Source organism: Paenibacillus sp. JT22N1 (genome assembly GCF_059692155.1).
On record NZ_JCAUAW010000007.1, the window covers coordinates 288,358 to 346,028 of the forward strand.

At 42.8% G+C, this 57,671-nt stretch carries 51 protein-coding genes (1 of these 51 running past the window's edge); 16 read left to right on the forward strand and 35 right to left on the reverse strand.

The window, feature by feature from the left end:
- Window positions 1-383: 383 nt before the first annotated feature.
- From AC58UU_RS16255 to AC58UU_RS16280, 6 genes are all read right to left on the reverse strand, one after another.
- Entirely contained in the window at window positions 384-713 is a 330-nt protein-coding gene (locus AC58UU_RS16255; RefSeq protein ID WP_497317228.1) for a S41 family peptidase, read from the reverse strand.
- Entirely contained in the window at window positions 629-895 is a 267-nt protein-coding gene (locus tag AC58UU_RS16260) for a hypothetical protein (protein WP_497317370.1), read from the reverse strand. The genes AC58UU_RS16255 and AC58UU_RS16260 overlap by 85 nt, the downstream gene beginning before the upstream one ends.
- 227 nt (window positions 896-1,122) lie before the next feature.
- Window positions 1,123-1,830 (reverse strand): 5-oxoprolinase subunit PxpA, encoded by a 708-nt coding sequence (locus tag AC58UU_RS16265; RefSeq protein WP_497317362.1) that lies wholly within the window; start codon window positions 1,828-1,830, stop codon window positions 1,123-1,125.
- Window positions 1,831-1,838: 8 nt separating this feature from the next.
- Window positions 1,839-3,320, reverse strand: coding sequence for an amidase (locus AC58UU_RS16270; RefSeq protein WP_497317230.1), 1,482 nt, complete (start codon window positions 3,318-3,320; stop codon window positions 1,839-1,841).
- A gap of 111 nt (window positions 3,321-3,431) precedes the next feature.
- The gene (locus AC58UU_RS16275; protein ID WP_497317232.1) at window positions 3,432-4,715 is read right to left on the reverse strand and encodes a cytosine permease; all 1,284 of its coding nucleotides are present in this window, start codon (window positions 4,713-4,715) and stop codon (window positions 3,432-3,434) included.
- Between the two features lie 96 nt (window positions 4,716-4,811).
- The gene (locus tag AC58UU_RS16280) at window positions 4,812-5,459 is read right to left on the reverse strand and encodes a GntR family transcriptional regulator (protein WP_497317234.1); all 648 of its coding nucleotides are present in this window, start codon (window positions 5,457-5,459) and stop codon (window positions 4,812-4,814) included.
- Window positions 5,460-5,616: 157 nt separating this feature from the next.
- On the opposite strand from AC58UU_RS16280, the gene AC58UU_RS16285 reads away from it, so the two are divergent.
- On the forward strand, window positions 5,617-6,606 hold the full coding sequence (locus AC58UU_RS16285) for a ketoacyl-ACP synthase III (protein WP_497317236.1): 990 nt from the start codon (window positions 5,617-5,619) through the stop codon (window positions 6,604-6,606).
- Window positions 6,607-6,649: 43 nt separating this feature from the next.
- Here the strand turns inward: AC58UU_RS16285 and galU are convergent, their stop codons facing one another.
- The 4 genes from galU to AC58UU_RS16305 form a co-directional block, all read right to left on the reverse strand.
- Window positions 6,650-7,522 carry a UTP--glucose-1-phosphate uridylyltransferase GalU gene (gene galU / locus AC58UU_RS16290; protein ID WP_497317238.1) on the reverse strand — a complete coding sequence of 291 codons (873 nt, stop codon included), beginning with the start codon at window positions 7,520-7,522 and terminating at the stop codon, window positions 6,650-6,652.
- Between the two features lie 264 nt (window positions 7,523-7,786).
- A complete protein-coding gene (locus AC58UU_RS16295) occupies window positions 7,787-8,080 on the reverse strand; it encodes a hypothetical protein (protein WP_497317240.1) in 294 nt (97 codons plus the stop codon).
- On the reverse strand, window positions 8,073-8,423 hold the full coding sequence (locus AC58UU_RS16300; protein ID WP_497317242.1) for an alpha-helical endospore appendage domain-containing protein: 351 nt from the start codon (window positions 8,421-8,423) through the stop codon (window positions 8,073-8,075). Before AC58UU_RS16300 ends, AC58UU_RS16295 begins: the two co-directional genes overlap by 8 nt.
- 27 nt (window positions 8,424-8,450) lie before the next feature.
- Window positions 8,451-8,741 carry a nucleoside-diphosphate sugar epimerase gene (locus tag AC58UU_RS16305; protein WP_497317244.1) on the reverse strand — a complete coding sequence of 97 codons (291 nt, stop codon included), beginning with the start codon at window positions 8,739-8,741 and terminating at the stop codon, window positions 8,451-8,453.
- Window positions 8,742-8,993: 252 nt separating this feature from the next.
- Here AC58UU_RS16305 and AC58UU_RS16310 point away from each other — a divergent pair, with 252 nt between their 5' ends.
- Both AC58UU_RS16310 and AC58UU_RS16315 read left to right on the forward strand, forming a co-directional pair.
- A complete protein-coding gene (locus AC58UU_RS16310) occupies window positions 8,994-9,947 on the forward strand; it encodes an SDR family NAD(P)-dependent oxidoreductase (RefSeq protein ID WP_497317245.1) in 954 nt (317 codons plus the stop codon).
- Between the two features lie 100 nt (window positions 9,948-10,047).
- Entirely contained in the window at window positions 10,048-10,488 is a 441-nt protein-coding gene (locus AC58UU_RS16315; RefSeq protein ID WP_497317247.1) for a peptidase inhibitor family I36 protein, read from the forward strand.
- A gap of 154 nt (window positions 10,489-10,642) precedes the next feature.
- Here the strand turns inward: AC58UU_RS16315 and AC58UU_RS16320 are convergent, their stop codons facing one another.
- From AC58UU_RS16320 to AC58UU_RS16350, 7 genes are all read right to left on the reverse strand, one after another.
- A complete protein-coding gene (locus tag AC58UU_RS16320; protein ID WP_497317249.1) occupies window positions 10,643-11,491 on the reverse strand; it encodes a glycosyltransferase family 2 protein in 849 nt (282 codons plus the stop codon).
- Window positions 11,488-12,570 carry a glycosyltransferase gene (locus AC58UU_RS16325; protein WP_497317251.1) on the reverse strand — a complete coding sequence of 361 codons (1,083 nt, stop codon included), beginning with the start codon at window positions 12,568-12,570 and terminating at the stop codon, window positions 11,488-11,490. The genes AC58UU_RS16320 and AC58UU_RS16325 overlap by 4 nt, the downstream gene beginning before the upstream one ends.
- A 175-nt stretch (window positions 12,571-12,745) precedes the next feature.
- Complete coding sequence (locus tag AC58UU_RS16330) at window positions 12,746-13,837, reverse strand: YheC/YheD family endospore coat-associated protein (RefSeq protein WP_497317252.1); 1,092 nt, start codon at window positions 13,835-13,837, stop codon at window positions 12,746-12,748.
- 32 nt (window positions 13,838-13,869) lie between these two features.
- On the reverse strand, window positions 13,870-15,987 hold the full coding sequence (locus AC58UU_RS16335; RefSeq protein WP_497317254.1) for a nucleotide sugar dehydrogenase: 2,118 nt from the start codon (window positions 15,985-15,987) through the stop codon (window positions 13,870-13,872).
- Between the two features lie 140 nt (window positions 15,988-16,127).
- On the reverse strand, window positions 16,128-16,955 hold the full coding sequence (locus AC58UU_RS16340; protein WP_497317256.1) for a glycosyltransferase family 2 protein: 828 nt from the start codon (window positions 16,953-16,955) through the stop codon (window positions 16,128-16,130).
- The gene (locus tag AC58UU_RS16345; RefSeq protein ID WP_497317258.1) at window positions 16,952-18,031 is read right to left on the reverse strand and encodes a glycosyltransferase; all 1,080 of its coding nucleotides are present in this window, start codon (window positions 18,029-18,031) and stop codon (window positions 16,952-16,954) included. The genes AC58UU_RS16340 and AC58UU_RS16345 overlap by 4 nt, the downstream gene beginning before the upstream one ends.
- A 1-nt stretch (window position 18,032) precedes the next feature.
- The gene (locus AC58UU_RS16350; RefSeq protein WP_497317260.1) at window positions 18,033-19,040 is read right to left on the reverse strand and encodes a phosphotransferase; all 1,008 of its coding nucleotides are present in this window, start codon (window positions 19,038-19,040) and stop codon (window positions 18,033-18,035) included.
- Between the two features lie 260 nt (window positions 19,041-19,300).
- On the opposite strand from AC58UU_RS16350, the gene AC58UU_RS16355 reads away from it, so the two are divergent.
- The 3 genes from AC58UU_RS16355 (at window position 19,301) to AC58UU_RS16365 (ending at window position 23,289) form a co-directional block, all read left to right on the forward strand.
- Entirely contained in the window at window positions 19,301-21,109 is a 1,809-nt protein-coding gene (locus tag AC58UU_RS16355) for a glycosyltransferase (protein ID WP_497317262.1), read from the forward strand.
- Entirely contained in the window at window positions 21,106-22,200 is a 1,095-nt protein-coding gene (locus AC58UU_RS16360) for a glycosyltransferase (RefSeq protein ID WP_497317264.1), read from the forward strand. The genes AC58UU_RS16355 and AC58UU_RS16360 overlap by 4 nt, the downstream gene beginning before the upstream one ends.
- Window positions 22,201-22,473: 273 nt before the next feature.
- Window positions 22,474-23,289 (forward strand): HipA family kinase, encoded by an 816-nt coding sequence (locus AC58UU_RS16365; RefSeq protein WP_497317266.1) that lies wholly within the window; start codon window positions 22,474-22,476, stop codon window positions 23,287-23,289.
- Between the two features lie 188 nt (window positions 23,290-23,477).
- On the opposite strand, the gene AC58UU_RS16370 is transcribed toward AC58UU_RS16365, so the two are convergent.
- Genes AC58UU_RS16370 through AC58UU_RS16380 form a run of 3 tightly spaced genes read right to left on the reverse strand, consistent with a single transcriptional unit; the run spans window position 23,478 to window position 25,419 of the window.
- Window positions 23,478-24,092 carry a 4-hydroxybenzoate synthetase gene (locus AC58UU_RS16370; RefSeq protein ID WP_497317268.1) on the reverse strand — a complete coding sequence of 205 codons (615 nt, stop codon included), beginning with the start codon at window positions 24,090-24,092 and terminating at the stop codon, window positions 23,478-23,480.
- 34 nt (window positions 24,093-24,126) lie between these two features.
- The gene (locus tag AC58UU_RS16375) at window positions 24,127-24,276 is read right to left on the reverse strand and encodes a hypothetical protein (RefSeq protein ID WP_497317270.1); all 150 of its coding nucleotides are present in this window, start codon (window positions 24,274-24,276) and stop codon (window positions 24,127-24,129) included.
- Between the two features lie 60 nt (window positions 24,277-24,336).
- Window positions 24,337-25,419, reverse strand: coding sequence for a bifunctional 3-deoxy-7-phosphoheptulonate synthase/chorismate mutase (locus tag AC58UU_RS16380; protein WP_497317364.1), 1,083 nt, complete (start codon window positions 25,417-25,419; stop codon window positions 24,337-24,339).
- 223 nt (window positions 25,420-25,642) lie between these two features.
- On the opposite strand from AC58UU_RS16380, the gene AC58UU_RS16385 reads away from it, so the two are divergent.
- Window positions 25,643-25,837: a hypothetical protein gene (locus tag AC58UU_RS16385; protein ID WP_497317272.1), complete on the forward strand. Its 195-nt coding sequence runs from the start codon at window positions 25,643-25,645 to the stop codon at window positions 25,835-25,837.
- A gap of 342 nt (window positions 25,838-26,179) precedes the next feature.
- Here the strand turns inward: AC58UU_RS16385 and AC58UU_RS16390 are convergent, their stop codons facing one another.
- On the reverse strand, window positions 26,180-26,770 hold the full coding sequence (locus AC58UU_RS16390) for a CPBP family intramembrane glutamic endopeptidase (RefSeq protein WP_497317273.1): 591 nt from the start codon (window positions 26,768-26,770) through the stop codon (window positions 26,180-26,182).
- 633 nt (window positions 26,771-27,403) lie between these two features.
- Here AC58UU_RS16390 and AC58UU_RS16395 point away from each other — a divergent pair.
- Window positions 27,404-27,772, forward strand: coding sequence for a hypothetical protein (locus tag AC58UU_RS16395; protein ID WP_497317275.1), 369 nt, complete (start codon window positions 27,404-27,406; stop codon window positions 27,770-27,772).
- Window positions 27,773-27,823: 51 nt separating this feature from the next.
- Window positions 27,824-28,105 (forward strand): hypothetical protein, encoded by a 282-nt coding sequence (locus AC58UU_RS16400; protein ID WP_497317277.1) that lies wholly within the window; start codon window positions 27,824-27,826, stop codon window positions 28,103-28,105.
- A gap of 111 nt (window positions 28,106-28,216) precedes the next feature.
- Here AC58UU_RS16400 and AC58UU_RS16405 read toward each other — a convergent pair whose 3' ends face one another.
- The gene (locus AC58UU_RS16405) at window positions 28,217-28,543 is read right to left on the reverse strand and encodes a hypothetical protein (protein WP_497317279.1); all 327 of its coding nucleotides are present in this window, start codon (window positions 28,541-28,543) and stop codon (window positions 28,217-28,219) included.
- A 300-nt stretch (window positions 28,544-28,843) separates the two neighbouring features.
- Here AC58UU_RS16405 and AC58UU_RS16410 point away from each other — a divergent pair, with 300 nt between their 5' ends.
- Window positions 28,844-29,365, forward strand: a complete 522-nt coding sequence (locus tag AC58UU_RS16410) for a tetratricopeptide repeat protein (protein WP_497317281.1) — start codon at window positions 28,844-28,846, stop codon at window positions 29,363-29,365.
- 251 nt (window positions 29,366-29,616) lie between these two features.
- Here AC58UU_RS16410 and AC58UU_RS16415 read toward each other — a convergent pair whose 3' ends face one another.
- Window positions 29,617-35,103 (reverse strand): WIAG-tail domain, encoded by a 5,487-nt coding sequence (locus tag AC58UU_RS16415; RefSeq protein ID WP_497317283.1) that lies wholly within the window; start codon window positions 35,101-35,103, stop codon window positions 29,617-29,619.
- Between the two features lie 560 nt (window positions 35,104-35,663).
- Here AC58UU_RS16415 and AC58UU_RS16420 point away from each other — a divergent pair.
- Window positions 35,664-36,764, forward strand: coding sequence for a YheC/YheD family endospore coat-associated protein (locus AC58UU_RS16420; protein ID WP_497317285.1), 1,101 nt, complete (start codon window positions 35,664-35,666; stop codon window positions 36,762-36,764).
- Window positions 36,765-36,911: 147 nt separating this feature from the next.
- On the opposite strand, the gene nagZ is transcribed toward AC58UU_RS16420, so the two are convergent.
- Together nagZ and AC58UU_RS16430 are read right to left on the reverse strand one after the other, a co-directional pair.
- Window positions 36,912-38,174 (reverse strand): beta-N-acetylhexosaminidase, encoded by a 1,263-nt coding sequence (nagZ, locus tag AC58UU_RS16425; RefSeq protein ID WP_497317287.1) that lies wholly within the window; start codon window positions 38,172-38,174, stop codon window positions 36,912-36,914.
- A 69-nt stretch (window positions 38,175-38,243) separates the two neighbouring features.
- Window positions 38,244-38,540 carry a transposase gene (locus AC58UU_RS16430; RefSeq protein WP_497317289.1) on the reverse strand — a complete coding sequence of 99 codons (297 nt, stop codon included), beginning with the start codon at window positions 38,538-38,540 and terminating at the stop codon, window positions 38,244-38,246.
- Window positions 38,541-38,707: 167 nt separating this feature from the next.
- Between AC58UU_RS16430 and AC58UU_RS16435 the strand changes: the two genes are divergently transcribed.
- The 3 genes from AC58UU_RS16435 (at window position 38,708) to AC58UU_RS16445 (ending at window position 41,241) form a co-directional block, all read left to right on the forward strand.
- Complete coding sequence (locus tag AC58UU_RS16435) at window positions 38,708-38,908, forward strand: hypothetical protein (RefSeq protein ID WP_497317291.1); 201 nt, start codon at window positions 38,708-38,710, stop codon at window positions 38,906-38,908.
- 254 nt (window positions 38,909-39,162) lie between these two features.
- Window positions 39,163-39,951 (forward strand): archaetidylserine decarboxylase, encoded by a 789-nt coding sequence (gene asd, locus AC58UU_RS16440; RefSeq protein ID WP_497317293.1) that lies wholly within the window; start codon window positions 39,163-39,165, stop codon window positions 39,949-39,951.
- Window positions 39,952-39,981: 30 nt separating this feature from the next.
- Window positions 39,982-41,241, forward strand: coding sequence for an MFS transporter (locus tag AC58UU_RS16445; RefSeq protein WP_497317295.1), 1,260 nt, complete (start codon window positions 39,982-39,984; stop codon window positions 41,239-41,241).
- A gap of 74 nt (window positions 41,242-41,315) precedes the next feature.
- On the opposite strand, the gene AC58UU_RS16450 is transcribed toward AC58UU_RS16445, so the two are convergent.
- Window positions 41,316-42,755, reverse strand: coding sequence for an NAD-dependent malic enzyme (locus AC58UU_RS16450; RefSeq protein WP_497317296.1), 1,440 nt, complete (start codon window positions 42,753-42,755; stop codon window positions 41,316-41,318).
- Between the two features lie 318 nt (window positions 42,756-43,073).
- Here AC58UU_RS16450 and wecB point away from each other — a divergent pair, with 318 nt between their 5' ends.
- A complete protein-coding gene (gene wecB / locus AC58UU_RS16455) occupies window positions 43,074-44,171 on the forward strand; it encodes a non-hydrolyzing UDP-N-acetylglucosamine 2-epimerase (RefSeq protein ID WP_497317366.1) in 1,098 nt (365 codons plus the stop codon).
- Window positions 44,172-44,508: 337 nt separating this feature from the next.
- On the opposite strand, the gene AC58UU_RS16460 is transcribed toward wecB, so the two are convergent.
- Together AC58UU_RS16460 and AC58UU_RS16465 are read right to left on the reverse strand one after the other, a co-directional pair.
- The gene (locus AC58UU_RS16460) at window positions 44,509-45,012 is read right to left on the reverse strand and encodes a PIG-L family deacetylase (protein WP_497317368.1); all 504 of its coding nucleotides are present in this window, start codon (window positions 45,010-45,012) and stop codon (window positions 44,509-44,511) included.
- Between the two features lie 39 nt (window positions 45,013-45,051).
- Window positions 45,052-47,133 carry a heparinase II/III domain-containing protein gene (locus AC58UU_RS16465; RefSeq protein WP_497317298.1) on the reverse strand — a complete coding sequence of 694 codons (2,082 nt, stop codon included), beginning with the start codon at window positions 47,131-47,133 and terminating at the stop codon, window positions 45,052-45,054.
- Window positions 47,134-47,370: 237 nt separating this feature from the next.
- Here AC58UU_RS16465 and AC58UU_RS16470 point away from each other — a divergent pair, with 237 nt between their 5' ends.
- Window positions 47,371-48,066, forward strand: coding sequence for a glycosyltransferase (locus AC58UU_RS16470; RefSeq protein ID WP_497317300.1), 696 nt, complete (start codon window positions 47,371-47,373; stop codon window positions 48,064-48,066).
- Between the two features lie 124 nt (window positions 48,067-48,190).
- On the opposite strand, the gene AC58UU_RS16475 is transcribed toward AC58UU_RS16470, so the two are convergent.
- From AC58UU_RS16475 to AC58UU_RS16505, 7 genes are all read right to left on the reverse strand, one after another.
- Complete coding sequence (locus AC58UU_RS16475; RefSeq protein ID WP_497317302.1) at window positions 48,191-49,198, reverse strand: glycosyltransferase; 1,008 nt, start codon at window positions 49,196-49,198, stop codon at window positions 48,191-48,193.
- Window position 49,199: 1 nt separating this feature from the next.
- Window positions 49,200-50,384 (reverse strand): glycosyltransferase family protein, encoded by a 1,185-nt coding sequence (locus AC58UU_RS16480; RefSeq protein WP_497317304.1) that lies wholly within the window; start codon window positions 50,382-50,384, stop codon window positions 49,200-49,202.
- Between the two features lie 22 nt (window positions 50,385-50,406).
- Window positions 50,407-52,008 (reverse strand): CgeB family protein, encoded by a 1,602-nt coding sequence (locus AC58UU_RS16485; RefSeq protein ID WP_497317305.1) that lies wholly within the window; start codon window positions 52,006-52,008, stop codon window positions 50,407-50,409.
- Between the two features lie 41 nt (window positions 52,009-52,049).
- Complete coding sequence (locus tag AC58UU_RS16490; protein ID WP_497317307.1) at window positions 52,050-52,994, reverse strand: polysaccharide deacetylase family protein; 945 nt, start codon at window positions 52,992-52,994, stop codon at window positions 52,050-52,052.
- A gap of 40 nt (window positions 52,995-53,034) precedes the next feature.
- A complete protein-coding gene (locus tag AC58UU_RS16495; RefSeq protein WP_497317309.1) occupies window positions 53,035-54,492 on the reverse strand; it encodes a glycosyltransferase family protein in 1,458 nt (485 codons plus the stop codon).
- A 301-nt stretch (window positions 54,493-54,793) separates the two neighbouring features.
- A complete protein-coding gene (locus tag AC58UU_RS16500) occupies window positions 54,794-56,083 on the reverse strand; it encodes a nucleotide sugar dehydrogenase (protein WP_497317311.1) in 1,290 nt (429 codons plus the stop codon).
- 679 nt (window positions 56,084-56,762) lie between these two features.
- Window positions 56,763-57,671 carry the 3' portion of an NAD-dependent malic enzyme gene (locus AC58UU_RS16505; protein ID WP_497317313.1) on the reverse strand. The gene runs 531 nt beyond the window's last position, so 909 of the gene's 1,440 nt are visible here — the last part of the coding sequence; its start codon lies beyond the right edge, outside the window — the gene reads right to left on this strand; the stop codon is at window positions 56,763-56,765.

A 57,671-nucleotide genomic window follows, 5' to 3' on the forward strand; every position in this document is an offset into this window, starting at 1 on the left:
AGTGAGAGCGGCTCCTTGATGGTATTGGGTTACAAAGCCGTCGACAAACCCATCATACCGAGGCGCTCCTTTTTGACAAAGGCTATTTCTTAGCCCTAACAGCGTAATGCCTCACCTACCGCTGCCGGCAGCCTGTTTGTCATGTTGATATTGTTTCCCGTTATCCCTTTGACTCGGATACTAAAAAAACCTTCAAAGGGACTTCTGTCGGCGTTCTAATCTTGTCTTCATTTCCTTAATAAGTTTTTCTTGCCCTGGAACGGGACTATCCATCATTTGCTCTAATCCTTGTTTAAGAAGCGTCTCATAGGCAACGTCGGATGCTTCTTCCTGTGTAACTTCGATATCCGGAATAACACCTTTTCCTTCCCAAGTGTCCTTTGTTATTGGATTAATGGCATGTGCGTTCGGATAAACACTTCGAAATGGTTATTTATTCGATGTATCCAACCTGGGTTACCACCACCACCTGTATTTTCACCTACAACCAAAACTCTTTTAAGTGCTTGAAGGCTATAAGCAAACTCTTCAGCCCCTGAAAACGTCTTTTTGCTAGTTAAGATACATACCGGTTTCTTTCCACCAAATCGCTTTCCAGAAACATACGGCAGATTCCAGAAAGATTGTGTTATTCCGTAATATCTCCAGTAGTATTCACTAATTGCAATTGCATGGGTGCTCTCCAATAAATAACTTGCAAGGAGAGCGACCATAAGGATGACCCACCATACTTTTTCCGAAGGTCGATAATCAAGCTGGTTGTATTTGCTATAAAATTCATCGCGCTGACAGCTGTTTCACCAGCAAATTCCGGCGGAACGAACGTATGCAACTCAAGATACCCAATATTTCCAGGAAGTCGCTGCACTTTAGCAAAACCATAGTTATTAAGCATAAACTGCGTTTTTAAACTCTCTGATGGTACCCTTTCCGAAAAGAATATTTATATCATATACCATATTTTACCTTAACACCTTCGATTTAAACTATTATCCCCTTTCGTTCAGCGCCCACGGAAACTGATGCGGTTTTTACTCGCATTTTCTATGCTTCAGTAAAAATTCATCTATTTAATACAATAAAAACTCCCAAGTCTCCAACGAAGAGAACTTGGGAGTTTGTTTACTTAGCGTCCAAAAGAGGCCACAGCCGGTCGCGGATCGCTTTCATGATAGATGGCGCGCCGGCGGTGTCACTGTGTACGCAGATCGTCCCGATATCTGCGTAGTCCGGGTCCTCTAGCAGCGCGGCCACGCGAGAGGCGATGTCCACAGTCGAACCGATCTCTTGGAGTGTCCACCCGAACATCTTCACCTTGCCGGCCGAGTACGGTCGATCGGCGAAGTATTCATGAACGACCCGAATGCCGAGGCGTGCCGCGCTCGTCGAAGTATAGCACCCTGGCAGGGTAAAGACGCTGAGCGAAGGGTCAAAGGCGTAGACGGCTTCAGTGAAGGCGTCGGAGAGCGCCGGATCGTCGGATGTCATCATATAAAGGGCTCCGTGAAGCTTCACATGCGCCATGGTCATTCCTTCCGCGCGAAGGAATGCGTCGAGCGCACCAAGCTGATACAACGAAAGATCGTATACTTCATTCGGCGACATTTGTATATACCTACGGCCGAAGCCTCCTCGATCGGGCAGCCCGATATGGGCGCCTACTCGAACACCGTACTTTTTGGCCAGGGCCACCGTCTCGCGCATGACGCCAGGCTCCCCACCATGGAAGCCGCAGGCGATGTTGGCAGAAGTGATCAGCGGCATCATCTCTTGGTCGGCCCCGTACCGGTATACGCCGAAGCTTTCCCCCATATCACAATTTAGGTCCATTGCAGTCCTCACAACCCTGGTTCTCTCCTTGGAGATGCATGCTGCTCGTAATCGTAAGCAAACCGCAAGAGATCCGCTTCTGCGAACGGCTTACCGACTAATTCAAAGCCTACGGGGAGATGACCGGCGAAGCCTGAGGGAACCGACATGGCCGGAAGGCCAGATTGCGAAGCAATGACCGTATTGGTCGGGAACGTCAGACACGTCCACTTCTGAGCGTACAACTCCTCGCGCTTCGGTGGCAGCACTTGAACGGTCGGATAGAGCAGGAAGTCCACTTCATTGTCCAGCATCAGGTGAACGATCGCGCGCCGGAATTCCTCTTGGCGCACCCGCATGCGGTAATATTTTTCGTTACTCTCCGGGTCCTCCGGTCCGGCTTCGATGTCGTGGAACAAGTCGTTCATCGGGTGGAACGCATTGGCGTCGTAGATTTCCTTGAAGCTCTTGAGCGGAGCGTTCAGCCGCTTCTGCAAGAAGGCGTTGATGTCCTTCTTCGACTGCAAAATGTACAGCGACGTTTCGGTAATCCATTGACCAACATCAGGGATCTCGAGCCCTTCCACGACCTCGACGCCTTGCTCCTTCAACCAGTCAACAGTCGATCGAATCCGGTTGTTCACAGGAACGCAGTCCGGATCGCTGTCTGGACCAAATGCATTCGAGAGGACGCCAATGCGGTACTCCTTCATGCTGGCGCCTTCGAGCGTGGCCTCGTACCGCCCAGCATGCGTGGTATGAGCCGTCGCAGCCGTAAAAACGTCGTTCCGGTCAAAGCCGACGAGGACGTCCATTAGCTTCGCTGCGTCTTGAACCGTACGCGTAATCGGACCGGCCGTGTCTTGGTAATGCACAAGCGGAGAAAACCCGTTCCGGCTGATCAAACCGGTCGTGACGCGAAGGCCGAACAAGTTATTGAAGGAAGACGGTAACCGAATCGAGCCTCCCGTATCTTCACCGACGCCGATCAAGCCAAAATTAGCGGCGATGCCGGCGCTCGTGCCCGCGCTCGAACCGCCGGATTCACGGTCCAGATCGTACGGGTTTTTCGTGTGATCCGTCACGGACGAGAAGGAGAACCAACCCGCCGCGAAGTCACACATACTCGTCTTCGCAAGGATCACCGCCCCGGCTTGGCGAAGTCGCTTGATGAGCGAAGCGTCTTGTTCCGGCACGTAATCTGCGAACGCTATGGAACCGAACGTTGTGCGGATGCCAGCTGTCTCGGCTTGGTCTTTCACAAGCACAGGCACCCCATGCAACGGGCCCTTGAACTCGCCCGTTTCGGCGAAATAAGTATCCAGCGCCTTCGCCTCCTCCATCGCGGAGGGATTGACAGTCACAATCGCTTGGATGCTAGGGCCTTGATTATTGTAAGACTCAATTCTATCTAGATACCATCCTACCATATCTGCCCCGGTGACGGTCTTTGCCTTCAAGGCTTCGTGAAACGACTCCACGGTAGCTTCCATATACGTAAAAGTACTCATATGATCAACTCCTTTTTCTGTCTGTGCATATATGCTACAATGGCAGCAATGAATCTCCTTTGCTTCGTCGGAGAGACGCGTTGGCAGACGCTCCTCTCGCTGCCGATTCCGTTACTGTTTCGCAGCTACCGTTTTGGGAGCAACGACGGACGATTTCTTGGAAATCAGCCAATAAGTAATGGCGGAAACAATCATCCCGCAAATCGCAGTGGATACGCTAGGAAACTGAAAGTTGGCGAAGAGAGCGGCAGCTGAACCGATGCCCCAAGCAAGGAAAGGCTGGTACCGAATATTGGCGTCGATGGCAGTCGACGACTTGCGCGTTACCAACTGGTCCATAATGATAATCGTACCGATCGGCGGCACGATCACGCCTAGGAGATTCAGCCAGTTAATGAAGAAACCCCAAATGCCAAGCGCCGCAACCAGAATCCCGATAATGCCGAGTGCGATCGTCATCGTACGCATCTTGGTCCCGGTAATGTGCGACCAACCGACGGCTCCGTTATACAAGCAGTGTGAGCAGACCGAACCGAGATTCACGAAGAGAAACAGCACCGCAATCCAAGTTAGAACGCCGCCTTTCACAACGATAACACCGAATACATCGCCCGAGCCGCTTAGCGTCGCTGCGGCAATCACGCCTCCGACGATCATTGCGATCAAATTCGAAACGGGGAATGCGGCAAAGGTCGCGATTAAAGCGTGCTTGCGATTTTTCGCCCAGCGGGTAAAATCGGACGTCATCGTACCCGAGTCGGCGAACAAGGCGAAAACGAGCGTGACGCCAACCCAGAACGCCAACGGGGAATTAGGATTACCGGCATAGCTCATAACTGCATTGCCGTTCCCGACAGCCTCTACTGCAGAGTACAATCCTAGTATGAGAAACAGAGGTACTGATATGATTCCAATAATGGACAATGCCTTTATACCTATCAGTGTCAACAGCAAGTACAAAACGCCTGCTACCACTACGATGAGCACTTGATTCACGCCAAATGCGCTGCCAATGCTGACGCCGGTTAATCCCGTCTGCACCGCAAACCACCCTATGACGAGCGTAGACAAGAGCGCGGAAGAGACCATGTACCCTTTTCGTCCAAATGTCTTCGAAGCTTGAAGGGAGAAATTATACCCGTCCTTTGCCCCAAGGATGCTCAGAAGCCCGACATACGCAAATAACAGCCCATTACCAAGAACCATTGCAAGTATCCCGCGCATGAAGCCTAACCCATGAACGAGCGTGGCGCCGGTGACAGCACCGGTAATAATCATTGGAAATCCGACCCACACGGAGGTAACGGATAACAAGGACTTTCGTTTCTCCTCTGGAACGGCTGAATGCTCGTACTCGCTCTCAAAAAGCTCATTATCAACTGTAGCTTGACTCATTTGAATACACCTCCGTTAATTTTCTACGCATGTTCTTCTTCAAGCCTTAATCGCGCTACACCTCACGCCATGGCATTCACCTCTTTACTGAGTTTACTATTTATTGGATAGAGCTTTTGAAACCACGTCGCAAGTATATATCAGGTGGTCGGCGATCTTCTCGAGAAGTAGGGGGAGGTTATTCTGCCGAATCAAATCCAAAATCTCGCGGTGCTGAATTTGCGCTTCTTGAAAATCGTCCACCGACGACGAATAGATCGTCATGTAAGGTTCCACCTTATCCCACACATTCTTGATCAGCTCGAGCATATGGGAGGATTTTGAACATTCGTAAAATCGAAGGTGAAAGAGCTTATTCAACTTCCTCCATTCTGCCACGTCCATGTTCGGATTCGCCATCGTTTCCAAGATGTCTTCCAAAACCCCTATGTCATCGTTTGTTACCTGTTCGAGGGACCACTCCGCGGCGAGCATTTCCAGGTGCTGGCGAATGGTGAACATTTGCTTCACTTCCTCCACCGACAGCTCATTGACGGTTACACTGCGCCTTTCGAATGTAATGAAACCTTCCGCCTGCAGCATGCGCAGCGCTTCTCGCACCGGCATTGTGCTTACGCCAAACAACTCCGCTAGCGTGCGGATCGAAATCTTCTTCCCAGGCGGGATCACCCCAAGGGTAATGCGCTCTCTCAAGCGGTCATACACTTCGTTATTCACTGATAGCACTTTAATTATGTCACTCATTCTTTCCCCTCCGCGATATGTGATATGTGATCACACTTGAAATCTAATTTATTAAGCGAATCAACAGCTCATTGACTTTGCCCTACGTATCGGATAAAGTGTAATTATATTTAGTACCTAGTACTAATATCAGATACCAATAAGGAGTGAATCATTGATGTCAATTTCTCCCCCATTGCAAGCTCGAATCACAGCAATCGGCAGCTACGTGCCCGATCGTATATTAAGCAACGCGGATCTCCAAGGTATGGTCGACACGAATGATGAATGGATCGTTCAACGCACAGGAATTCGGGAACGTAGAATTGCAGCAACAAATGAATTCACAAGCCATTTATGTATAGCAGCTGTACAAAATATGCTCACTAGATATCCGACATCACTGAGCGATGTTGATTTAATCATTGTCGCTACCCATACACCGGATCTGCCTTCCACCCCTGTCGCTTGCCAAATTCAAGCTCATTTCGGCATCCCTGAAACTGGTGCCTACGACCTCAATGCCACCTGCTCTGGGTTCGCTTATGCCCTGCATACAGCAAGCGGCCTTGTTGCTGCTGGGGTACACCGCAAGGTTCTCGTCGTCGGTGGCGATTCTTTATCCAAAATTACAGACTACACGGACCGTTCCACCTGCATTCTTTTCGGTGATGGCGCCGGAGCCGTGATGGTTGAAAGAGAGGAAGAAAATCCTGCTTTTCTTGCTCACCATCTTGGATCGGACGGTACAGGCGGCAAGAACGTATACCGAACCGGACTTGCCTCTGAATTGAACGGAACGCCATTAACGGGTGAAGGCAAGCTTGTCCAAAACGGTCGCGAGGTGTACAAATACGCCGTAACGACTGTCCCGCAAGGAATCGAGAAGCTGCTCACAAAAGGTCGTTTACCTCATACCGCAATCGATTGGTTCATTCCTCATAGCGCTAACCTTCGGATTATTGAATCCATCTGTGAAAAGAGCGGTATTCCATTCGAAAAAGCGCTGTACAGCCTTGAATACTATGGCAATACATCTGCAGCTTCCATTCCTCTCGCTCTGGATTTGGGCATACAAGAGGGTAAGGTCAAAGCGGGTGATACGCTGCTGCTTTTTGGCTTTGGCGGCGGATTGACGCATGCGGGAATCGTTGTGAAGTGGGGTTAGCCAATTTCAAAGAAATTGGCTGCCTCCCGATAAGCGGCGTTTCTCAACCTTGGTTGCTTTCTATAGTTTTCATAAAATCCAATACTTGTTGTCTCAAATCTTCCCTTTGAATAGATAAAGTAAGTATGGCTTTGACATACCCCAGATGGTTCCCTACATCATGCCAGATCCCGTTGATCTCACAAGCGTGTATAGCTTCCTGTTCAATGAGTTTGGCAAGCGCATCAGTAAGTTGAATCTCTTGACCGACACCCGGCTCCTGATGCTCCAAAATATCAAATATGACGGGTGTCAAAATATATCGACCGATCATGGCTAAATTCGTTGGAGCCTCCGCGGGCTTCGGCTTTTCTACAAGTCCGGTGATCCTATAAAATTGATCGAACAGCTGTTGTGCATCGATAATCCCATAGTTCGATACATCAATTGGATTCACCGTTTGCACACCAATAATCGACGTTTTGTATCGATCATAATAATCGATCATCTGCTTCAAGCATGGCGTTTCCGCTTGCACAAATGTATCACCCAAAAGAACTGCAAAAGGTTCATTGTTAATAAATTTTCTTGCGCTCCAGATTGCATGCCCCAAACCTTTCGCTTCTTTTTGACGAATGTAATGGATGTCGATAAGGCGTGCGGGCTCCTGCACCTTTTCCAACATTTTGAGCTTCCCCTTTTGCAGCAAATGAGACTCCAGTTCATAGTCGCTGTCAAAGTGATCTTCGAGAGCTCGTTTGCCTTTTCCCGTAACAATAATAATATCCTCAATACCCGAAGCTACAGCTTCCTCAACAATAAATTGAATCGTTGGCTTATCAATTATAGGAAGCAATTCCTTTGGCATCGCTTTGGTAGCTGGTAAAAAGCGCGTGCCAAGACCAGCTGCCGGGATAATTGCTTTACGAATTTTCATAGGTCCAACCTCCTTTCTTTGGGCGCTTGTCCATTAACTTTGCGTGCCAGTCTCTTTCAAACATAGTGCCCTACTATATAGTATGCAACTTGTTATTTAAAAACTGTACGTATAACCACGACAGCCAAAATCAACCTTTACCTTAACAAAAAAACACTCACCGAAATGCAAAATGCAGTTTCTTTGAGTGTTCAATATTGGTTTAATAATAATTTATCTCGTCTGCTCGAAAGCAACAAAGCCGAATCCTTTCCCATCAAAGGCTTACCTACCTATTTCAAGCTGCGAAGTTTGCAAGGAAATCTCGCTAGCCAACCATGGTGGAGATGGCGTTGTGCTCTTTTTTTTAAGCGGTTTGAGTCTGGTTATTTTCTGTACAAGTACGCGCTGATAAGAACTGATCAGTTGTAAATTTTGCGCCATTTCCTCTGTAATCTGCTGAGAAGCAACCACTTGATCTGCTACAGACTCGATAATTCTGCACAGGGCTCGTTGACTTCTCGCTAATGAGGTAAGCATATGGAGTTCCAGCGCTTCTCGATCGTGCCTGTTATACATTTCCCGTACCGCCGCCGCCAAATCCCATTAAATCATTTAAACCCTCGGCTCCTCCTGTTTCATAGTTCGAGCCAGTTTGTCCAAGTAGTATTTTCATATTATGACCAAGTGCGGTTTCCATTTTTGTTATACCATCTATAACCTTAAGCACTTGCTCATCAATTTCATAAATTTGCTTTAATCGATTTCCATCATTTTCTATGCTTGATTCAGTAAAGTGGTTGCATATCCAATTGCTAGACTTTTGGGACTCGTCTGCTTTCTCTTCCAGTATTTCAGCAATATACAGCTGAATCAAGGTAGAGGCATTCAGTATACTCAGAAAAGCATTTTCCCTACTCAAGTTGCTCCCCTCCCCCTGTCTCCCGTTCTATTCATCCTCAGTTGGACCTCTCAATTCCTTCAGAACGCATCCCAAATTGGCTGTAATCGCTTCTTCCAGGTTAGACAAGCTGTACAAGTAAGCAGACACGCTCTTCGAAACAAGCATTGAATTTTCAATACATTCCAATAAATTACTAAAGTCCGTGTCGTCGTTGGGAATGTCATTAACTAACCCGGACATGTGTCCGACTACATGTTTCTGGGATTTCATAATCCGTGCCAGTTCCTGATTAGATTTGGACATATATTCAATATTTTTTGTGATCTCTTTTTCCAAGACGTTCCCTCCTAAATCCCTCCATACATTCAACTTCAGTATATGCGTACCTCGGAACATGGTGACTGATGAATCCGGGTGTATGACTCTTTTCCATGAAGCCAACCATCTAAATTTGCATGTACCCATTCAATGACCCATACCATCCTCCTGACTATTTCATATAACTATTACAGAAGAAAAATAAGGAGGATTCTTGCAAAATGGAGCACTTGGGTATCTGCTCAAAAATAATCATGAGAGGTGAAAGAAATGGGGAAGAAAGTTCTTGTAACAGGAGGGGCCGGCTTTATAGGAAGCCATTTGACCGATTCTCTTCTCGATGACGGACATCAAGTCCTCGTTGTTGATAATTTTGACAGCTATTACAATCGAACAATAAAAGAGAAAAACATTAATCAACACTTAAAATCTTCTGCATTTACACTAGTAGAGGCAGACATCCGCGATAGCGATACAATGGATCGGCTTTTCAAAGAATGGATGCCTGAAGTGGTAGTGCATCTTGCAGCAAAAGCAGGTGTCCGTCCATCCCTTGCATCCCCTCAAATTTACGCCGATGTGAATGTAATGGGAACGGTAAATCTGCTTGATGCTTCTGTTAAATATGGCGTATCCAAGTTTATTTTCGGCTCCTCAAGTTCCGTTTATGGTTTAAATGAAAAGGTTCCTTTTGCAGAAAACGATGCAATACTTCAAATCGCCTCTCCCTATGGTGCTACTAAAGCTGCAGGCGAAGCCCTATGCCGCAGCTACAGCCATTGTTATCGATTACCTATCGTATCTTTACGATTTTTTACGGTTTACGGACCTAGACAAAGACCCGACTTAGCTATTCATTCATTCGCTAATAAAATCGCCCAAAATGAACCCATTCCACTATTTGGCGATGGAACAACGAGTAGAGACTATACGTTTATTAGCGACATTGTTTCAGGCATTCGTAAATCGATGGAGCTTCCAAACCAAGGATATGAAGTGATTAATTTAGGGAATGATCAACCTACTAACTTGTTAACATTAGTATCCTTGTTAGAGAACGAAATGAATATGAAGGCAATCATAGAGTGGCAGCCTATGCAAATTGGCGATGTCCCCTATACATGGGCGAACTGTGAGAAGGCTCATCGCTTACTAGGCTACACACCTTCTACCGATCTGAAGACCGGTATTAAACATTTTGTTAACTGGCTGGCTTATTCATAGCTTGCCCCCTCATTCGCCTCTCTTCTCAATCATGTGTTAAACACACAATCAATCGAATCCGTTTTTTCATATCATGTTCATATGAAGGGAGGTGTTTTTCATGGAAAAAGCAATAATAACTCAAAATCGTCCTGTTTTAACCTTATGGAGCGATGCAAACTTCAGTGGTAGGGTTTTACGTTTTCGTGGAAATTTAGGTGTTCGTAGTTTGTTGGTTTTCAACTTTAATGATGTCTTGTCCAGTTTCACATTTACTGGCAATAGCCGGAGCACCCTGGTATTGTTCGAAGATATTAATTACCAAGGGAGACGACGCGTATTTAGAGGACCGAACAGTGTCAGCTTTTTAAGCGACTTCAACGACACTGTCTCCTCCTTCGTCATATCTCGCGATCGGTTATCCCGCGATGACATCGATGACATCCAAGATGACGGTGAAGCTCCTAACAGATTTGGCGAGGTTCTTCCTAACGGTATAACTAGAGCCAAGAAAATCGTACGGAAGACGCCGGCTTTGAAGAAGCCAGCATTGAAGAAGTAAGCTATGTATTGAGCTTTCTTGATGCAATAAAGAAGGACACCTGGATATAGCCATATTTGGCTTGTTACAGTGTGTCTTTCTTTTTCAACGGCATTGACTCCTACAGAAATCAACAGGCGTCCGTCAAAGGACGCAAATGTAATTGATGCTCCGCTTACATTTTCTTTTTTAACCTGCCTACTTTAAGCCGACCTCCCACCCATACGAATTTTGGTTTATATTGATCGCCCCACCGTTTTAATGCATTTTTGTACAAATATTTTGTAACTTTGGCATATTTTTTGCGGTTCTCGATTCTCGAATTATTTTTGTTATGACTTAGACGGTTATACAGTGACTTATTTACCCATTTAAATCTGTAGCGTCCCGCCAACTTAAGTAAAATTTGCCGATCTTCTGCAAAACGGCCTTTTTGCGGCACTCTTGTCGACCAACCTCCGACCCTGCGCAATGCTTCCGTCCTGTAAAAACGCGGGTAGACCATTGGATGAAACGTGATGAAATCATATTTACCACGAATTTGCCGTTTCTTTTTGGTTTTTCGATATTTAATTCTACCTTTCCTCTTTGCCTTCCATACATTGTCATTTCCATAAACAACAGCTACTCTTCTACTCGATTTTTCCATTTTTTTCAAACAAGTTTCAAGCGTATCCTTTGCATACCAATCATCTGCGTCCAGCTGTGAAAAATATTTGGTGCGCACTAGCTTAAGCGCATACGCCAACGTAGAGGAGACGCCTCGGTTCTTCCTACGTGCCACATAACGGATTTTAGGGTTATTTAAATAGCGTTTAACTACCGCTCTCGTCTTATCCGTGGATCCATCATCGACAATTAAGAGCTTCCATCGTTTGAAGGTCTGCCGTAATACACTTCCAATTCCTCTCCTTATATATTTAGCGCGATTATAAGTTGGAATAACTACAGTAACCAAAGGAGATCTGGCACCCGACTTCGCACGCTTGACTCGGACTTTGCTTACTCGTTTCGTTACAATCATGATCTACGCCCCTTTTTCATTAATCGCCGATATATACCCTCAAGCCTTGTTACCTGCTTTGCAGAATTAAACCTGAGCCTTACCTTTTGGTGCCCTTTCCTACCCATTTCCGCTCGCAATGCTGGATTTATTATCAAATACTTAATTTTTTTCGCCAATCTCGCCACGTCTTTTTCAGGTACCAGCAGTCCTTCTTTCCCATTGGCAACTAACTCGGGAATACCCCCATGACGTGTGGATACAACAGACAGTCCTGTTGCCATCGCTTCCTTGAGCGAATTCGGAATCCCTTCATGGTTACCGTCACGGGTGGTTATGCTAGGTAGACAAAATACATCCGCCCGGTTCAACAATCCTGCCAATTTCCTATGAGCCACAAGCCCTTTCAGCTTGACATATTTTTTAATTTTTAATGCTGCTATGAGATGTTTTAATGCTCTACGCTCTTTTCCCTGTCCTACGATCATTAACCGAGTTGATGGGTATCGATCATGTACTTTTTTGAAAGCTCGTAATAAATATTGGAATCCTTTCTTTTTATGCAAGCGCCCTACAGCAATGATTCTTATATGTTTTGTTTTAGGTTTTCTTCGCGTATATTTAAATTTGTTCAGATCAATTCCGCTGTACATAATTTTGATTTTATGTGAGGGACATCCCCACCTGACCAATTGATGTTTCATTTGGCGGGACGGAACTGTGAAATTATCGCCAACTCTGAAAAGCACTGAAAGCTTTCGATGATAAGACTTTCTCCTGTTTCTCCTGGCTGGTAAGTCAAATCCATGGAACGAAGTGATCATCGGAATGCGAAGTCTTTTCTTCACCTTCATCAGACGGACTCCTGCTTTTCCAAAACGCGCGTGAATAAGTCTGATTCTCTTTCTCCTGAATAATCGGACAATTTTCCTCGAACTGCTAGGCAATTTTTTCACTCTTGAATAAGGAAACCGTTTCAGATTGAATCTTTTTCGGGCAAACACAATCGGCTTGACACTCTTTATGTTTTTTAACTCTTCATAAATAAATGTTTCTGATGATGGAAGGTAACGAAAGCGGACAAAAGCAATTTTATTCAAGTGATTTCCTCCCAACTCTAGATTTTTTTACCCACTTTCAAACTATGCGAAAGCCATATGAAAAGCGTGGGCAAAGATGTTCTTTTCTTAAATAACGTGATCAATGGACATGAAAAAAAAGAAGACTCCTAACGAATACGGGAGCCGCCTTTTAACATTAGGAATAAGGTTTAATTTACTCGGAGCTGCCGAACTCTTCTGACGTATCACTTTTCTTTTCACTAAGCTGCTTATTAAGATAGGACGCATAATAAATAGGTGTTGCAAATGTTGCCCGCCACTTCTCCTTTTCACCGGCATCCCGAAAAGTAATCCGCAAATCACGGAAATTAGCTTCGATAAACCAAGGGTGCTGTTGCTCATCTAGTGCAATATCTAACCCTAAATCGGCAATATGGGGGAGTTCTTTATCAAGAGTTTTGGCAATACGTAATCCCATTTCAACAATTTTTCTTTCGATTTCTCTTTCATTCCATTCCCATTTTTGAAATAGTTTCGATGCTTTCACCGATTTACCTCCGCAGTGAAGGTTGGTAACAATGGACCCTCTTTTAGCCACTTTCCCGACCATTCCGGTGTACTGCCATCGGCCTTTCCCATCCTTTTGCATGGATACGCGAAAATCAACCAGTTTTCCTTTATATGTCATCAAGGAAATTCCCTGCTGCACTAAGTAATCTCTTTTCTTCTTCTTGATGTTTTCGACAATTTGATTGATGTCCACTTTTTTCCGTTCAGTTCGCCCAAGTACATTGGTTTCGGCGAAAGTATCATCATTTATTTTTCGAATGCGTATGATTCCATTGCCGACTGATGCTGTCCTTGGTTTGAGAAATAAGCTGCTATTTTGTTCCAGAAGATCTTTCACAGAATGATGAGTCACTGCATTTGTTGCTGGAAGGTAGGGAAGAATCTTAGGGTTTCGAGACAAAATGTTATGAATCTCCAGCTTGGAGATAACATTATGTTCGTTAAAAATAATCAACCCCATCTGTTTCAAACGCTGAATCGCGTTTCTGAAATAAACACGATTCAGCCTTGTTCGATTTATTATCACAGGGGGAAGTTGTCTTTTCGAAAGAACCGGATTTACCCCGTCCCAACACCGAACTTTCCCATTTTTCCAATCAATATCCGGCAGAGAAAAAAAAACAATTTCTTCCCCTGTTTTGCGTGCTGTCTCCAGATAAAAAGAGGGCTTTTCAAAGCTGCGTTTTCCGTTGATTAAACGGCTTAGCATCGGGCGGGGATACAATATTCCGATCATCCGCTTTCCTCCGTTCTAAATGATAAATAATGCTATTGCATTCTTCCCCTTGCAATACCTTCATAACGCCATCCGTAGGTGCGCATTTCCAGTGGATCAAGAAAGTTCCGTCCATCAAACAGATAAGGTGAATCGGTTTTATTCACCCACTCTTTCCAAGGGAGCAAGGAAAATTGTGGCCATGAGGTCGTCAAAATGACAGCATGTACGCCAGTTGCCGCTTCACTTTGCTCCGTGATCACTTTCACTCTCCGCTCAGCTTCGCCTTTGAATCCTTTTGTCCAATGAATTTGCTCCAGAGAAGAGATCGTCGGATCCATCACCCTGATTTCCTCAACACCTTGGTCAAGAAGCTGTTCAATCAGACGAATGCCGGGTGATTCCCTCTGATCATCCGTATCTTCTTTAAATGTAATACCGGCTACAAGCACCCGTTTGCCGTCTAAATAAATCAGTGATTTTATTTTTTTAAGAAACCATCTGATTTGCGAGTCGTTGATTCGTTTCACTTCTTTAAGCAGATGCAAATTTACTTTTCTTTGTTTCGCTAGATAAAGAAGTTCATCAACATCTTTGGGAAAACAGGAGCCGCCATATCCGATTCCAGCATGCAAATGATGCGGAGAAATACGAGGATCCATGCCCATCCCCGCCGCAACCTCCTCAATATCCGCTCCCACCTCGTCGGCTAATCGAGCGATTTCATTAATATAGGATATTTTAGTGGCTAAAAATCCATTCGAGGCATATTTGATCATCTCTGATGTTTCATAATTACAAATGAAATATGGGGTCTTTAGCGAAGCATACATCTCTTTTACCTTTTCAATAGCTGCACTATTTTCTCCACCAATTACCGTTCGAGATGGATGAAGGGAATCGCGAAGAGCCACTCCCTCACGTAAAAACTCGGGGTTCGAGATGACTTCAATCGGATACTTATTCGTATCGATCCTATTTGCCAGTTGCTCTTTCATCCATCGATTAGTCCCGATAGGTACTGTACTTTTAATAACAACAACTTTGGGTCCATTGATATGTGCAACTATCGTGTCTATTACCTGCTGTAAATAGGTTAAATCTGCACCTCCGCTAGAAGTTGAAGGAGTGCCAACGGAAATCATTAAAATTTCGCTTTTCGTTATGGCGGATTGAGCATCCGAGGAAAATACGACTCGCTCGTGTTTCAATTGTTCCCGGAGCAATTGATCCAAACCAGGCTCATTAAATGGCAACAAGCCTTGGTTTAACTTACCGACTTTACCGGAATCGACATCGTAACCTATAACATCATGACCCAGCTTGGCTAATACGAGCGCCGTTGTTGTACCAACGTATCCCGAACCTATGACGGTGATCTTCAAGACTCCTCGCCCCTTTTTTGACTTCTCATGTGTATCTGTATCTTTGGGAATCCAAGGCTGAACCTTTGGACTCCCTTTTAGCATAAAAATCGCTGATTTCCCAAAGTCAATCGCAATTCGTCCCTGTTCACCCGCCAGCTTCTGCGCCAATATAACGGCATTGACTCCTGCAGAAATAAATACGATATCACATTCGACCGATTTCATTTTGCGCAACACTTCGGGAATCATCTCATATCGATCTATCCGAATCGTTTTGACGATTTCAATATCGAATTGACCGTACCTTTTACCAACCAATTTTTTGAAATCTTTGGCCCAACGGGAGATGATGACCACTTTTTTTCCCTTCAGCATTTCCCAAAATTGCTGATATTCGACCATGTGGCGGTTGACAAATGTATGGCAAAGCTTTTGGGGGCGAATGTTGAATCTTTTAAAACAAGCGTCCGTCAAAGGACGCAAATATTGTTGCTCCGCCAATATCTCCTTATCTTTGTGAAAAGGAATTCCGACAATATCAGCCTTTTTAATAGACTTAATCAGTTGATCGCGTAGCTCTACATTAGGTAAGCGTACCCCTTTCCAATTCGTGACACTTGACAATCTCGCCCAGCGGGTGGAGAGAGTTTTCCGAATCGGCCACACTTGGTATTGGGTTAGGCAAATATTTTCACCGTCACCGACACGGACGATGGAAAGCGGCTTCTTGTCTTCCAATGATTTTTTGATTTCATTAATGACTTCCAGCGTTGTTAACCAATTTTCCTGCTTTATATTGCCCACATTTTCCCCTCCCAGTTCTTTACATTGGTTTCAATGTTTTTACTATGCTATGTGCTACTGGATCACATGACATATGGCAGCAGTCTATTTTGGAAAAATAAAACAAACCGGAATAATCGCCTTGTTTGCGTATCATAGGGTTACTTTTTCTTTTTTATTAACCTGCCTACTTTAAGCCTGCCTCCAACCCGAACGAATTTTGCTTTATATTGATCTCCCCACCGTTTTAATGCTGTTTTGTACAAATATTTTGTAACTTTGGCATATTTATCGCGGTTCTCGATTCTCGAATTATTTTTGTTATGTTTCAAACGGTTATACATCGACCGGTTCACATATTTAAACTTGTAGCTTCCCGCAAGTTTGAGAAGAATTTGTCTATCCTCGGCAAATCGGCCTTTTTGTGGTACTCTTGTCGTCCATCCTCCGACTTTGCGAAGCGCTTCTGTCCGATAAAAACGAGGGTAAATCATCGGATGAAAAGTGATGAAATCATATTTTCCGTGGATTTGACGCTTTTTTTTCATTTTTAAATATTTGATCCTGCCCATTTTCTTTGACTTCCATACTTTCTCATTTCCATAAACGACAGCAACTTTTCTGCCCGATTTCCTCATCTGATTCAAACAGGTTTTGAGTGTATTCGGCGCATACCAATCATCTGCGTCAAGCTGTGAAAAATATTTTGTATTCACTAACGATAAGGCGTAATTCAACGTGGAAGAAACGCCTCGATTTTTCTTTAGTTTCACATAACGGATTCTAGGATCCTTTAAGTAGGGTCTAAGTACGCTTCTCGTGCGGTCCATCGACCCGTCATCAACAATTAACAACTTCCATCTTCCGGTGGTTTGCCGTAATACACTTTTAACCCCCCGGGTTATATACTGCGCACGGTTATAAGTGGGGATAACTACCGTAATCTGAGGAGAATGGACCTTGCCTACCGTTTTGATTTTAACCATCATCTTCGCCCTTTCTTGATTAAATTACGATAAATGGTTTCCAAAATTGTTACCTGTTTCGCTGAGTTGAAATGGCGCTCCACCTTTTCGCGCCCTTTTTTTCCCATTTCCTGTCGCAAAGAAGCATTTTTCATCAAATATTTGATTTTTTTCACTAATCTCCCGACGTTTTTTTCAGGTACCAAAAATCCTTCCTTTCCATCGGTTACCAGTTCAGGAATTCCGCCATGGCGTGTCGAAACGATAGGAAGCCCCGTCGCCATCGCTTCCTTGATTGAGTTCGGAATGCCTTCATGGTTTCCGTCCCTGGTCGTTATGCTGGGCAGGCAAAATATATCTGCTAGGTTCAACAACCCGGTGAGTTGGTTGTGCGCAACGAGACCTTGCAGTTGAACATGTTCTTTCAGTCTTAATGCTGAAATGAGACGCTCTAATTTCTTTCGCTCATCTCCGTCTCCTACGATGATTAACCGGGTTGATGGATATTGATTATGAATTTTTTTGAAAGCCTTCAATAAATAGCGAAATCCTTTCTTTTTATGCAGGCGCCCGACCGCAATGATCTTTATATTGTCCGTTTTGTGCTCACGCTGCTTATATGGAAATTTCTTCAGATCAATCCCGCTGTACATAATTTTTATTCTGCGCCGTTTGCATCCCCATTTGATCAATTGCCGTTTCATATGACGAGACGGAACCGTAAATTTCTCGCCAACTTTGAATAATACCGGCAGCCTTCGATGGTAAGATTCTCGCAAATTTCTATTAGCAGGCAAATCAAATCCGTGGAACGAGGTCAACATGGGAATGCGAAGCCGCCGTTTGGCTTTCAGCAGACCAACTCCCGCGTTTCCAAAACGGGCATGAATGAGTTTAATTTTTTTCCTCTTGAATGCTCGGGAAATTTTCTTAGTACTGTGAGGTAATCGTTTAATTCTTGGAAAAGGAAAACGTTCCAAATTCAATTCTTTTCGTGTATACACGATCGGCATGAACGTTTTAATATTTTTCAACTCTTCATATATAAACGTTTCAGACGGAGGAAGATAACGCTGGCGGACAAAAGCAATTTTTTGCAAATCAGCCCCTCCTATCCTCAATACTATTATTTTTAAAATAATGGTGGTAAACATATTCCGCTTTCTTCTTTTCCTGTTTGATCCAGTCTTTTAGTTGTTTAGTGTTCATTTTGACGTATTTTTTTTTACGCAGCATCCGTTCGAAAATATGCGGAAATAAAAAGTCAATGCAAACAAGATGTCTGACTTCAGGGGCAAGCGGATTATGGCGTTCATACGTTTTCATCATACCGTGGAATATTTTCCCTTTAAACGAGTGGCTTTTTGTAAACATGCTGTAAATGCGGAGCAAATCTTTGGAAGGAAGATCATAACGGATATCTTCAAAATCGATCAATACCCCTTTATCTTTTTGATTAATCAAGTTTTTATGATGAAGGTCGCCGTGCACTAAACTTTTGGTAGAAACAAGCCCATCCCTGTAGTCTCGGTATCGGCTCTTTTTCAACGCTTTCAGCGCTGATTTGGCAATCCGTTGAAAAAAGGGGATATGATGGTTGATGATCGCATATTTCCGGTTTTGCGATGCTTTGTGTGCATTGAACCAACGTTTTATCGACTTTGAACGTTGTTTGTATTCTTTCTCCCAATGAGGATGTGCATAGATCTTTACATCAGATGGGTATCCCAGATCATGAGAGGCAAAGTGAAACCGGGCCATTACCTGAACAATCGATTCAAGGTCATCCTGATTACGCAATTGGGGGCTTTTACCATCGATCCATTGGTATAAGACGTAAGGAACCCGGCCATAGATCATGAACAGATCACCTTTCAAAGTTGGTATCGGTCGAGCTAAATTCACTCCTTTTCGGGCCAACATTTGCTCCGATTTGGCAATAAAAAGCTGCCGTTCTGGTGTGATAAAAAGGCTTTTGAGAGCATATTTCTTGCCCTCTTCCGTGACAACTTGAGCGACGAAGCTTGAATTTTTTAGGTGTTTGATCAAGACCACCGTCTTGATTTTAATTCCAAATTCATTCTCTATCTTCCGTTTTAGCCGCTCCATTGCTCCATAACTCCTTTCTTCCTCGTCCGCTCTTCCTAACAGACTATGCATGGTCATTTAAAAAGCGTGGGCAAATATGTTCTTTTCGTAAATTCACTCCTACCTCAACTAACGTCTATACACTCCGCTTCTAGCCCTCATATATTAGAGTTAAAGATCAAAAATGGGACAAAGGAGGAATTCCTCTGAACAACATCGCTGTTATACGATCCATTTTTTTGCCGATCAGCGAGACATTTATTTACGGAGAGATTAAGGAAATGAAGCGCTTCAAGCCTTACATTTTTTGTAGAAAACGAAGAAATAAAAGCAATTTTCCATGTGAGAACGTTCATATAGACCCTACATTTAAGCAGTTAGACCGGATGCTGCGAAATCGCTATTTTCAACTCATCCATGCCCGCTTCGGGCAATCTGGCATCAGGATGATACGTTTAAAAGAGCTCCGAGACGTTCCGCTCGTTACTTCCTTTCACGGATGCGATTCTCCCGGAACCGCCAGGATGAAAAAACATAAAGAATCACTACAGCACCTATTTGCTGTTGGAGATTGCTTTACAGTACCCTGCCAGGCGATGAAACGCGAGTTAGTCCTACATGGCTGCCCGGAGGAAAAAATTGTTGTCCATTACAGCGGAATCAATGTGGATCAATTTGCTTACAAAGAACGCTCACTCCCCGCAGACGGTCTCATACGGATCATCTATGTGGGCAGGCTGGTAGAAAAAAAAGGGGCAGATATGCTGATTAAAGCTTTTCATCGTGTTCATCAAGTCTTTCCTCAAACCAGGCTCAGTCTGATTGGAGATGGCGTATTAAAATATCAATTAAAACGATTGATTAAAAAGCTGCACCTCGAAAAAAATGTTGAATTATTGGGCTCTCTGCCACATCAGGAGATAACCAAACAATTGGATCGAGCACATATTTTTTGTCTTCCCAGTATGACGGATCGAACAGGCAACATGGAGGGCATCCCCAACGCAATTAAAGAAGCCATGGCATCCGGACTTCCTGTGGTTTCAACCTCTCACTCAGGAATCCCGGAATTGATACAAGATGGTGTCAATGGACATCTGGTTGCTGAAAAAGACATAGATGGCCTTGCAAGGAAATTAAATGATTTGATCAGTAAGCCGGAAACATGGCGGAAGCTTGGGCTGAATGCTAGGTTCAAAGTAGCATCCAATTTCAATCAGAAGATACAATCAGCAAAATTAGAACGAATGTTCGAATTGATTATTGATAACCATAAAAAGAAGGAAGAAGAAAGACCTTTTTTCAGTATCATTATTCCAACATATAACCGTGAGCGGTATATCGGCGAAGCCATAAAAAGTGTGCTTCAGCAAACTTTTACAGATTATGAAATCATCGTCGTTGACGACGGTTCGACAGATCAAACAGCAGAAATTGTCAACTCGTTTGGCAGCAAAGTTCAATACGTGTATCAAGAAAACCTTGGTCCTTCCGAAGCCAGAAATACAGGAATTCGATTGGCAAGAGGGAAATACATCGCATTTCTAGACTCGGATGACCGCTTTCTCCCTAATAAATTGATGGAAAACAAAGCATATTTAACCGCCCATCCGAATTGTCGTTTTTTATACAGTTGGTACTACAATTACGTAGGGGGGAAGAAAAAGAAAATAGTTCGCGATGCTAAAGGGTTTGAGAATTTAAACAAGTTACGGGTTCAACTTTTCAATCGAAAATTTACCATACGCACATCTACTGCAGTCATTCACCGAAGTTGTTTTGCCGAAACCGGGCTGTTTAACCCGAAATATCGATATTCCCAAGATTGGGATATGTGGCTTCGTTTAGCATGCTATTATCGGGGGTACTGCCAAAAGAAAACGTTAGTCTTATATCGCAGGCATATTCGAAAAAAACTCCCGTCGAAAAAACGCAACCTCCAAATTCGGATAAATGCCTGCAAATTGTATCATTGGAATATGAACACATGGCTATCGCCAAAAAAGAAAAGTAGACCTCGCGTTTCCCTGAAAAGAAAAACGATATATCCCAAAATAAAGCTGCCAAATAAAGGGGGGAAGCGGTTGTGAAAAAAGGTCGCCATGTTCTTCTGCATCATAAATATTCATTGGAAGACGGTCATGTAACACAACAAATCTTTAGGGTAAAAGGATACCGAGGAATCATGTTAACGCGGGAATCGAAAGAAAACCAGCCCCAACTGCAGCTCCAGCTACATTCTCTCTCTCCATCTGTGATATCTTTGGAAGCAATCCAAAAAAATCCCAATCTTTTAAGGCGGTTTCGTATCGCCGGTGTTCATATTCATCATGGTTCTTTAGCGCCAAGATTTCAATTTTTAAAGAAAAAATTAGGAATCCCTTTATTTGTAAGCTTTCGTGGAAAAGACGCAACCGTATACCCCAAGAAAAAAATAAACTTAAACCATTTAAAAAGTTTATTTAAGACTGCTGATCTGTTCTTCCCGGTATGTGAGCATTTGAAAGAAGAAATCGTTAAATTGGGGTGTCCCGAACATAAAATTCGTGTATTGTACGGTGGTGTCGATTTAAAGCGGTTTGAAAGTAAGCCACGTAAACTGGACCCAAATGAAAAAATCCGATTTTTAGCAATCGGACGTTTTGTCGAAAAAAAAGGATTTGCCGACCTGATTCGCGCCTTCGCACTTGTATATAAACAACGGCAATTTGTAAAGCTGACTTTAATTGGCAATGGACCCTGTGAACTAAAATACCGCAGACTGATCGAAAAACTAGAGCTCGGCAGCAGTGTCCGAATCATTCCTTGGATCGAATACAGTAAAATTCAAAAAAAATATCACAGTACTCATATATTTTGTGCTCCGAGCTGTACAGATCGAGAAGGAAATCGGGAGGGAATTCCGAACACATTAAAAGAGGCCATGGCCACTGGAATGCCTGTTATTTCAACGAATCACGCGGGAATTCCGGAATTGGTCGAAAACAAGGTATCTGGGCTTCTGGTACCCGAAAAGTCAGTTAATGATTTAGCACAAGCAATGATATGGTTAATTGATCATCCTGAAGAATGGATTAAATTGGGGGAAAATGCACGAAAAAAAGTAGAGAGAGACTTTAATCTTTCTTTGCAGCTGGCTAAACAAAAAAAATATTATGATGAAATCATCTTGAAAAAATGACACCCATATCCTTACGATAAGAAAACCTAGCGGAAGACTACCGCTAGGTTTTCTGCTGTGCTGTGCTATGCGATGCTTTTTATTATTAACTGAATATATACAAATTTTATGTAAATATATGAAGAAGTTGTCCAGTTCAGAACGTTTCCATTTTGCATTTAATAAATATATGAAGATCGTCATATAAGATCTTCATAGATTCGAATAAGCAAATCGTGGAACAACAAAACATATACAGCTTAATTGAGAATAAAAGACGGAGGGGATTGATAAATGGAACAAGGCAAAACTAGGGGACAGCCCAAATATCCGGTTAAGTGGATACAAGTGTTAAGAGGCGGAACCGCTCATGTCATTCTTTTCAGTGATGGTAAAAAATATGTCGTGAAGTGGAACGCTACTAGGAAAGATAGATACAAAGAAGTGGTCAATGAATATGTGGTTGGCAAATTGGCAGGGCTCCTTTCGCTTCCCGTTATCCCCCAAGACCTTGTATATATACCAAAGGAATTTATAAGGAAGACTCCTGCATTACATTCCAAAGAATACTCCTTTCGTTCCGGATTCCAATATGGCTGTGTATTTATTGAAAACTGTTATGTATTCAAGGATGTTAGAGATGCTCCTCCCTCTAAGACGGAAGTGAAAAACCGCGAAATGCTTGCAGGAATAACGGTATTCGACCAATGGGTGAACAACACCGATCGGGGTGTAAGGAATTTAATTTTGGAACGTCTAGGTGAAGGCGGCTATTATGTTCATATGATTGATCATGGCAGATGTTTTCCGGGCAGATATGAATGGTCTGCTCAAACGCTTAGTGAGGAACCAAAATACACATACCATTGGCCTATTTATCAATGGGCCTTCTCTCTTCTCGATGATTCCAAAGAGCTTACTTCGTTTGCAAAAAAAATTATGGGTTTGCCAAACGAATTGATCTTTGAAGTTATCCAATCAATCCCTAAAGAGTGGCAAGTATGTACAGAGGATAGAGAAGCCCTCTACAAGTTTTTTTTAAAACAGAAAAATAACTTGTCGGTTATCGTATCTAGTATCATTAAATATCATAGCACTTTATTAACATGAGTTAATTTCCTCCAAGGCAAAAGCTGCAGGGTTCTCCAATATGTGATTCACAATTGCATGATCAACATGGGAGCGCATACAAAGAAACAAACTGTGGAAAACATCAAGAAACCTTTACTCGTCATGGGTCAAACAACCCGAAGAGTAAAGGTTCTTATTTGTGTAGATAGGCAGGTTTCCATGCTACACTAGTCGTTTCTTTCTTGCTTTTCATAAATGACTTGTTTCAACCGATGCCGGATCATATTCGGATTGAAATATTCTATCATATTAATTCCCGGAGCCGAGTCGAAATAAATACAATATTTCTTGTATGGCACCATCTCGTTCATCTGAGCAAAACAAAGCTTGAGCGGCTTTTGAAACAAATCGACCGCCTCCGTTTCGTTTCTCCAGCCGTAATCGGCCAGCCTGCGCGACGTTTGCAAACCAAGTGTGCTGATCGTCTTACCGATTCCCTCTTGCCTGCCTGCCAGCGCCTCGAACATAGGAGCCGGCACGTATTTCGAACTGACAAGCGCAATATTGTGCGATACGACGAAGTTGCTCTTTTCACTGATTAGAATCGATTCTCTTCTATAATAAGGCGCTCCAAAGATTTCGCCAGAATGTTCGATCTGCTCTTCCTCGACCTGCTCCTGCGCGATCACGCGGACCGAAACTTTATCGTCCATCAGCGTTTCGAGCATATCCGTAGTACGTCCGTCGCTCCTTAACAAAATCTCGAACAACAGACTATGAAAAAATTCGAATTCCGTTTTCCCATGGTACGCATCCATGTCCATAAACTTTGTACTCGTCATGAACACCCCTCCTCCATTATCCGAACAAAAAGTGTTACGCCACCTTTCCGTAAAGGGGCGACCCAATGGTTGGCGCCCGCTCGTCCAGCATTCCATATGATAATGACGCAAATTCATCAACAACCGCAGGACGCTCCGGACTTTTTGCGGCTGAGCGGGCTACCGATTTTGACACTTCGTTCATTACAGGCACCTTTTATTTGTGATGGAGAGCCGAGCTAGTATCCTTCTTTCCGATTCGATTTTACACCTTGCTTCTATACAAGCCGGACCCGCGAAGCCCGTTCCAGAACGTGTAGAACTGGTCGATATTGATTTGCTGACCGCTATCAGAGAGTGCGGCCTGCGGCTCAGGGTGCATCTCGACCATAATGCCGTCCGCGCCGGCGGCGAGAGCGGCTTTCGCGCAAGGCAACAAAATGTCTTTGCGACCGGTCGAATGGCTTACGTCCACGAGCACGGGCAAGTGGGTTTCCTGCTTTAAGAGCGGAACCGCAGATATATCGAGCGTATTGCGAGTCCATTTCTCATAGGTGCGAATACCGCGCTCGATCAGCATAACCCGTTCGTTGCCTCCGGCCACAATATATTCCGCCGCATGAATGAACTCATCCAATGTGGCCGCAATGCCGCGCTTGAGCAGAACGGGTATTTTCATCTGTCCTGCCGCCTTCAGCAGGTCGAAGTTTTGCATGTTGCGGGCGCCGATCTGGATGACATCGATATATTGGGCTGCAAACTCCAGCTGCGACGGACTCATGATTTCACTTATCGTAACCATATCGAATTCGTCCGCCACTTCCTTCAAAATTTTTAAGCCTTCCAAGCCAAGCCCCTGGAAGTCGTACGGTGACGTTCTCGGCTTGAATGCGCCCCCGCGCAGGACGCCCACGCCGGCTTGCTTCATAGCGGCCGCCACGGTACGCATCTGCTCCCGGGATTCGATGGAACAGGGACCGGCGATCAAGACGTGCGCATTGCCGCCGATTACGGCATCCTTGACGCGAATGATCGTATCCTCGCTTTTGGATTTGCGGCTCACGAGAAGGTGGCGTTTTTGGTCTTCCTTAGGGTGCTCGGACGTAGCACGGAAAATTTCCTTGAACAAATGCATGACCGCTGCGTTATCGATAGGCCCTGGGTTTTGGTTCGCCAGCTCGGCGAGTATTTTGTTTTCCAAAGCCGGATCTTTAGGCAAACCTTGATTTTCCATTATTCGGCTTATTTCCTTGGCAACGCGCGCACGTTCGCTGATCATTTGGAGCAGATTCCGGTTGATTTCGTCCAACTTGCTTCTGAATTGCTCGATATTTTCATTCACACGTATTCTCCCCCTTTTCAACTAGAACCTTGTCGACAAGCTTCTTTTCCGGAATTGTTTTGGACGTCGACGATCTTCATAGGAGTATCTCTTGCTTCTACTGCTCTATATGTTGCATTAATTCTTTCGCTCTCTCGTTCTGCGGCTCGCGAATCAGGGCCTCTTGCCAGGGACTTGTCGACTGGTGCCATATACCCGCCTTTGCCGAGCGAAACAATGGCGGTTCCGAATGCAAATTGAAACAATCGCTGAAAACCGAGACCGGGAAGCGCTAATTCGTACGGAAGCGCAAAACTCTGTGTGTCTGAGTGACCGGTATTCTCCTCTGCCTAGCGAAAAAGCTATTCGGGAAGTGATAGTCTTGATCCCTCATAACAATGGTAATTTAATAATGAACCGAGAACAATCAACAGCGGCCCAATAGGTACAAAATTGGTACAAACACTGATGCCCGAAATGAGATAATTAGAATATTCGCATATTCTGATAAAAACGGCGGCCCGAATAGGGTGTATCAAAATGTACCGCGTATTCGCCATACAGCATGAACCGTTCGTTCACAGCCTTTTCCGGAAGCTGCTCTGCCGGAGCCCAATCAGCGAGCTACTAGATAAAGCGACTTGAGGGTCACTTTTACCTGTATCGAGCGACAAAAAAAGTGCGGGCCCGGACATAATCGTCCAACTCCCGCGCTTTCTCATTCACGACACCCATATATATTTATCCATTACATCCAGCCGTTCTAAGCGCCTATGAATATTTCAGGTTATATTATACCACTGAAAACCATAAGGGCATTAATCGACATATGCCATATAACTACAGGAACGATGCTTTTAGATTTGATCGTAATTCCCCCGAAAAATAACCCTCCAAGAGAAAATGCGATGCAACCCCCCCAAGAAAAGCCAAGGGAATAATGCTGTAGTCCAAACCCAAAACTTGTTACAATAACTGCCCATTTATCACCTAATTGCTCTGAAAATCGACTTAGAAGAATACCTCTCCAGATCATTTCTTCAAGCATAGCGTTTGTTATTAAAAAAATAATAGCCAATAACCAAACTTCTTGGATGTAGGTCCATCCGTTTCGAATCATAAATGGCATAAAAGTAAAAAAATTGATTGTTAACGCGATGAGTAGAAAATGTTTTACTTTTGATTGGTGGAAACCTGACCATATAAATGGGATGCCTATCAACTCGTTCCATTGCGGTTTCTTCCAATATCGCATGAAAGGAATTTTGTAAATAAGAGATAAAATAATCAACGGAATTATAATAAAAATCAACGACAACCTGTTAAAAAAAACATGCAATTCCTTAGGATTCAAATCTGTAATCCAACGCGAGTTCACATACAAATATAGAATGAATCCGATTCCCAAACATATAGTTGTCAAAATAAAAAATCTCATAGGCTTGTAGATAGAAAGCAACCCGGCACATACTCCCCAAAAACTCATCAGCAGGTAGTTATTTGTTTGAAGTAAGATAATAAGTGACCCAAACAAGAACAAGGACGCTGTATTCCTGAGTAATACGTGATTCATCATATATCACCTACTTATAAGCTTGAAATTAATTGTACAACCTCTCTATTAGTTCTTTCCTCCATAAACTTATGTGCCGCTTTGTACCCGCGGAATGGACAGTAGCGGAATTACTCCGAACAATAAGCGAGTACCCATAATATCGAGGAAACCCATACATATACTGTGAAAGGCAACAATTAACGGTAACCCGCTTGATCATGACACACTGGAAATTCTACTTTCCAAAGGAGGTTGATTTATTCAGGATCATGACCCAAAGCATCAAAAGTGTTTTTTCAACGTTCCAAACCGAACTTGCTCACGAAGCAGATGTTGATGGAAATCTTTGGATCCCAACGTTCAACATATAGTTGTAATGAAATAAGGACTGAAGGCAGAGTCCCCCTTTGTTCGATACAGATAGGTATTCCAAGTACAAAGGAAGTGAGAATTGAAGTGAATATGAAGAAAAGGGGATTTGCAGACAAAGCGATTTTCATTCTTGGAATAACATTAGCCGGTGTAATTACATTTGTTCTTGTGGCGGGCGTAATTGTAGCAGTCTTAAAATTTTATTTGGATAGCAAAAATCGATCTGTTCCAATTCATTCCAGCCCGATGGTAGATGATGAGCCGGAGGCGGCGTTGATTGCTGACTCATTCGAGCTAATGCTGGCTGAGACCATTCAACTTCATGATGAGGCAATGGCCGGAAATGCAGAAACTTGCGTACCAACAGGTCGACCGTCATCAGGAAGCGGAGTATTGATTGAAAAGGCTGAACAAGAAAAGACCGGCGAATTAAGTTCGCTAACTGCCATGTAAGATGTTCTCATTCTTGCACGAATGAGTAGCTTTCGAGAGGAGGTGGAGCACATGTCATCGGAAAGTCAGGATTTCTCGGGAATTGTCGGCAAAATCAAGCGAGAATTTCTAAATTTTGCCGACAGCTATTCAACGGCGGTGAAAAGTGGTGCAAATGTTGCCGGGAAACAAATCATAAAAGCCATAGAAGAATTGGATCAACCAGCCGATATTTCTGTAGGTAAGCTGATAACGGCCGTTAAAAGCGGTGTACAATATGCCGGTGAACAAATGGCAAACTCAGGAATGGATCTCGTTAAAAATATGAAAAAACAAGCAAAAAATAAAAAGTAGCGGAAATAAAAAGTTTTGTGTAAATGATTTTACCTGCAATAAGGCTGGCTTTCAGGGTGGTATTATCCCCTCATGGTCGATAACGAAAAAAGGCCATTTATTAAGATGAGCTTACGTTGTTGACCTTAGGGGATTTTTTTGGCTGAGATCCGTAGTAAACACAAGTTCAATATGTCCAAAGCGTGTCGTGGCCGTACATAAACGATTACAACCACCATGATACCAGAAAAAACTAATTTTTATACCGAACCGCTCGTTTTCTTCCACCAAGAGCGCTGCATAGGAAGGGGTCGTAGCAAGGACTGTAGCTTGGTATTCCTTCATCAATTCCAATGACTTATCGACGGGAGCCATGTATCCGCCTTGCCGATTGAAAATCAGTCCTGCGTGTACGACTTGTACTTTATAGTAAACTGTGGACAAGATATCTACAATCACCAGAAGCCTAAAAACCTGACGATGCGAGAAAATCGTTACAGATGGCGATGTTAAGAGATAGTTATGGAATGTTAATAAGTCCAGGATCCGGGGCAACTGAATCACTTACCGTTTGCAGACAAGCGTATATTTTTAATAAAGTAAGTATTTCATCCAATCGTTGTAGAGAGACTCACATATCGTAAAAGTATAATGCGTTCCGAATCATGGTGGAGGAGTATTCTGCGAATACCACACGAATTCTCAAATTGCTGCTTGGACGGCGAAATCTGTATACAGTCCTTTGGGAGGTTGATAGAAATGTCAAATGACAGAAAAAAAAATATGAGAAAATTCAAGGAAGCCAAAAAGCTCCATAATAAAGGTGTAGACGGAGACAAAAAAGCGGTGAAAAGCGCAAACGAGAAACTCTTAAAGCTCCGTGAGGCCGAGCCTGACAATGCGCTAATTGAAGCATTTTACGGCAGCACTCTAGCTCTATTAGCGCGGGATGCCGTTACTCCTCTGAAACAAGCAGATAATGCGCAAGAAGGATTAGATGCAATGAATCGGGCCGTTACTTTGGATCCGAACGAAAAAGAAATTCGGCTGTTACGCGCGAACGTCTGTCTGCGGCTGCCGGAGTCCTTTTTTCATTGCTCGCAAACGGCGATCGAGGACTTCTCCTTCCTTCTTGACCGCTATCAAGAAAATTCCAGTTACCTTACCAAAAAGCAAGTCAAAAAAATACTTCCAAATCTGATTGAAGCCTACCAAAATGCCGGAAAACCTGACAAAGCGAATGTGGTCTTGCAGCGTCTCGCCCAATATAAATCAAAATGACGGATAGAGCAACTGAGGCGAGCGATGCATTCAAGCCAATGCAACGAAGAAAGGCCCTAAGCCTATTGAAGGCTTAGGGCCTTTCTGCATTATCCTCACTCTAATTCCTCGCTGCTTTTACCTATTACATGTTGTCGTTCATTTTTCTGGCGAGCGCAGAGTCGGATCGATTTCAAGGGCGGCCGTATTGCCCTCGTCTTCCGCCAGTTTCCAGATCCACCTTCGTAAACCAGGCAGCTTCAAACAGGTTACTATGCTCTTGATCCCACGGAAATCCAGTTAATAGTGCCATTCACATCCGACGAAAACCGTACTCGCACAACTGTCAGTTGTGCAGAATTCGTTTGCTTTTGTTTAATAACTGCATAACAGGATGGGTGGCTAGTTGTAGCTGTCAGAACGTAATTTACATCCGCAAATGGTTCGTCAAAGAAAATGTTTACTTCCACGATTTCGTTATGCACCTTAAATTCAAAGGGAACCAGACCGAATTGTTGAACAGCTGCTGGTTTCGCAGCAGGAAGCTGTATCGTCTTGAAACTCAGCTTAGTCTCATCCACACTACCTGCTGCCAGCTTGCTGCTATCTACACTTCCTGCTGAGAGCTTTGTTCCGTCGACTGACCCCTCAGCCAGGTGTTCACTGCTTACCGTGCCGACAGTCAGCTTACTACCATCTACACTGCCTGCTGTAAGTTTGGAACCATCCAAAGCGCCTTCCGCGAGATGTTCGCTGCTCACTGCACCGACTGCCAGCTTACTGCCATCCACAGCTCCATCCGCTAGATGCCAACTGCTGACTGCGCCTGCTGTCAATTTGCTGCTGTCTACGCTTCCTGTCGCCAGCTTGCTTCCATCAACGCTGCCATCCGACAAATGATAGCCAATGATTGCCCCTGAAGCCAACTTGCTGCCGTCGATACTGCCTGCAGCCAGTTTTGCACCGAACAATGCTCCATCTGCTAAATGGTCGCCCGTTACAGCGCCTGGAGAAAGCTTACTGCTGTCTACACTATTTGCTGCCAATTTACTACTATCGACCGCGCCGTCCACGAGATGACTGCCGCTTACCGAGCCTGCTGCCAGCTTGCTGCTATCTACACTACCTGCCGAGAGCTTTGTTCCGTCGACTGACCCCTCAGCCAGGTGTTCACTGCTTACCGCGCCGACAGTCAGCTTACTGCCATCTACACTGCTTGCAGTAAGTTTGGAACCATCCAAAGCACCTTCCGCGAGATGTTCGCTGTTTACTGCACCGGCACTCAGCTTGCTGCCGTCTATAGCTCCATCTGCGAGATGCCAGCCACTGACTGCGCCTGCTGTCAATTTGCTGCTGTCTACGCTTCCTGTCGCCAGCTTGCTTCCATCTACACTGCCTGTAGTAAGTTTGGAACCATCCAAAGCGCCTTCCGCTAGATGTTCGCTGTTCACTGCACCGGCACTCAGCTTGCTGCCGTCTATAGCTCCATCTGCGACATGCCAGCCACTGACTGCGCCTGGTGTCAATTTGCTGCTGTCTACGCTTCCTGTCGCCAGCTTGCTTCCATCTATACTGCCTGCGGTAAGTTTGGAACCATCCAAAGCGCCTTCCGCGAGATGATCGCTGCTCACTGCACCGATGCTCAGCTTGCTGCCATCCACAGCTCCATCCGCTAGATGCCAACTGCTGACTGCGCCTGCTGTCAATTTACTGCTGTCAACACTTCCTGTCGCCAATTTACTACTATCAACACTGCCTGCAGCCAGCCTCGTTCCGTCCACCGTACCGACTGCCAACTTACTGCCATCTATGCTGCCATCCGACAAATGATAGCCAATAATTGCCCCTGAAGCCAACTTGCTGCCGTCGATACTGCCTGCAGCCAGTTTTGCACCGAACAATGCTCCATCTGCTAAATGGTCGCCCGTTACAGCGCCTGGAGAAAGCTTACTGCTGTCTACACTATTTGCTGCCAATTTACTACTATCGACCGCGCCGTCCACGAGATGACTGCCGCTTACCGAGCCTGCTGTCAGCTTACTGCCATCTACGCTGCCGGCTGCCAGCTTCGAAGCGTCCACCACACCGTCTGCGAGATGATAACTGCTAACTGCAGCAGCTACCAGCTTACTGCCATCTACACTGCCGGTTCCTAGCTTCGCGCTTGTGACTGCACCATCACCCAAATGCTCGTTTCTGATCGCACCATCAATTAGCTTGGTGCTATCCACACTTCCGTCTGCCAGCTTTGTTCTGTTCACCGCACCTGCTGCGATATGATCACTATTTACAGCACCTGATACCAGCTTGCTGCTGTCTACACTTCCGGGTGCCAGCTTCGCTGCACTTACCGCTCCGTTGACAAGGTGATCCGTGCCCACAGTACCAAGTGCCAGCTTACTGCTAACTACGCTGCTATCTGCCAGCTTAGACCCATCCACGATACCTGAAGCCAAGTGATTTCGGCTAACAGCACCCTCAGCCAACTTGCTGCCATCTACTGCGCTGTCGGCAAGATGTTCGCGATGGATAACGCTTGAGCTCAGCTTACTGCTATCCACACTGCCCGCAGCCAGTTTAGCTCCATCAACAGCTCCATCCAATAAATGCTCGGTATTAACGCTACCTGCGGTCAATTTGCTGCTATCCACGCTGCCTGTCGCCAGCTTCGCACCATATACCGCGCTATCCGCAAGATGATAATTGCTCACCGCTCCAAGGACCAGCTTGCTTCCGTCCACTGAATTCGCTGCGAGGTTATTATTTTCTACCGCACTGGCAGCTAGATGTTCATTGCTTACAACGCCAAGCCCTAGTTTCGCTCCGCTGACCGCACCATCGGCCAGTTTCACATTCGTGACAGCACCTGCTGTCAGTTTCGTGCTGTCGACACTATCCTTCGCCAGCTTTGCACTGCTCACAGCACCATCAGCGAGATGTTCACTACTTACTGCGCGCCCTGCCAGCTTAGAGCTGCTGACCGCACCATCGGCTAAATGCCTTGAGCTAAGCGCGCCGGCAACCAGTTTACTCCCATGGATGCTTTCATTCGCAAGCTTTGCTGCTGTTATGGCACCGTCAGCGATATGCTCGCTATGAACAGCTTTGCTAGAAATTTTTCGATTCGTAACACTGGACTCGGCTAATTTGGATTCTGTAACGGCATTCTCTTCTAGTTTTCCAGTCGTTACCGCATGATCCTGCAGAATCCAAGCAGAGACGGATCCGGCCTGCAGATGTTGCATTCCGACTGAGCCCTTAGCCAGCTTCTCTTCAGTTACCGCTCCTTGTGCAAGCGTCTCTGCTGTAATAGATTGCTCGATGAGCTTCGTGCCATCTAAGCTCCGATCTGCAAAAATGCCTAAAGTAATCGAGCCTTGCGCCAAGTGATCCGATGAAATTGCACCAGGCTTAATATGAATGCCGTCAATAATTCTTTCTTGCAGATGACGGGTTTCAATGGACATAGATGCGATTTTGGTACTTGTCACCGCTTCTTCCGCGATTTTACTCGTAGTAATGGTTTGATCCTGCAAATGATGCGTCGTAACGGCTTCTTCATCGATGTGCTCGCGATGAATAGCCGACTGTTCGATCTGTTCATAGCCGATTGCACCATTCGAAACATGCTCGGAACGAATAGCGCCTAAGCTTAGTTTATCACTGGTTATGACAGCATTTTGAAGATGTCCTGTACCAATAGTACCCAGTGAAACGTGTGTTCCTAGTACGGTACCGTCTGTCAAATGCTCACTTCCAATGATGCCCAGCTGCAAATGATCGGTCGTGATCGTGTTTGCTGCTATCTTTTCGGACGTCACACTTCCTTCCTTAATCTTCGAAGCATCTACACTGCCGTCAGATAATTTCTCAGTCGTCACTGCTCCCTCTTCGAGCTTAGCGCTAGAGATGACGCTATCGACAAGATGTGTATTCTTTATTAAATACTCGCTAATATGTCTTTCTTCTATGATGCTATCTGCCAGTTTGCTTGAAGTAATGGACTCATCTAGGAGCTTCGAGCCGGAGATGATGCTATCTGCCAAATGCCAATTCTGAATCGCTTGCTGACGAATATGTCTTCCCTCGACACTGCTTTCAACCAGTTTCGATGAGGTGATCGATTCATCTTGAAGCTTCGAATTGGAGATGACATTATCTGCAAGATGCCCGTTATGGATCGCCTGCTCTGAAATGTGTTTTTCTTCTATTGCATTTCCAGCTAGTTTGGCCGATGTAATCGATTCATCCTGCAGCTTCGAATTGGAGATGACATTATCTGCGAGATGCCCGTTATGGATCGCCTGCTCTGAAATGTGTTTTTCTTCTATTGCATTTCCAGCTAGTTTGGCCGATGTAATCGATTCATCCTGCAGCTTCGAGTTGGAGATGACATTATCTGCGAGATGCCCGTTTTGTATCGCTTTTGAACGAATATGCTTTTCTTCTATCGTATTTTCGGCTAATTTGGCTGATGTAATCGATTCATCTTGAATCAGATCCGTGTAGATGGCATCCTCAGCGATATGTTCAGTCTTTATTGCGCTTGAGGCAATGTGCGGGGCTCTAATGGAACCGTTAGCGATATGCTCTGCCTGAATAGAGGCATTCAGCAAATGCTTGGAATCAATGGATTGTGGGGCAATCTTCTGATTGGTTACGGCCTGATTGACTAGCTTTTCCTCTGTTATTACCAATGATGCCAAATTATCCGTTGTAATAGAATGAATGGCCAGGTGGTAGCCCTCTATCGCTCCATCAGCAATATGTGCAGCTTCAATTTGACCTGGTGCTATGTTTCGGCTCTGTACGCTTCCATCGGCTAAATGCTCATTGTAAATAATCTCATGTTGAAAATGTACGGAACTGATGCTCGCGTTAGCAATTTTCTCTTCTGTTACGGCTTGATCTCTTAACTTATCCGATGTGATGGCTGCATCCATCAGTTTGGCGGTGTCGATACTATAATTGGACAAATGTTTAGCATGTACGGAGCCGCTGCGAATTTTCTCCGCTGTTATTGATTGGTTATCAATTAACTCATTTGTAATGACAAGCTCTGATAAATGCTGCGGGAGAATGGAACCGTCCGCTAGCTTTAAGGAATCAATCGTTTGATCAGCTAGCTTATCCGCCGTAATGCTGTTATCAAGCAGCTTGCTTCCGGGGATAGAGTAATCTTGAATTTTATCGCCGGAGATACTTTGCGGAGCGATATGCTCATCGTGAATAACGAGATTTGCAATCTTATCTCTCGTCACACTTGCTGGCGCCAGCTTTGAATGATCGATAGCAAAATCCTTAATGACTTTGGCACCGATACTTTGCGGCTTGATTTTGCTCTCGTCGACGGAACGATTGGCGATTTTCTCCCATGTTACCGCTTCTTCGACAATATCATCTGTGTAAACAACAGGGTTTACAAATTTGCCCGTTTTACGCTCAGAAAGCAATAACAGCGGGGGTGCAGGTATCGCTGTATTAGAGAGACTTACTATGGGTGCATGTTTATTCGGTTTGCCTGACTCAACTGCGGGAGCTTTAATGGTTCCTTTGGATTGCAGTTGTGGCTGTGATCGCAGTTGCGATTGTGGCTGTGATTGCGGTTGCGTCTCATTCTTAACAGCTTTTTGACTTGTTTCCACTTTTTCCTGCTTAATTTGAACAGATGAAGACTCACGATCATCCAGCCAAGCGAGCTCATTCGTGCTGGAGTTCACTTTTTGCACATAAGGCCTACTGCTCTTACGCTTACTCATAGACTCCTCTCCATTCTCCATGATGTAGTCATTTGTAACATATTCAAGCTTAGAAAGAGATGTACGTTAGCCCGAAAAAATGTGCGCACACCTAGATAAATAGTTATTTCCCCAACATGCTTTTGTATAAACGTCCAATCCCAGATGATGGTGACTACTTTATGCTTAAAGATTTAGGAAATCGCTTTCGCAAGTATCGTACGAAGCGAGGCACAGCTTGTTCAACCGAACTGCTAATTCCTCAGGGTATGGGAAATGACCCTGACGTAACAATAACAACACGTTTAGCTCTCTGACTCACCTGTACTTCCCCCTTTGGATATCGCCTACTTCTATACATATGCGGATTAAAGCACAAAGTTTGGGTATTCGTCCCGTTTTTTCGGGAAAGCATCAGCATCCGTACAAACGAGCTGCATTGCTTTTCCATAAGCTGTATTAGAGCCGCTATTTTTCAATGACCCATAAAGCTATGACACTGAAAGCTTCCTGGCGAAAAAATCTAAGCGTATCATTTCGAGGCCAGTTTTTCTGGTGAAAAACTCTAAGGAGTGATGAAGATGGAAAATCCCTATGTGGGTATATTAGTCAACGATTCCTTGTACACAGGCATTCCCCTAGGGAATACAAAATACGAAGCCATTCAATATTACAGTGATGCAGGCAAAGAATATGGCGTCACCCCATGCTACTTCCGCATGCAAGATGTTCGAATAGATACGATGAAGGTCCATGCATTCGTTCAAAAAGGGATTCAATATATGCGAGAATGGATTGATATGCCCAAATTCATTCATAACCGAGCCATTTACTTGGATCGTGCTTCTTATGAAGAACTGGAGAGTTGGACACAGCGTGGCATTAGTATATTCAACAACTGGAATCGATACAGCAAGCTGCATATTCACCATATTCTTCTGAAGGATGAGGTTATTAGACCACATCTGCCTGGCACTTATCCTGCTACCATGAAAAACATAAAAATCATGATGAGTGCCTACGAGTCTATCATCATCAAGCCGAAGAAATCTAGCATCGGACGGGGCGTTATGAAAATGGATCGAGTTCCTAACGGTTGGCAGCTCATTTATCCAGCAACATTAAAAATCAGCAATAAAATATGGCGTCAGCTCCGCTTCCGCAGGCAGCTACCCATGGCCCTCCTACGCAAAATTCAAAACCGCGGCTATATCGTGCAGCAACGCTTACCTCTGGCTACTTTTGACGGGCGTCCATTTGATCTGCGTATCTCTGTTCAACGCGGAGCTAGCGGCGAATGGGGAGTGACAGGCATCGTAGCCAAAGTTTCTTCACGCAAGCTCTTCCTGACCAACGTCGCTCAGGGTGGTGAAGTACGAACACTGACCGATATTCTGACAACCGAATATCCTTCTTTGGATCAAGCTGCCGTTCTCGAGCAAATTACAGATTTTTCACTTAGAGTTGCCAAGCATTTAAGCATGAATCTACCGCATTTGGCCGATTTAGGACTCGATGTCGGGATTACAAGCGAAGGATTTCCCATGTTTATTGAATGCAATGGCAAAGACCAACGGTATACCTTCAGAGAAGCTGATATGATGGAAGAATGGAAAGCCACCTACTATAATCCTATTGCCTATGCGAAGTATTTGTTAGATGGAGGCACTCCTGTTTACTAGAAACGACACACAATGATACTGGTGATGCGCCTACGTTCACTATTAATAATCGAAAATCGTATCATATGCGTCTCCTTTTCACTGGAGCAATCCAGCATCATCAGAAAAACCTTTACTTCCCATGGTTACCCTGGGAAGTAAAGGTTTTTATTTTTCATCCAACACTCGCTGTACAGCTTTATTTAAAGAAGCGATGTCAGGTGTACGGATAGCTTCATCCTTCACCTTGTATTTTTGTTTCAGTTTCATAATCCGAACAACGCTTTGATCGATCGTATTCATAGGGATGCGTTTTTCTTGAACAGCTTTACGGAGCGCACTGATTACAGTAACTACCTTGTCGTAATCGTGACCTACCATTACGACATTGGATCCGGCCAACACCGATTTTACAGCCGCAGCGCCAATCTCATAATTTTTTTCGATGGCCCCCATCGTCATATCATCGGTCATGATGAGTCCCTCAAACCCCATTTCTTTTCGCAAAAGATCTGTCATAATCTTTTTCGACATCGAAGCAGGATTCTGAGCATCCACTTTAGGCAGCAGAATATGAGCGACCATGACCGCGTCAGCCTGATGCTTGAAAGCTTCTGCGAACGGAACCAGCTCAAGCTTACGCAAGCGGGCGAGGTCATTTTGGACGATCGGTAGTCCCACATGCGAATCTACCGAAGTATCACCATGTCCTGGAAAATGCTTTACAACAGGGACAACCTGCTGATTCTGTAGTCCGTTCATCATTTGAACACCAAAGCTGCTCACAATAGAAGCAGTAGATCCGAAGGAACGATCTCCAATGACCGGATTATTAGGGTTGCTATTGACATCCAGATCGGGTGCGAAATCCATATTTAAGCCATAGGCATTTAGTTCTTTCCCGAGCAGTTGGCCGATATTATAAGCGAGCACAGGACGACCGGTTTTACCGATGTCTTTGCTGGTCGGTGTTTTCGTAATCTCATCCGGCAACCGTGTCACTCTGCCGCCTTCTTCATCTACTCCCAGCCAAAGCGGCAGCTTATTCACGGCATTCGTTTGTTTCAATTCATTAACTAGACCTACCAGTTGAGTCGTATTTTTCACATTAGGCTTGTATAATATAATCCCGCCAACGTGATAGGTTTCAATCAGTTCGCGTGCATGTTCATTCATACTGTACTCATCAATTCCCGCTATAATCATCTGTCCTAGCTTTTCTTCCAGCGTCATCGCTACAACACCGCTTGTTGCGACTGGTGTTTGTGCTGGTGTTGATGTCGGTGTAGCTTCCACTCTCGGCGGTGTCGCGGCGGGTGCTGAGGAAGACGGATTGTCTCCCGGGTGAGACGACGAACAGCCAGTTAAAAGCAGTGAAAACACAGCTGCGAACACCGCGCTCCTGATCAACAAAGGTATATCTCGTTTCATCTTCATCTACCTTCCCTTTTGAACCTAATCTTCTTAACGATCTTCTACCTATAATTGTTGCAAGACAGATTATTCACTTCTAAGCTCCTGTAGCGTCCATCTCAGTAACGTGTAGATCCCATAACACCCCAAGTAAGCTCCGCTTAACAGGAATAGCCCATTTTGAAAAATGCCGTGAATATTCGTCATAAATACCGTCTCATCTCTTAAAATCTCGTATATAGCGAGCACGCTGATAATACCAAACACATAGGCACAGCCCACTGCCAGCACATGATATACAATTCGGCACATTGTGAACAGCCAAGCACTTATTATCATACTAATCGGAATCAGAATACTTAGTACCACCATTATTATAGACATTATGTTATTTCACCTCATCAACAGCATTGACGGTTTCCTTTCCGTAAATACCAAAGGCATATTGATCCATTTTGTGATATGATTAATATTGATAGTAAAGCGTTTACATAAAGGCTTCTCCTGCTAGGATCCGGGTCGCATCCATCAAAAGGAAAAGAGGTCTATTAATGAAGAAGAATATCGTCTTACAGTATTCGCTGCCCTTAGATGCTTCCTTCGAGCTAATCGCAAGCTGCAAGTCCTGTACGGGTATTTCTGATCATTCATCTCGAACCCCTGTCCAATGTATCAAGTTCGCCGGGTCCTCTGTTCCCATCTCCGTTAATCTCGCTACCTGCTATACCTGCGGGGATTATAAGCAAAGCTAGCATATTCCACCTCAAACAGCCATTAGGCTGTTTTTTTCTTGCGCTTACCATGCATTCCTTTCTCATTCGACAATTGATTCTTTTACCTTTCTGTGGCAAGATTAGCGAAGAACATAATATAGGGATCTTTGATCTTAATCAAAGTCTCTCTGCATGAAGGGATCTTTGATCTTGATCAAAGTCTCTCCGAATATAGGGATACTTGATCTTGAGCAATGTCCTCTAACCATGAATGAACAGGAGTTTTTTAATCTATGTCTAAACCATTTTTTCGATTGCTAACGGAGCTGTCTTCACGGAAATGGGTGTCCCAAGTGACAGGTGCTTTTGCCAGATCCAAAGCAAGCCGGATCTTCATTCCTCGCTTTGCCCAATCCTACGGAATACGCATCGAAGATGCTGAGAAGCATTTACAAGATTATAAATCTTTGAATGATTTCTTCACACGCAGATTAAAGCCAGGGTTACGCCCTATTCACGAAGACCTATCTCGTGTTGTAAGTCCTGTTGATGCCAGTATTACAGGTATCGGCGACATCAAAGAAGGCTTGATTGTGAATGTCAAAGGTCAAGACTACACCATCGAAGAGCTGCTTAATCGTTCCCCTCGTACGGTCAACTATAAGAATGGCTTTTATTTTGTTCTGTACCTTAGTCCTACAGACTACCACCGCATTCATTCGCCGATTTCAGGTGATGTGCTTGAGAGCGAGCATGTGCTTGGGAAAGTATATCCTGTGAATGAGTTTGGCCTTCGTCATATGAAGAGAGTACTAAGTCGTAACGAACGGTTAATCACCTTTATCCAGCACAATGCCGGTGAGGTTGCTGTAGTGAAGGTTGGAGCACTTAACGTAAGTTCTATTCAATATGTGAAGCCTCTTCCCAAAACGCTTGAGCGAGGTCAAGAACTAGCTTACTTCGAGTTTGGTTCAACAGTTGTTCTCCTTTTTGAAGATGATATGTTTGAGCCTCGCCCAGATCTGCAGCTCGGTTCTAAAGTTAAAATGGGAGAAGACCTCGGCCGCTTCCTAGAAAAATAAAGGGAATCTGTGACTGGAGAGGAGAGAACTATGGCGTCCATTACAGCATCATCTCCTGAACAAAGCTCAAAGAGCTTACATGGTACCGGAGACGTCAAACCTACCGTTTATCGTATTTTATTCGCAATTGGTCTTGTCCATTTACTCAACGATTCGATTCAATCTGTCATTCCTGCTATCTTTCCCATACTAAAAAGCGAGATGGGACTTAGCTATACACAGATTGGTTGGGTGCAGTTCGCCATTAACTTCACGGCTTCCATTATGCAGCCGGTTGTGGGCTTATACACAGATCGCAAACCTTCACCCTATATGCTGCCGATTGGCATGGCCTCTACCCTTACGGGTATGCTGCTGCTCGCATTCGCACATTCATATTGGGTCGTGTTATTGTCTGTTTGCTTTGTAGGTCTTGGCTCAGCCGCCTTCCACCCGGAGGGATCTCGTGTCTCTCACATGGCCGCGGGAAATCGCAAAGGTCTGGCTCAGTCCATTTTCCAAGTTGGTGGTAACGCCGGTCAATCTTTGGCCCCCATGATGACCAAATGGATTTTCATTCCACTTGGATTATTCGGTTCCATATGGTTCACAGGCGTAGCAGCGGTAGCTATCGCTGTGCAATTATATATTGCTCGCTGGTATAAATCTGTGCTGCTTGCCACACCGGTTAAAGCTAAGACAATCGTACAACGCACCGTGAACCCACAGCGGCGCAAGCAAGTCATGTTTGCGATTTGCCTACTTATTTTTCTTGTGTTCGTCCGTTCTTGGTATGGAGCAGCAATGAGCGGCTACTTCGCCTTTTTCTTGCAAGATACATACGGCATGTCAATCGACCGCGCGCAGGACTTTATCTTCTTGTTCCTAGCAGCAGGAGCCGTTGGAACATTTTTTGGCGGTCCACTTGCAGACCGCTTCGGTAAGCGGAATGTCATTTTCTTTTCCATGCTTGGTTCAGCGCCGTTTGCTTTGCTGTTACCGCATGTGTCGATAACTTGGGCTTACATTTTACTTGTGATTATCGGTATCATTCTATTATCCAGCTTCTCCGTTACCGTTGTATATGCCCAAATGCTATTTCCTGGGAAGGTCGGAACCGTATCTGGCTTAATTACAGGCTTAGCTTTTGGAATGGGCGGCATCGGAAGTGTCGTCCTTGGCAATCTCTGCGACACCATAGGCACGACACGTGTTATGGAAATGTGTGCATTTCTACCGCTCCTTGGCATCCTAACCTTCCTCTTGCCTTCTGATCGCAAACTAAAACAATGGACAGAAGAACAAGTATGAGAAAAAAACCTTGCACGGCAAGCTTAGTCATCAGCTGCCATGCAAGGTTTTATTTTTGAAAAATCTATAACGACTTATTCGTGGTTAGCGTCCAGAACATCACGCTGGTTACGACGGCGGGCCACACCGGATTCATAAGCAGCTTCCATGACCGCTTCTCTTACCTTCTCAACAACCGTATGGTTGAAGACACTCGGAATAATGTAATATTCGTTCAGTTCATCTTCATTCACAACCGATGCGATTGCCTTAGCCGCGGCCAGCTTCATTTCTTGGGTAATTCGCGAAGCACGGCAATCCAGCACGCCCCGGAAAATTCCCGGGAAGCAGAGAACATTATTAATTTGATTCGGATAATCCGACCTGCCGGTTGCCATGACTCGAACATAAGGCTCCGCTTCTTCCGGCGTTATTTCAGGTGTCGGATTTGCCATTGCAAACACAATCGGGTCTGAGCCCATTCTCTTCACATCATCAGCCTTAAGAACACCTGGCCCCGATAACCCAATGAAAATATCAGCGCCCGCGATCACATCAGATAATGTACCGCTTTGTAAAAATGGATTCGTATTGGCCGAATACCATTCCCACGCGGAATTCGAATAACTCTCTCCACGTACGATTGCACCTTGTCGATCTACACCTATCACATTCGTCACACCAGCAGCAAGCAGCATTTTTGTACAAGCAATCCCCGCTGCTCCAATGCCTGTAATAACCACTTTACAATCTTCCAACCGCTTGCCCACTAACTTAACAGCATTCAACAATCCAGCGAGAATAACGACCGCCGTTCCATGCTGATCGTCGTGAAACACAGGAATATCCAGTTCATTAATTAATCGTTCTTCAATCTCAAAACAACGAGGCGACGAAATGTCCTCCAAGTTAATGCCACCGAATGCTGGTGCGATCGCTTTAACCGTACGAATGATTTCTTCGGTATCTTGCGTGTCCAAACAAATCGGGAACGCGTCCACACCTGCCATTTGCTTAAACAGCATGGCCTTCCCTTCCATAACCGGCATTGCCGCTTCCGGACCAATGTTACCTAACCCGAGAACCGCTGTGCCATCCGAAACAACAGCAACTGTGTTTCTCTTGATCGTCAATGAATGTGCTTTGATCGGGTCTTCATGAATAGCCATACAAACCCGAGCTACCCCTGGCGTATATACACGAGACAGGTCATCTCGATTTTTAATCGGCATCTTAGGCGTGACTTCGATCTTGCCACCCAAATGCATGAGGAATGTTTGGTCTGAAACGTTAATTAAGCGAACACCTGGAATTTCTTTCAACACTCTTGTAATGGATTCCGTATGTTCCGGATCGCTTACTTTCACCGTAATATCACGCGTAGTCGTTGTTTTACTCGCTCGCGTTACGTCAATGGCGACAATATCGCCCCCGGCTTCGCCAATCGCTGTAGCGATTTTTCCAAAAGTGACTAATTCTTTATGTATTTCCAAACGCACAATGACACTTGTGCCTCCACCATTCAATCCAACCATAACTAAGGATCACTCCTATGAAAATAAATTAATTGACCAACAAGATAAATCATAGCATACAAAATCAATTCTGCCAAAAATTAAGGTGAACAATTTGAGTAAATGGGTAGATGAATCGGGTAACAGCGGAAGGCTTATTTACATACGGACGAATAGACTTTGTCATACTGAAAATTCATCCCTTATATTACAAAAAAGATTAATTAAATCGATTAGGCAGCAATGTTGTTCATGTTTATCTTGGTTGCCTAATATGATAAAGGGGGATCACAAAAAAGTGGATCAGAAAGGCGGTAGCCGATGCCAAATGTAAAAATCATGTGTATATTTGGAACCCGGCCTGAAGGAGTAAAAATGGCCCCGTTAGTAGCCCGTTTGAAAAAGGATCCCGATTTGGACTGTGTTTTTGTCAACACAGCGCAGCACCGCGAGATGCTCGATCAAGTTCTGGAATTATTTAGAATAAGGAGCGACTACGATTTAAATATTATGAGACCGGGACAAACGCTAGAGAGCCTTACTACTGAAATTATTCAAAGACTATCCATTATATTGGATAAAGAAATACCTGATTTAGTTTTAGTTCAAGGCGATACAACAACAGCATTAGCCGGTGCTTATTCAGCATTTTTAAAGAAGATTCCTGTCGGACATGTGGAAGCAGGGCTTCGTACCTATCAAATGTACTCGCCTTTTCCTGAAGAAATGAATCGCTCCTTAATTGGAAAATTAGCGACCTTGCATTTTGCAGCGACCGAGACAAACAAACAAAATCTGATTAAAGAAAATGTAGATGATAAATCGATTTTCGTAGTAGGCAACACCGTCATCGACGCTTTAATGGAGGTAACGAGTACTGGCAGATATACGTTTACTCCTGAGATTGAGTCATGCATCGATTCAGGGGATAAAATCGTTATCGTTACTACCCATCGCAGAGAAAATTTGGCGCAGTTGCAATCTGTATATACAGCTATTAATCGATTGATTGAGAAGCATCAGGATATTCAAATTATTTTTCCCGTACATAAAAATCCGATTGTACGCGACTTGGTAGAACAAGGATTAAAAAAAAATCCTCGAATCCAGCTCATCGAGCCATTGGATTATGAAGGATTTTCTCACTTAATGCAGCATGCTTATTTCATCATCACCGATTCGGGAGGAATTCAAGAAGAAGCTCCAGCCCTTGGAAAACCTGTTCTTGTGACAAGAACCACAACAGAAAGGCCAGAAGGTGTGGAAGCGGGAACGCTTAAACTGGTTGGACTGGACACGGATGTTATTTTCTACGAAGCAGATCGGTTGTTATCCGACATAACCGCTTATACCCTTATGTCGCAAACCAAAAACCCATACGGGGACGGTACCAGCTCTACCCAAATCATCAAGATTATTAAAGATTGGACCTTCTAAAGAAACTAAGCCACTTTTTATAGTTTCTTGGAGATGCGGTCTATAACCGGAGTGAACTCCTCCCCAGGATCAAACGGGTTGGATTGATGCCTGGCATACCATTCTTTAAACATCGTCACTACAATGTCAGAGTCATTTAAGAGAACTGGTGTCGGAGCGTCCGTAAAGATAATAGTAAGGGCGCAGCTAATGTTGTTGGAATGATCTGCTAGTATCAATGGGGAATAAAAGTATCTAGTTCATATAACTGTTGAACTACGCAACGACCATTTCCCGGTATTCCATCGGGGAATGGTCGCTTCGCTTTTATTAATATCAATCCCTTCAAATTTCAGGCTTAATTCACTCGTTTAATGCTTTCATATATGATTTCCTTCATCTTTCCTTGTATTACTCTTCTTTGGGAAGTATAAAGATATAAAACATTAAGCTTTTGTCTTAATAAATCATAAGATAGCATTTTAGCTGAGAGATCAAACACATAAAGATTGCTTTTTACAATGCTATGCATGATTTCAGAGATTGCTTTATGCTGGGAGTGACCATATTCCCCTTCAAGATTATGGGTTATAATTTTATTGTAACTCCCTTCTTTTAGTACTTTTTGTAGATCTTTCGTAAGGGCAGGCCTATCAAAATCACCTTCCCACTGATCTTTATAATTCCACATTACAAAATTTGATTCAACACATTTCATAACCTCGCTAAACTCTTTGGATCGAATAAGGTGATCACCGTTTGTTACACACACTACTCTCCATCCCTTTTCCGCTAATAATTGGCTTCCACCAAAGATGATCTCATCGTCTGGATGCGCCACTACCATAAGTTTATCAATCACCAAATCATTCACCTCTTATAAATGTTAATCAACAAACAATTATTTGTACAAATTGAATGTAGTCGTTATCTCTAGACATTCCTTTTCAGCTTCTAATACTAATGTGTTTGTAGGGGTGCATTCTTTTACTCTTCCCAAAAACCACCCTAATGGGAATGGCTCTTTTTGCCCTATCACATTTACGATAGAAAGATCCGAATCAGAACGAATAGATAGGAGACCGATCTCTTTTTTATCCCGAATCATCTCAATTGTATTCGTTTTTATAATGGGGGTAATATCCGGTGCCAAATGCCAGAGAATCTTATAATTATGTTTTTCCTTGGATGTGATTGTATCCTTAACTATAATTTTATTTTGTGATTTAATATATTCTAGACACCTTTTATGCTTAACCCCAGTAAGCCTTTCATTTACACCGGTTACCGAACACCGATCTTGACTCAAGCTATATTCAGTTAATGAAACATATTTGTACTTCCCATCTTCAGAGGAAAGTGTACGGTTATCTACAACTAAAGTGTTATGGCCGAATGATGAATACCCATATTGGGTAAAAGAATCATGATAATCATAACCATTTGGGCCGGCTTCACTAATAATATCCTTTCCGGAATAGATCCATAAACTTAAATCATCGCAATGTTTATGATAATAAGCATGGTAAGCCGCATTAAAAAAGATATAGGTGCCTTTATCTTTATTTTCCCAACTATCTCTAAATATTGCATAGCCCGCATCCTTAAAAACAACATCTGTTTCTTTAGGTGGTGTTCCTTCCAAGCCTTTTGTGATGGAAAACTGATAATTCGGATTGTCCTTCCAGAGTAATCTAGACGGTTTGTCTTTAAGAAACGTATCTCCGATAAGTGGCCAGCATCCATCTGGTTTTATCACAAAGGTTGCATATAAGGACATCTTTTCGTATAAATCTGAAAAAAACACTGCAATTACATCTTTTGAATCACGAAAATAATTACGATACTTTACGATTGCATTAGATATTACTTGATGATAGCTGGGCGAATGCTCTAAATGAACTCCATCTTTTGAAATCATAGCATTAAAATAATTTTTCAATCTCTCTAACGCCATATTTTTATACAAAACACTCTCTTCTATTTTTTGGAAATAATGACTGAATACAATTAAACTATCATCTTGAAACATCCCGTGGTTCGTATTCGTTGAATGGAAAATATGAGTTCCTAACAGTTTTGCATGTGCGACGATATTGCTTAATAAAAATTCAATATCAGTATTTGGAAGTATTTTTCTAACCCGATCGAAGAACCGTATCCATACAACCAATCTTCTAGCAGTGACTTCATCACTCCAAGCCATATGTTCAAAGAATTCTTCTATCGGGTGTTGTTTAATCCAATCACCGATAATTTGGTATGCCAATAGGAGGTACCTTTTATCATTTGTTTCGTTAAAGGATTCAATTAAATCATTTATAAAAAAGTGTGCGTGAAGCGAACGCATGAATGCCCTTGTATTAGTAGGGTTCTTTAACCAATTGATTGTGGCACCATATTTTATTGTCCCGAAGGGTGGAATTTTATAATTTCCTAATAGCATATCATTTGCTGATTGAATATAATTTTCGTTTAGATACTTTGAAAAAAATGAAGATACTTTTTCCATAACTTCAGTTGTTTCAATTAACTTGTAGTAATTTACAATCTCATCTTTTTGGCTAGACCAGTTGAATAATTTCCCCTTATCTATAGATATATTAACTTTATCTTTATTTGTCGTCTGTTCTGGGGAAATGATTTGACAAGGAAAAATACTTCTTATATTTCCCTTTATTATTGTCAGTGAGTTTGATTCCTCGACTATGTTAACATTGCCAATGAATTTACTCACTGAGTGAATCAGGACATAAACATCATTATTTAAAATTATTGGCGGAGACGTTAAACTGATAATTTCGTTTCCCCCTTGCCAATTATTGTTATTATTTGGAAATATATATAAAATTGCATCAAGACTTCCTGGAAATACAAACATTATTGAACCTTTCATTAATAATTCCAGGCATTTAGTGTGGGGATTCCATGTATTTGTTATTTCTAAACTGGATAAAACTTCTGAAAGTTTTACGTACTTCACTAAGTATTCATCTCCCTTAAACATCAAATACATTCATCCTTAGGATCTCGCCACCAGATACCTGCTAGCTACGAGGCGGCTTGGTCCCTACCTCGATTGGACTTTCACCAACTAGTTCTGCTTAGCTTTGCTAGGCGCACTATTGGGCATAAATTCCTATTTAAATGCCCAAACATCTCAAAAACGTTCATCATACCTTAGAAGAGAAGAAGGATATGCTAAATTGAACAGAAGGGAATGTTAATATTGAAAAATATATCGATTTTGATACCTTTTAAAACAGATAATGGACCGAGAGAAGCTAACCTTAGATGGGTTGAAAAATTTTATAAAGTCCTAATGCCTGAAATGGAATTAATTATCAGTGTTTCGAATACTGATCCTTTTAATAGATCACAATCTATCAATAACGCTGCAAAAAAAGCGTCAGGGGATGTGTTTGTAATAGCCGATGCCGATGCTGTTTATAATCCTATAAATATCTATAAATCTATTGAACTCCTTGAAAAATATGCTTGGATTATTCCATTTACTACAGCATGGAATACTTCAGAAAAAAGTGCATTAAAAATCTTGAATTCTGAGCCTACCTGGCCAATTAATTTTAATCAATTAGAAACACGGAAAGTAAGTAATATATCGGGATTATTAAACGTGGTGCCTCGAAAAAACTTTGAAGCGGTTGGCGGATTTGATGAGAGATTTAGTGGTTGGGGTTGGGAAGATGTAGCATTTCGCTATGCTATGAATACATTATGTGGCCATTATGGTAGAGTTATTACGGATATATATCACTTATGGCATCCTCAATTAGGAGCCTTGGGTAATCCCAACTATGATGCAAATACAAAACTTGCACAAAAATACACAGCCGCACTAGATAATTTTCAAGCTATGAAAAAGCTAATTACGGAAAAGGATGATAAAAAGTAAATCATTAAAATGGTGAATACTCCGAAGCAAATTAAGCCACTATAGTTGCCGGAATGGTGGCTCTTTAGCAACGCAATATTCATTAAATAGTAACTAAAATCCTAGGGACATATTCGTCCCTCACTCAGATATTGCGATCATTTTTCTTAATCAAGGAATCAATTAAATTTAACCATTTTCCATAGAGTAAGTTTCGATTAAAATTTTCTCTTGCATATTTCTTTACTTCGGATTGCATATCGGCAAAATTTTTACTCTTTGACCTTATCAGCTGGATGGCATCTCCCGGTGTCTCAAATATAAACTCATTAGGATAAAGTGCCCTTGCTCCACCCCGATTCCTAATTATCGGTATTGAACCTGAAGCCATCCCCTCTGCAACGGATAAGTGAAAGCTTTCAAAATCACTTGGTGATAGAATATAACCTATTTTTCGAAACCACTCCGATACATCGTTTTCCCAACCATCAAAGAACACTTGATTCTTAAAGGGACTATGCTGAATTCGTTCAAAAACCCAATTATAATATTCATTCTCTTCTTTCCTTTTCATTACCCATGAATATTCTTGTGGCAGCTTTCCTTTAATATACAAATGATATCTAGAATCTTCCCTCCATAATTGATCAAATATATCTAATGCGATATCAAGCCTTTTTAATTTAGGAACAATACCCATAATTCCTAAATTAAATTTGCACCCCGAAAATTTCTCTTTATTTAATTGTTTCGTATCCACTAGATTATAGATCACTTCCGACTTATTTCTCGGAATATCAAATTTCTCGGTTAGCACTTCGTAAAGACCTTTGGATACAAAAATAACTTTGTCAACATTGGTCCAATCGATCCCTTGCGGATATTGGGTATGTCTCTCCTGCCCATGCATTCGAATTAAGAGTATTTGTGATTTCAATTTATTACTTGAATACCATACTGCATTTCCTAGGCCGAATTCAGTAATGATTACATTAGCCCATTCCAATAAGCTTTTGGACTTTCCAACATCATGCGAATTATGCGATTTCCACTGATCCAACCTAACTTCAAATTGTGATTTCCTTTCAAAGGACTCGATCAATAAACGGGCAAATTTGAGATCATGCCCCGCAAATAAAATTTTCCTTTTCATTTCATTCCTCCTTTCTCTGGTCTAAATGTTCTTTTATTTTCTTAAATATACTGCTGTAAGTGTATTTTTGACTGACTGAATATGTTCTTTTAGCGGCTATTGAATAGACATCAGAGTCGTGAAAAACTAATTTAATTTTTTTCAAAAACTCTTCCTCAGAATTTGCATAAAGTGGATAATCATGACCATATAACTGTTCATGTTGAACATTTCTATTCATAATAACCGGCTTTCCGTATAAACCAAATTCGAGTATTTTGGTGGATAATTGCAAGGAATCATTCAATATCTCATCCCTCCATGACACTCCGACATCACATTTTCTTATCAAAGTTTGAACCTCCTCCCTACTCTTTCCTGCTTTCCAGACAATATTTTTTGAAGAGTTTAAAATGCTCCTCAAATTACTTCCATAATCAACGGTGTACGGATTATTATGAATTTTATCTCCCACTACATAAAAAGTAATAGAGGAGTCACCCAATTTATTAAAAGCATGAAACATATCAGGTATCTTCCATAATGGCGCAAATTTCCCAGCATAGATCAATCTATTGTTTTTATTCTTAAAATTAACTTTTTTTTGATAATCAGTAATCATTGGAGGAAGCTCTATAAATTTATCCTTTCGGAGTAAATCTGGGTTACTTCTCTTTATTATTGATTCCAAATGATACCTTAATAACGGAGTTTGACAAACAATTTTACCCCCTTTTTTTAACAAGAAATTCAAATATTCAATGTGTTCTTCTTTTACATCTTCCATTTTTTCTGGAAAATCTTCAATGTAAACCCAAGCACGATTAGCAAGATCCGTTTTCTTAGCAATATACTCAGACAATTCGTATCCCCTTACTAAAAATAAATCATAATGCCTTTGTTTATCCAAAAGCTTAATGATCTCTGTTGCTTGTAATATAGAGATGCGTTTTTGTTTCAAGAAATTTGGGGTTTGAAGAAAGGGCAGTTTTGCAAATGGAAATGGGTCTGACCAAGGATTAATGATGATTACATTTTTTTTGTTAACGATCCCTTTGATTAGAAGATCCCGGGTCAATGATTGATAGAGCAGCAATGTAACGTGAATATTGGGATCCTGTGCCAGCATTTCTACGACAGAGGTTAGCCAAATGGTCGACCCATCTATTAAATTCAAATTTATATCGGAGTAAACTAAAATATTCAAGATTATGCCCCTCCATTATCATTTAATGGTTTACCTTACTCAGATAAGAAGTGGGAATCTTATCATGAAAGGAGTAAAGGTTGGCTATAAAATGAGTGGGATTTGTTGCGAATGATTTTATTTTAGGTTGTTGTAATTGCTTACGTGCTTTCTCAGGTTGGAATAAACTTGACAAAGAGATGCCAAGCTTTTTAAATTTCATGGTCTTGTATACGCATGCATCATTTCTAACATTAGTGATGAATGAATAAGGAAAATGGACGTTTACCAAATTGACATTTGAAAGGTCGGCGTTAAAATAGCTGCCTTTTCCTACAACATCTGCCTTTGAATAGACTAAAGCGTGAACCAGATCCATTAGAAAATAGGGGCCATAATAGTTATGGGGAGCGAAAAAAGCGATATAATCGGCATTTTCCATCCTCTTATAAAATTGTTTCCTATCATATGTGACCGTAACCATTGAACTGTCTTCTTCAGTTAAGATCACGTGGGGAAAATTGAGCTTGTCACAATAAATGGTCAAGTGTTTTGATTTCCATGTTTGATTTTTAAAAGACTCATATACACACTTTGCTTCCTTTTCACTCTTCACACAACTGAATGCATTTACGTTTATTTCATAGGGTATTCCCACATTTAGGCCTATTTTCACCGCAATTTCATAAAGTCTATGTGCTATAGTATGCTTTTCAAAAATCACTCTAATCCCCATTAGCTCTTTTTGAAGTCTCCACTTTTCATCGCATAGGGTCTTATTTATCGTTTCTTTAATCACTAACGGATCCGTCGGCATTTGAATACACTGACCGAACATATCCTCAACCCCTACTGAATAAGTACTAATGACAGAAGTTCCACATGCTAACAATTCGAATATTCTTCTTGAAAACATGGTTTTGGAATTCTTTACGGAATTTACATTTAAAAAGATTTTATATACCTTATAAAAATCAACCAATTCTTTATATGGCAACCGTCCCACAATATAGGAATGGAAACGTTCAGGGAACTTAAATTCCCCTCCTTTTGACCCGAAATTTCGATCATATATTTCTAATCCAAATTCAGATGCCGCTTCCAAGAGTACTTCAATATCCTGACGCCTTTCAGGATGACGATTGGCATAATAAGAACCAGCAAAACAAATAGGCTTCGTTTTATATTTATTGATCGATATGGGATTGTGAATTCGCGGCTGTGCTGCAAACGGCAGAGCAAATACCCGATCATGTCCAGCATGTATTTTGTACTTTTGAACACAATTTATATCTGTTGTAAATATATAATCGAATTTTTTTGCGGTTTCTATAAACCTTTCGAAATGTACAGGATCTTCCTTATTCCAAAAAATTGAAGGTATCTGCTTCTTACGACACCATGACAATAGATGATCAAGTTCATCTCCCTGAGGAGAGCTATACCTGGCAATATTATATTGCCAAGTACCACTGTTCCCATGCCAGGCCGACTCAACCAAGAGAAAATCAGGTCTCTCCCTCTTCATCATCTCCCTCCAAAGGAGAGGTGTAACAGGTATTAAATGACAATCCGGGCTAAACGATTCGAAAGAAAATTCATCTAAAATACAGGCGATTTTTAAATCGGACACTGATCGTTTCATTCATGACCCTCCATTACAAAGTCCTGTTACTTACTTCCCTACTATCCGATGACAGGGATATAGTTTTCACCTAAATATCTTTCCTCTGTTTTTGTCTTACCGTACCATTCTTTAAAGGTCAGGACTTGAATTTCCGAATCCTCTGAAATGTAATTCAGCAAGCGCTCAAATGAGCGGACTTCCTTCTCATCCTCCCCATAGATCTCACAATATTTTTCACCTGCAAATTTTGACACACCTCTATATAGCGCAGAAGGATCATTTGGTTGATGTAATGGCTTTAATTTCATCTTGATTAAGGAAAAACTGTGCAAAAACAAATTTAACATTCTTAAATTATGATTTTTTGCCTGCCTAATAACCTCTATAAGTTCCTCAAAGGTTAGCCAATCAACATCAAACTTAGAATCTGAATAGCCCCCATTACTTTGTAAAACCCTTACATAGGATACGGGAATTTCAATAGTATTATTATAGGATGCAATTTTATTAATGGTAAAAAACCGCTCCAATTTATTATTTTTATTATTGTAAAAAAGGGAAGAGTCAATAGGGATTCCTAGCTGACTTAAAGCATTTAAAGTATGTTCATTCAAAGCATACGCACCGCCTCGATGGGCAATGGGTCGGGTCCTAGTCCATTCCAAGATGAGATTTCTCCCATACTCTATAATTTCGACTTGTTCCTTGAATGAGTAGTTATAAATGCATTTATTATAAAAATCTAAATTTTTATTTGGTTCTGTATGCAGTTCAACGGCATGGCCTCTTTGGTGGATTTCCTTGCCAATCGTCTCCAATACTCCAGGCGCATAATTAACATGGCTATAGACATCAAGAAAAAAATTCCCTTTAAAGTGGTATTTATCCATTATGTCCATCATTTTATAGATTCCCGGCTGATTTTTAATCCCTTCGCCTGTAATGAGTCGTGGGCTGTCGAAATAAGCGTCCTCCGTATCGATTGTGATAAAAATAGTTAGCAAAGGTACTTCTCCTTTCCATTCCTATACTTATAAAATCGAGTCAGATTGAAACAATATCTTTATAACTTTCAGGATGATGAGCTAACTCCAATCGGCCAAGATTCCAATTCCCCGAAAACATTGCTTCGTTTGCTTCGTTTAGAATAAATGTATAATTATATTTATCTGCCGAATAAATCCTGAATCCTTTTTGATAGCAATATTTCATGAAATGAAAATGATCGGAAAGGTTATCGGGAAACTTGATATGATCAAATATTTTCTTTTTTACAATCATGGCTGAACCGCATACGAATTCTACATACTTATTCTCTTGATGAGGATTACAAATCAAAGTAGTGTCTTTATTTTCGATGTGCGCATAAAATGTGTTTTTACCGACGATATCTGCATCTGTATAAGTAAAAGCGTGCATTAAATCGGTCAGGTAATTGGGGCCATAATAATGGTTTTCATTGAAGATCGCTATAAAGTTAAATTGGCTCTGTTTGACAGCCCGATTTAAACACTCTCCCGCAGATTCTACCGGGGATACGTGTTTTATTGAAACGTTATCGTACTTCTTCACCATTTTCTTCAGGCCTGATTCTGACACTGTCCCGTTGGAAACAACAATGAATTCTTTCTTTTTCCAAGCTTGACTCGTAAAATATTCAAGCAATCGGACGAGATGAGTCCGACTATTTGCATAGGCTATGACAGAAACCCCTTCGATCAAATCTTCAGTCCGATTCATCTCTATTTTTTCCAGGATAAGGTTGAATCTGTGCCGATACGTATGTTGGCTGAGTACGGCTCTGATACCCTGAATACTTAATTTCCCACTTAGTTCTGCCTCATTTATAAGTTTAGCGAGATGATCTGTTGTTCCGGATTGGGAACATGTAATCGGAACAATACTTTTGAAAATCTCTTCTATTCCCTGTGAATAAGTACTGAGGACATTTGTTCCGCATGCCAAAAGTTCGAACACTCTCCTTGAGAACATGGTGGGACTATTTTTAACGGTATTCACGTTTAAAAACACCTTATACAGTTTATATGCTTTAACCATTTCCTTATAATCCAACGTTCCAACCACATAAGATCGATATTTATCAGGGAAACTGCTATTGCCTTTCGAATATTTCCTGTCAAAAATATGCAAACCATACTCTATTGCCGGATCAAGCAAAATCGCCATGTCTTGTTTTCTTTCTAAGTGTTTGTTACTATACCATCGACCTGCAAACGCAACATTTTCTTTATCGACGGAAGAAAGGCCAACCGGATTATGAAGTGCCGGCTGTGCTGCAAACGGTAAATGATACACGTTTGGATTTCCCGTATCTCTCTTATACCAACTGATACAATTTGCATCCGTCGTAAAAATGTAGTCGAATAATCGGGCTGAATCAATAAAATGCTGATAATTGGGATAGTCCTCTTTATTCCAAAAAACGGTTTTAATTTTGTTTCTTTTGCAATAATTAACCAAGTCCGTAATGGGATGGTTCACCTTCGGTTTCATTCCTGCCAATTGCTCTCTCCATGTTCCGCCTATTCCCGACCAGGCAGATTCAACCAAAAGAAAGGATGGATTGATTTCTGCTAACTGTTTCTTCCAGGTATCAGGCCTTAGCTGAACCAATGAGCATTCATATTTGAGACATTCGTAACTAAACGTATCAAGTATACAGGCGACCTGCAGATCTGATTTATTACACGTGTGAAAACTGTGGTCGAGTTGATGAATTTTATTCCTTATTTCCTGTATGTCCATGCCTATCATCCTATCATCCGGCTGATTTAAATCTTCCTCATTCCAAATCTCCATGGTTCCATCCCTGCCATTTCGGCGGGATTCCTAATTTGCTAGTTGTATATCCGGACTCCTGTAGACAACGAACATTTAACATGTTTCTCGTATCAAAAATTTGTGGCGTTCGCATTTCGTCTTTGATGGAATCGAAGTCAATCTCTTTAAACGCACTATGGTCCGTTAACAATACTAAACAATCTGAACCACGAACAGCTTCTTGTAAGGTTTGAGCTTTATCTTCCATGTCTTGTTTAATGTAGGGATCATACAGTTTAAGCTTAAATCCTTTTTTCCTCAGCTCATCTCCAATGACGAGGGAAGGACTCTCCCGCATGTCATCGATATCCCCCTTGAACGCGATCCCAAGCAAAGTAACGACAGGTTCCGAGATATCCTGTACCAACTGTTCAATTCTACGAACTACGTGATAAGGTACACCATCGTTAATGATTCGGGATAATGTAATTAACATAGCTTCAGTGGGTGCTTTTTCAGCGATAAACCAAGGATCAACAGCAATACAATGACCTCCGACACCTGGGCCGGGCTTATGAAGGTGAACCCTAGGATGTGAATTAGCCAATCTGATCGCTTCCCATATGTCAAACCCAATCCGCTCAGCAATTTGTGCCAGCTCATTGGCCAAAGCAATATTTACATCCCGGTACGTGTTCTCCATCAATTTAACCATTTCGGCCGTAGTGGCGTCGGTAACATGAATAGTCCCTTTTACAAAACATTTGTATAGATCTGCGCACTTTTGACTTGATAGGGGATTAATCCCCCCAACGATCCGATCATTGGAAACCATTTCCTCAAACAACTTTCCCGGCATGATCCGTTCAGGTGAATAACTGACAAACAGCTCGGTGCCGATGGCCAAGTTCGATTGTTTCAACACGGGAACCAGTACAGTTTCAACGGTTTTAGGCGGGACAGTAGATTCAAGAACAACTAAATTTCCTTTTTTTAAATAGGGAACGATGACTTCGGCTGCCTTGGCGACATATGATAATTCAGCGTTTTTTTTTGTTGTGATTGGGGTTTGAACCGTAATAATAAAGGCATCTGCTTCTTCGGGCTCCATAGATACTGTAAATGTTCCTTGATTCATTGCATATAGCATTGCTTCATCCAGACCAGGCTCATGAAAATGAGGCTGCTTGTTCCTTAATTTGTTGATAACGGTGGGATTCACGTCTACACCATGAACCTTTAAACCACTATTTGCAAACATCACCGCTGTAGGTAAACCGATATATCCCAATCCCAACACACATAGTTTCACTCAGTTCGCCTCTTTTCCTGCGTAGAATTGTAGTTCTGCCAAGTTTGATACATAGTATGAAGTGTCGTTTAGTTTAGCAACGGGCATCTATTCTTAATGGGTCTGAAAATGGACGGACCTTCTTTTTCGCAGAGATCAAATTGTAGTTATCGATTATGGAAACTTCAAAAAAGAGAATCTAACTCTAATGAGTCAACTCGATGACCTCTCCTTGGTACCTAACATCGATATTTCCGACGCCCATCGGAATCTAGAGATCGGTCATACCTGGTACAATCCCCAAGTGTGGCGTACGCGCGTTAATACCGAATGTATATATTTACTGCTGAACCACTGTTTCGAAACCTTAAACCCTCTCCGCGTCCAAATAAAAACGGATTTAGGGAACGAACGCTACCAGTAAGTAGCACTTCCTCGTGATTTACCTGCATTTCCTACATCAAATTCATCCAAAAAACACCTTATTGAACCCATTTAAGCGAAATTAGCTGCACATTTTACAGGTAATTCCCCAAAAAGGATGTTAACTCAAATTTTTGATGCACAAATTGCATCTAATATGGTTTTGAACATCACGCAACTGGCTGCCAGCCTTGTCCCAATTATCATTTCTGGGCAGAACAAAAAACAGTTCGGAAACACCTCATTGAGGTGCACCGAACTGCTAATTCATAACGATTTATTCGTGGTGTGCATCATGTGTCTCACGCTGGTTGCGGCGACGGGCCACACCGGATTCATAGGCAGCTTCCATAACCGCTTCTCTTACCTTCTCAACAACAGCCGTGTTGAACACACTTGGAATAATGTAATATTCGTTCAATTCATCTTCATTCACTACCGATGCAATGGCTTTGGCTGCGGCCAGCTTCATTTCTTGCGTGATACGTGAAGCACGGCAATCCAGCACACCGCGGAAAATCCCAGGGAAGCAAAGAACATTATTAATTTGATTCGGGTAATCCGACCGGCCGGTTGCCATCACACGAACATAAGGTTCAGCTTCTTCCGGCGTAATTTCCGGTGTTGGGTTTGCCATCGCGAACACGATCGGATCCGTGCCCATTCTCTTCACATCATCTGCCTTAAGTACACCTGGCCCGGATAAACCAATGAAAATATCAGCACCTGATATAACATCAGACAGTAGTCCTTTTTGTAAAAATGGATTCGTATTGGCTGCATACCATTCCCAAGCCGAATTCGTATAGCTATCTCCGCGTACGATTGCGCCTTGTCGATCTACACCGATAACATTTGTAACACCGGCAGCTAACAGCATCTTCGTACAGGCAATCCCTGCAGCTCCAATACCCGTGATAACTACTTTACAATCTTCCAAATTCTTGCCCACGAGCTTAACAGCATTGAGAAGCCCTGCTAGAATAACTACCGCCGTTCCATGTTGATCGTCGTGAAACACAGGAATATCGAGTTCATTGATTAATCTTTCCTCAATCTCAAAACAACGCGGCGATGAAATATCTTCTAAATTAATACCACCGAATGTTGGTGCAATCGCTTTGACCGTACGAATAATTTCTTCAGTATCTTGGGTGTCCAAACAAATCGGGAACGCATCTACACC

Coding starts and splice junctions, on each gene's coding strand:
- AC58UU_RS16255 (WP_497317228.1), bottom strand. CDS start 713: ATGGTCGCTCTCCTTGCAAGTTATTTATTGGAGAGCACCCATGCAATT.
- AC58UU_RS16260 (WP_497317370.1), bottom strand. CDS start 895: ATGCTTAATAACTATGGTTTTGCTAAAGTGCAGCGACTTCCTGGAAAT.
- AC58UU_RS16265 (WP_497317362.1), bottom strand. CDS start 1,830: ATGGACCTAAATTGTGATATGGGGGAAAGCTTCGGCGTATACCGGTAC.
- AC58UU_RS16270 (WP_497317230.1), bottom strand. CDS start 3,320: ATGAGTACTTTTACGTATATGGAAGCTACCGTGGAGTCGTTTCACGAA.
- AC58UU_RS16275 (WP_497317232.1), bottom strand. CDS start 4,715: ATGAGTCAAGCTACAGTTGATAATGAGCTTTTTGAGAGCGAGTACGAG.
- AC58UU_RS16280 (WP_497317234.1), bottom strand. CDS start 5,459: ATGAGTGACATAATTAAAGTGCTATCAGTGAATAACGAAGTGTATGAC.
- AC58UU_RS16285 (WP_497317236.1), top strand. CDS start 5,617: ATGTCAATTTCTCCCCCATTGCAAGCTCGAATCACAGCAATCGGCAGC.
- galU (WP_497317238.1), bottom strand. CDS start 7,522: ATGAAAATTCGTAAAGCAATTATCCCGGCAGCTGGTCTTGGCACGCGC.
- AC58UU_RS16295 (WP_497317240.1), bottom strand. CDS start 8,080: ATGTATAACAGGCACGATCGAGAAGCGCTGGAACTCCATATGCTTACC.
- AC58UU_RS16310 (WP_497317245.1), top strand. CDS start 8,994: ATGGGGAAGAAAGTTCTTGTAACAGGAGGGGCCGGCTTTATAGGAAGC.
- AC58UU_RS16315 (WP_497317247.1), top strand. CDS start 10,048: ATGGAAAAAGCAATAATAACTCAAAATCGTCCTGTTTTAACCTTATGG.
- AC58UU_RS16320 (WP_497317249.1), bottom strand. CDS start 11,491: ATGATTGTAACGAAACGAGTAAGCAAAGTCCGAGTCAAGCGTGCGAAG.
- AC58UU_RS16330 (WP_497317252.1), bottom strand. CDS start 13,837: ATGATCGGAATATTGTATCCCCGCCCGATGCTAAGCCGTTTAATCAAC.
- AC58UU_RS16340 (WP_497317256.1), bottom strand. CDS start 16,955: ATGATGGTTAAAATCAAAACGGTAGGCAAGGTCCATTCTCCTCAGATT.
- AC58UU_RS16350 (WP_497317260.1), bottom strand. CDS start 19,040: ATGGAGCGGCTAAAACGGAAGATAGAGAATGAATTTGGAATTAAAATC.
- AC58UU_RS16355 (WP_497317262.1), top strand. CDS start 19,301: ATGAAGCGCTTCAAGCCTTACATTTTTTGTAGAAAACGAAGAAATAAA.
- AC58UU_RS16365 (WP_497317266.1), top strand. CDS start 22,474: ATGGAACAAGGCAAAACTAGGGGACAGCCCAAATATCCGGTTAAGTGG.
- AC58UU_RS16370 (WP_497317268.1), bottom strand. CDS start 24,092: ATGACGAGTACAAAGTTTATGGACATGGATGCGTACCATGGGAAAACG.
- AC58UU_RS16375 (WP_497317270.1), bottom strand. CDS start 24,276: ATGAACGAAGTGTCAAAATCGGTAGCCCGCTCAGCCGCAAAAAGTCCG.
- AC58UU_RS16385 (WP_497317272.1), top strand. CDS start 25,643: ATGCAAATTGAAACAATCGCTGAAAACCGAGACCGGGAAGCGCTAATT.
- AC58UU_RS16400 (WP_497317277.1), top strand. CDS start 27,824: ATGTCATCGGAAAGTCAGGATTTCTCGGGAATTGTCGGCAAAATCAAG.
- AC58UU_RS16410 (WP_497317281.1), top strand. CDS start 28,844: ATGTCAAATGACAGAAAAAAAAATATGAGAAAATTCAAGGAAGCCAAA.
- AC58UU_RS16415 (WP_497317283.1), bottom strand. CDS start 35,103: ATGAGTAAGCGTAAGAGCAGTAGGCCTTATGTGCAAAAAGTGAACTCC.
- AC58UU_RS16420 (WP_497317285.1), top strand. CDS start 35,664: ATGGAAAATCCCTATGTGGGTATATTAGTCAACGATTCCTTGTACACA.
- nagZ (WP_497317287.1), bottom strand. CDS start 38,174: ATGAAACGAGATATACCTTTGTTGATCAGGAGCGCGGTGTTCGCAGCT.
- AC58UU_RS16430 (WP_497317289.1), bottom strand. CDS start 38,540: ATGTCTATAATAATGGTGGTACTAAGTATTCTGATTCCGATTAGTATG.
- AC58UU_RS16435 (WP_497317291.1), top strand. CDS start 38,708: ATGAAGAAGAATATCGTCTTACAGTATTCGCTGCCCTTAGATGCTTCC.
- asd (WP_497317293.1), top strand. CDS start 39,163: ATGTCTAAACCATTTTTTCGATTGCTAACGGAGCTGTCTTCACGGAAA.
- AC58UU_RS16445 (WP_497317295.1), top strand. CDS start 39,982: ATGGCGTCCATTACAGCATCATCTCCTGAACAAAGCTCAAAGAGCTTA.
- AC58UU_RS16450 (WP_497317296.1), bottom strand. CDS start 42,755: ATGGTTGGATTGAATGGTGGAGGCACAAGTGTCATTGTGCGTTTGGAA.
- wecB (WP_497317366.1), top strand. CDS start 43,074: ATGTGTATATTTGGAACCCGGCCTGAAGGAGTAAAAATGGCCCCGTTA.
- AC58UU_RS16470 (WP_497317300.1), top strand. CDS start 47,371: ATGTTAATATTGAAAAATATATCGATTTTGATACCTTTTAAAACAGAT.
- AC58UU_RS16475 (WP_497317302.1), bottom strand. CDS start 49,198: ATGAAAAGGAAAATTTTATTTGCGGGGCATGATCTCAAATTTGCCCGT.
- AC58UU_RS16485 (WP_497317305.1), bottom strand. CDS start 52,008: ATGAAACGATCAGTGTCCGATTTAAAAATCGCCTGTATTTTAGATGAA.